This window comes from Vibrio sp. VPAP30 (genome assembly GCF_001188205.1).
GTDB lineage: Bacteria > Pseudomonadota > Gammaproteobacteria > Enterobacterales > Vibrionaceae > Vibrio > Vibrio bivalvicida.
Genome location: NZ_LBLS01000017.1, coordinates 1 through 57,671, shown reverse-complemented (window position 1 = coordinate 57,671; position 57,671 = coordinate 1). Strand labels below are relative to the sequence as shown.

At 47.9% G+C, this 57,671-nt stretch carries 53 protein-coding genes (1 of these 53 running past the window's edge); 27 read left to right on the top strand and 26 right to left on the bottom strand.

Going from position 1 to position 57,671, the window contains the following annotated elements; translation table 11 throughout:
* The 8 genes from ZX61_RS06250 to ZX61_RS06215 form a co-directional block, all read right to left on the bottom strand.
* Positions 1-401, bottom strand: partial view of a type VI secretion system baseplate subunit TssG gene (locus tag ZX61_RS06250; protein ID WP_049843841.1) — the beginning only. The gene continues 583 nt to the left of window position 1, outside the view; the window shows 401 of its 984 coding nt (coding positions 1-401); it begins with the start codon at positions 399-401; its stop codon lies beyond the left edge, outside the window.
* Positions 383-2,164, bottom strand: a complete 1,782-nt coding sequence (gene tssF, locus ZX61_RS06245) for a type VI secretion system baseplate subunit TssF (RefSeq protein ID WP_049843840.1) — start codon at positions 2,162-2,164, stop codon at positions 383-385. Before tssF ends, ZX61_RS06250 begins: the two co-directional genes overlap by 19 nt.
* On the bottom strand, positions 2,157-2,573 hold the full coding sequence (gene tssE, locus ZX61_RS06240) for a type VI secretion system baseplate subunit TssE (protein ID WP_004744268.1): 417 nt from the start codon (positions 2,571-2,573) through the stop codon (positions 2,157-2,159). Before tssE ends, tssF begins: the two co-directional genes overlap by 8 nt.
* Entirely contained in the window at positions 2,570-3,925 is a 1,356-nt protein-coding gene (locus ZX61_RS06235) for a type VI secretion system contractile sheath domain-containing protein (RefSeq protein ID WP_049843839.1), read from the bottom strand. The genes tssE and ZX61_RS06235 overlap by 4 nt, the downstream gene beginning before the upstream one ends.
* A 48-nt stretch (positions 3,926-3,973) precedes the next feature.
* The gene (gene tssC / locus ZX61_RS06230; RefSeq protein ID WP_049843838.1) at positions 3,974-5,452 is read right to left on the bottom strand and encodes a type VI secretion system contractile sheath large subunit; all 1,479 of its coding nucleotides are present in this window, start codon (positions 5,450-5,452) and stop codon (positions 3,974-3,976) included.
* A complete protein-coding gene (gene tssB, locus ZX61_RS06225; protein ID WP_049843837.1) occupies positions 5,452-5,961 on the bottom strand; it encodes a type VI secretion system contractile sheath small subunit in 510 nt (169 codons plus the stop codon). The genes tssC and tssB overlap by 1 nt, the downstream gene beginning before the upstream one ends.
* A gap of 64 nt (positions 5,962-6,025) precedes the next feature.
* Positions 6,026-6,568, bottom strand: coding sequence for an Hcp family type VI secretion system effector (locus tag ZX61_RS06220; RefSeq protein ID WP_049843836.1), 543 nt, complete (start codon positions 6,566-6,568; stop codon positions 6,026-6,028).
* A 27-nt stretch (positions 6,569-6,595) separates the two neighbouring features.
* Entirely contained in the window at positions 6,596-7,957 is a 1,362-nt protein-coding gene (locus ZX61_RS06215; RefSeq protein WP_049843835.1) for a type VI secretion system protein TssA, read from the bottom strand.
* Between the two features lie 412 nt (positions 7,958-8,369).
* On the opposite strand from ZX61_RS06215, the gene ZX61_RS06210 reads away from it, so the two are divergent.
* Positions 8,370-9,311, top strand: a complete 942-nt coding sequence (locus ZX61_RS06210) for a hypothetical protein (protein ID WP_049843834.1) — start codon at positions 8,370-8,372, stop codon at positions 9,309-9,311.
* 200 nt (positions 9,312-9,511) lie between these two features.
* On the opposite strand, the gene ZX61_RS06205 is transcribed toward ZX61_RS06210, so the two are convergent.
* Both ZX61_RS06205 and ZX61_RS06200 read right to left on the bottom strand, forming a co-directional pair.
* On the bottom strand, positions 9,512-9,790 hold the full coding sequence (locus tag ZX61_RS06205; RefSeq protein ID WP_004744275.1) for a hypothetical protein: 279 nt from the start codon (positions 9,788-9,790) through the stop codon (positions 9,512-9,514).
* Complete coding sequence (locus ZX61_RS06200; RefSeq protein WP_004744276.1) at positions 9,780-10,139, bottom strand: hypothetical protein; 360 nt, start codon at positions 10,137-10,139, stop codon at positions 9,780-9,782. The genes ZX61_RS06205 and ZX61_RS06200 overlap by 11 nt, the downstream gene beginning before the upstream one ends.
* A gap of 496 nt (positions 10,140-10,635) precedes the next feature.
* Between ZX61_RS06200 and ZX61_RS06195 the strand changes: the two genes are divergently transcribed.
* Positions 10,636-11,874: an aromatic amino acid transporter gene (locus ZX61_RS06195; protein WP_049843833.1), complete on the top strand. Its 1,239-nt coding sequence runs from the start codon at positions 10,636-10,638 to the stop codon at positions 11,872-11,874.
* On the opposite strand, the gene ZX61_RS06190 is transcribed toward ZX61_RS06195, so the two are convergent.
* Together ZX61_RS06190 and ZX61_RS06185 are read right to left on the bottom strand one after the other, a co-directional pair.
* Positions 11,869-12,168: a hypothetical protein gene (locus ZX61_RS06190; protein ID WP_235431299.1), complete on the bottom strand. Its 300-nt coding sequence runs from the start codon at positions 12,166-12,168 to the stop codon at positions 11,869-11,871. The two genes, ZX61_RS06195 and ZX61_RS06190, sit on opposite strands and share 6 nt — an antisense overlap.
* Positions 12,169-12,338: 170 nt before the next feature.
* A complete protein-coding gene (locus ZX61_RS06185) occupies positions 12,339-12,599 on the bottom strand; it encodes an H-NS family histone-like protein (protein WP_004744279.1) in 261 nt (86 codons plus the stop codon).
* Between the two features lie 433 nt (positions 12,600-13,032).
* On the opposite strand from ZX61_RS06185, the gene ZX61_RS06180 reads away from it, so the two are divergent.
* Positions 13,033-14,622 (top strand): peptide ABC transporter substrate-binding protein, encoded by a 1,590-nt coding sequence (locus ZX61_RS06180; RefSeq protein WP_004744280.1) that lies wholly within the window; start codon positions 13,033-13,035, stop codon positions 14,620-14,622.
* 43 nt (positions 14,623-14,665) lie between these two features.
* Here the strand turns inward: ZX61_RS06180 and ZX61_RS06175 are convergent, their stop codons facing one another.
* The 4 genes from ZX61_RS06175 to ZX61_RS06160 all read right to left on the bottom strand — a co-directional run bounded on the left by ZX61_RS06175 (position 14,666) and on the right by ZX61_RS06160 (position 17,733).
* Complete coding sequence (locus ZX61_RS06175; RefSeq protein ID WP_049843831.1) at positions 14,666-15,199, bottom strand: YbhB/YbcL family Raf kinase inhibitor-like protein; 534 nt, start codon at positions 15,197-15,199, stop codon at positions 14,666-14,668.
* Between the two features lie 103 nt (positions 15,200-15,302).
* Positions 15,303-16,394 (bottom strand): alkene reductase, encoded by a 1,092-nt coding sequence (locus tag ZX61_RS06170; protein ID WP_049843830.1) that lies wholly within the window; start codon positions 16,392-16,394, stop codon positions 15,303-15,305.
* Positions 16,395-16,404: 10 nt separating this feature from the next.
* Positions 16,405-17,034, bottom strand: a complete 630-nt coding sequence (locus tag ZX61_RS06165) for a GrxB family glutaredoxin (protein ID WP_049843829.1) — start codon at positions 17,032-17,034, stop codon at positions 16,405-16,407.
* Between the two features lie 30 nt (positions 17,035-17,064).
* Positions 17,065-17,733 carry an SDR family oxidoreductase gene (locus ZX61_RS06160; protein ID WP_049843828.1) on the bottom strand — a complete coding sequence of 223 codons (669 nt, stop codon included), beginning with the start codon at positions 17,731-17,733 and terminating at the stop codon, positions 17,065-17,067.
* Positions 17,734-17,849: 116 nt separating this feature from the next.
* Here ZX61_RS06160 and ZX61_RS06155 point away from each other — a divergent pair, with 116 nt between their 5' ends.
* Positions 17,850-18,773: a LysR family transcriptional regulator gene (locus tag ZX61_RS06155; protein ID WP_004744285.1), complete on the top strand. Its 924-nt coding sequence runs from the start codon at positions 17,850-17,852 to the stop codon at positions 18,771-18,773.
* A gap of 238 nt (positions 18,774-19,011) precedes the next feature.
* Here ZX61_RS06155 and ZX61_RS06150 read toward each other — a convergent pair whose 3' ends face one another.
* Positions 19,012-19,419: a winged helix-turn-helix domain-containing protein gene (locus tag ZX61_RS06150; protein ID WP_004744286.1), complete on the bottom strand. Its 408-nt coding sequence runs from the start codon at positions 19,417-19,419 to the stop codon at positions 19,012-19,014.
* A gap of 505 nt (positions 19,420-19,924) precedes the next feature.
* Between ZX61_RS06150 and ZX61_RS06145 the strand changes: the two genes are divergently transcribed.
* Entirely contained in the window at positions 19,925-20,641 is a 717-nt protein-coding gene (locus ZX61_RS06145; RefSeq protein ID WP_004744287.1) for a helix-turn-helix domain-containing protein, read from the top strand.
* A 136-nt stretch (positions 20,642-20,777) separates the two neighbouring features.
* On the opposite strand, the gene ZX61_RS06140 is transcribed toward ZX61_RS06145, so the two are convergent.
* Both ZX61_RS06140 and ZX61_RS23950 read right to left on the bottom strand, forming a co-directional pair.
* Positions 20,778-22,223, bottom strand: coding sequence for a tryptophanase (locus tag ZX61_RS06140; protein ID WP_004744288.1), 1,446 nt, complete (start codon positions 22,221-22,223; stop codon positions 20,778-20,780).
* Between the two features lie 1,614 nt (positions 22,224-23,837).
* On the bottom strand, positions 23,838-24,026 hold the full coding sequence (locus tag ZX61_RS23950; RefSeq protein WP_138922211.1) for a hypothetical protein: 189 nt from the start codon (positions 24,024-24,026) through the stop codon (positions 23,838-23,840).
* 75 nt (positions 24,027-24,101) lie between these two features.
* On the opposite strand from ZX61_RS23950, the gene ZX61_RS06135 reads away from it, so the two are divergent.
* Positions 24,102-25,256, top strand: coding sequence for an MFS transporter (locus ZX61_RS06135; RefSeq protein WP_049843827.1), 1,155 nt, complete (start codon positions 24,102-24,104; stop codon positions 25,254-25,256).
* Positions 25,257-25,362: 106 nt separating this feature from the next.
* On the opposite strand, the gene ZX61_RS06130 is transcribed toward ZX61_RS06135, so the two are convergent.
* From ZX61_RS06130 to ZX61_RS06115, 4 genes are all read right to left on the bottom strand, one after another.
* Positions 25,363-26,442, bottom strand: a complete 1,080-nt coding sequence (locus tag ZX61_RS06130; protein ID WP_049843826.1) for a ParB family protein — start codon at positions 26,440-26,442, stop codon at positions 25,363-25,365.
* Positions 26,442-27,641 carry a ParA family protein gene (locus tag ZX61_RS06125; RefSeq protein ID WP_049843825.1) on the bottom strand — a complete coding sequence of 400 codons (1,200 nt, stop codon included), beginning with the start codon at positions 27,639-27,641 and terminating at the stop codon, positions 26,442-26,444. The genes ZX61_RS06130 and ZX61_RS06125 overlap by 1 nt, the downstream gene beginning before the upstream one ends.
* A gap of 170 nt (positions 27,642-27,811) precedes the next feature.
* Positions 27,812-28,879 carry a replication initiation protein gene (locus ZX61_RS06120; protein ID WP_004749117.1) on the bottom strand — a complete coding sequence of 356 codons (1,068 nt, stop codon included), beginning with the start codon at positions 28,877-28,879 and terminating at the stop codon, positions 27,812-27,814.
* An 833-nt stretch (positions 28,880-29,712) separates the two neighbouring features.
* Positions 29,713-30,285, bottom strand: coding sequence for a hypothetical protein (locus ZX61_RS06115; protein ID WP_049843824.1), 573 nt, complete (start codon positions 30,283-30,285; stop codon positions 29,713-29,715).
* Between the two features lie 274 nt (positions 30,286-30,559).
* Between ZX61_RS06115 and ZX61_RS06110 the strand changes: the two genes are divergently transcribed.
* The 4 genes from ZX61_RS06110 to ZX61_RS06095 all read left to right on the top strand — a co-directional run bounded on the left by ZX61_RS06110 (position 30,560) and on the right by ZX61_RS06095 (position 33,445).
* Positions 30,560-31,087, top strand: coding sequence for a hypothetical protein (locus ZX61_RS06110; protein WP_049843823.1), 528 nt, complete (start codon positions 30,560-30,562; stop codon positions 31,085-31,087).
* Positions 31,088-31,107: 20 nt separating this feature from the next.
* Entirely contained in the window at positions 31,108-31,614 is a 507-nt protein-coding gene (locus tag ZX61_RS06105; RefSeq protein ID WP_004747994.1) for a DUF1353 domain-containing protein, read from the top strand.
* Positions 31,611-32,633 carry a phytanoyl-CoA dioxygenase family protein gene (locus ZX61_RS06100; protein ID WP_004747993.1) on the top strand — a complete coding sequence of 341 codons (1,023 nt, stop codon included), beginning with the start codon at positions 31,611-31,613 and terminating at the stop codon, positions 32,631-32,633. Before ZX61_RS06105 ends, ZX61_RS06100 begins: the two co-directional genes overlap by 4 nt.
* A gap of 197 nt (positions 32,634-32,830) precedes the next feature.
* A complete protein-coding gene (locus ZX61_RS06095; protein WP_004747991.1) occupies positions 32,831-33,445 on the top strand; it encodes a DUF2913 family protein in 615 nt (204 codons plus the stop codon).
* A 46-nt stretch (positions 33,446-33,491) separates the two neighbouring features.
* Here ZX61_RS06095 and ZX61_RS24455 read toward each other — a convergent pair whose 3' ends face one another.
* Together ZX61_RS24455 and ZX61_RS24450 are read right to left on the bottom strand one after the other, a co-directional pair.
* Positions 33,492-33,800, bottom strand: a complete 309-nt coding sequence (locus tag ZX61_RS24455; protein WP_049843822.1) for a LysR substrate-binding domain-containing protein — start codon at positions 33,798-33,800, stop codon at positions 33,492-33,494.
* Between the two features lie 174 nt (positions 33,801-33,974).
* Entirely contained in the window at positions 33,975-34,319 is a 345-nt protein-coding gene (locus tag ZX61_RS24450; protein ID WP_049843821.1) for a hypothetical protein, read from the bottom strand.
* Positions 34,320-34,624: 305 nt separating this feature from the next.
* Here ZX61_RS24450 and ZX61_RS06080 point away from each other — a divergent pair, with 305 nt between their 5' ends.
* From ZX61_RS06080 to glyA, 7 genes are read left to right on the top strand one after another with little or no spacing between them, the layout of a single operon-like run.
* Complete coding sequence (locus ZX61_RS06080) at positions 34,625-35,794, top strand: ATP-grasp domain-containing protein (RefSeq protein WP_049843820.1); 1,170 nt, start codon at positions 34,625-34,627, stop codon at positions 35,792-35,794.
* Complete coding sequence (locus ZX61_RS06075) at positions 35,788-36,984, top strand: MFS transporter (protein ID WP_049843819.1); 1,197 nt, start codon at positions 35,788-35,790, stop codon at positions 36,982-36,984. The genes ZX61_RS06080 and ZX61_RS06075 overlap by 7 nt, the downstream gene beginning before the upstream one ends.
* The gene (locus ZX61_RS06070) at positions 36,984-38,174 is read left to right on the top strand and encodes an ATP-grasp domain-containing protein (protein WP_049843818.1); all 1,191 of its coding nucleotides are present in this window, start codon (positions 36,984-36,986) and stop codon (positions 38,172-38,174) included. Before ZX61_RS06075 ends, ZX61_RS06070 begins: the two co-directional genes overlap by 1 nt.
* 18 nt (positions 38,175-38,192) lie before the next feature.
* Entirely contained in the window at positions 38,193-39,089 is an 897-nt protein-coding gene (locus ZX61_RS06065) for a GHMP family kinase ATP-binding protein (RefSeq protein ID WP_049843817.1), read from the top strand.
* A 6-nt stretch (positions 39,090-39,095) separates the two neighbouring features.
* On the top strand, positions 39,096-40,121 hold the full coding sequence (locus ZX61_RS06060) for an aminotransferase class I/II-fold pyridoxal phosphate-dependent enzyme (protein WP_049843816.1): 1,026 nt from the start codon (positions 39,096-39,098) through the stop codon (positions 40,119-40,121).
* Positions 40,111-41,370: a glutamate-cysteine ligase family protein gene (locus tag ZX61_RS06055; protein WP_049843815.1), complete on the top strand. Its 1,260-nt coding sequence runs from the start codon at positions 40,111-40,113 to the stop codon at positions 41,368-41,370. Before ZX61_RS06060 ends, ZX61_RS06055 begins: the two co-directional genes overlap by 11 nt.
* Before the next feature lie 23 nt (positions 41,371-41,393).
* On the top strand, positions 41,394-42,680 hold the full coding sequence (gene glyA, locus ZX61_RS06050) for a serine hydroxymethyltransferase (protein WP_049843814.1): 1,287 nt from the start codon (positions 41,394-41,396) through the stop codon (positions 42,678-42,680).
* 263 nt (positions 42,681-42,943) lie between these two features.
* Here glyA and ZX61_RS06045 read toward each other — a convergent pair whose 3' ends face one another.
* Entirely contained in the window at positions 42,944-43,519 is a 576-nt protein-coding gene (locus tag ZX61_RS06045; protein WP_004747979.1) for a YceI family protein, read from the bottom strand.
* 592 nt (positions 43,520-44,111) lie between these two features.
* Here ZX61_RS06045 and ZX61_RS06040 point away from each other — a divergent pair.
* The 10 genes from ZX61_RS06040 (at position 44,112) to ZX61_RS05995 (ending at position 57,549) form a co-directional block, all read left to right on the top strand.
* Positions 44,112-44,603 (top strand): RDD family protein, encoded by a 492-nt coding sequence (locus ZX61_RS06040; protein ID WP_049843813.1) that lies wholly within the window; start codon positions 44,112-44,114, stop codon positions 44,601-44,603.
* Between the two features lie 301 nt (positions 44,604-44,904).
* Entirely contained in the window at positions 44,905-50,652 is a 5,748-nt protein-coding gene (hhe, locus tag ZX61_RS06035) for a DUF4011 domain-containing anti-phage protein Hhe (RefSeq protein WP_049843812.1), read from the top strand.
* Between the two features lie 584 nt (positions 50,653-51,236).
* On the top strand, positions 51,237-51,653 hold the full coding sequence (locus ZX61_RS06030) for a hypothetical protein (RefSeq protein ID WP_049843811.1): 417 nt from the start codon (positions 51,237-51,239) through the stop codon (positions 51,651-51,653).
* Positions 51,654-51,818: 165 nt separating this feature from the next.
* The gene (locus tag ZX61_RS06025; RefSeq protein ID WP_049843810.1) at positions 51,819-52,265 is read left to right on the top strand and encodes a hypothetical protein; all 447 of its coding nucleotides are present in this window, start codon (positions 51,819-51,821) and stop codon (positions 52,263-52,265) included.
* 22 nt (positions 52,266-52,287) lie between these two features.
* The gene (locus tag ZX61_RS06020) at positions 52,288-52,485 is read left to right on the top strand and encodes a hypothetical protein (RefSeq protein WP_045967301.1); all 198 of its coding nucleotides are present in this window, start codon (positions 52,288-52,290) and stop codon (positions 52,483-52,485) included.
* Positions 52,486-52,645: 160 nt separating this feature from the next.
* Positions 52,646-53,263, top strand: a complete 618-nt coding sequence (locus tag ZX61_RS06015; protein ID WP_049843809.1) for a hypothetical protein — start codon at positions 52,646-52,648, stop codon at positions 53,261-53,263.
* Positions 53,264-53,404: 141 nt separating this feature from the next.
* Entirely contained in the window at positions 53,405-54,103 is a 699-nt protein-coding gene (locus tag ZX61_RS06010) for a restriction endonuclease (RefSeq protein ID WP_049843808.1), read from the top strand.
* 145 nt (positions 54,104-54,248) lie between these two features.
* Positions 54,249-55,985, top strand: a complete 1,737-nt coding sequence (locus ZX61_RS06005; RefSeq protein WP_049843807.1) for a DUF6119 family protein — start codon at positions 54,249-54,251, stop codon at positions 55,983-55,985.
* 140 nt (positions 55,986-56,125) lie between these two features.
* A complete protein-coding gene (locus ZX61_RS06000; protein WP_049843806.1) occupies positions 56,126-57,067 on the top strand; it encodes a hypothetical protein in 942 nt (313 codons plus the stop codon).
* A 143-nt stretch (positions 57,068-57,210) separates the two neighbouring features.
* The gene (locus tag ZX61_RS05995; RefSeq protein ID WP_049843805.1) at positions 57,211-57,549 is read left to right on the top strand and encodes a hypothetical protein; all 339 of its coding nucleotides are present in this window, start codon (positions 57,211-57,213) and stop codon (positions 57,547-57,549) included.
* The last annotated feature ends 122 nt before the right edge of the window (positions 57,550-57,671 follow it).

Sequence of the window (57,671 nt, the reverse complement as noted above, 5' to 3'; positions counted from 1 at the left end):
TGGAAGTGCTCTTCTTCAACTTGATAGGCCAGATCGTGTTTTTGTTCGGTCTCACAATGCAGGCGGTAATAGCGGTTGTTAAACGTGTCAAAGAAATCACAGGCGGCTTCGTCCCCCCGTTCAAATCGCGCTGAGAGCGCGCCGCTGTACATCGCTCGGGGCATCGCTCCTCCATTGCCAGACAACGCAGCAACCGAAGTTGACACGATGAGTGTCCCAGCTCGGTCAGACGTGACTTGAGACACCTGAGTCTGGTAATAGGCAGGAAGAACTTCGGCTTTGAACCTGACTTCAGGTCGTTGCCCCGCCAGATGCGCTTGATGCTTGAACATCTGCCACGCCTTTTCCAACTGACCCGCGAAGCCACCCGAGGTCAATCGACTTACAATAGACTCTTGCACCCGGTTCTCCTTGGGAAGGATAGATAAACACCATCTTGTCCTTCGAGATAAACATCCAACTGCGTGAAGCTGTTAAAGCCCGCAAAGTAGGCAAAGAATCGATCCAGTAGGTGGGCAAACAAAGCAATGCCCCCATTCACGTTACTGGCTTCTAACGTCACAGCGATCTTTGTTCCGTAGGCAAAACACGTTTTGCCAGAGACACGGAGCGGTGCCACAACCTGCTCTTGGGTAATCTCCAGTAGGGCATCAATATATACTTGGTTCTGCACGGCTTGATTGTGGTTGTACAACTCCAGTACATTTCTCAAGGTAGCCGTTGGATTGTCGGTACCTAAAATGGCATGGTAGTTAAAATGCAAGTGGCACAGCAGCGCCCACACATTCTTATTGGCGTCTCGACTTCGTACTGGCAACGTCGGCCTGCGTGACAGGCTCATTGTGGCAGGTATTGTCAGCGCATCACGACAAGCAATTTGACTTGTTACTGGGAGTGAACCTGCGCTCACACCATCGCTAGCCGTGGTGGTGACAGTCCAGACGCGCTCCCCTACCTTCGCACTAACGTGTCCCAAGTCCGCCACTTTCAAACTGCTGCTCAGCACCCCTCTTTCATGGATACTTTGCACAAGTTGCCATCGCAATGAATTGTTTGTGCTGGTGTATTTTTCCCCGTACAGAGGCGGCACTACACACGGTTCACCCTCTGTAACGTCCACCACTTCGTCGACAGAAAATACTTCCAAATCACTGCGTTGATTGCTGTCGAGATATACCGGATATTGCTTCTGGCTGAAGTCAATATGGATAGGCTCAGAGATCTTGCTGTGCAAGTTCACCAAAGGGACGCTAAACAATGAAAAGTGCTGGGTCTGGATGCTTCGCGCCTGCTCCACACTGATTTCATCAAGGAAGATTTGAAGCCGACATTCCGCCCCTAGACGTCGTTGACCAAGGCGCGTCAAATCGAGACTAAACCCCTGAAAACGCTCGGGAAAAATAAAGAACTCAGTCAGCAGTTTGAACCCACCAAAACTGGCTGCCTGATAGGGCAATACCGTGTTCTCAGCGTCAAAACCAATGGGTTGCAATGCCGATGGTCCCAGTAGCACCGCACCGCCTTCGCATTGAAGTGCCACCTGAGCAACACCTTGAGCCAAGACATCATAAAGACGCAAAGCAAAGTGGCTTTCTCCTTTGAGGTGCAGAGTGAGGCTTTCCATACCCAACTCACTGAGTTCAATGCCTTCATCGGTCGCCGTGATGGTCAGCTCCAACATTGCCTTCGCACTTTCTGCCCCTGATGGCTTAGCCAGTTCAAAAGGTGCAAATAACACGTCGGCTGACGAGACGGATATCGGAAAAATCTCGATGTCCTCCGTCGTTCGAAACACTAACGGCTCCTCCCCTTCCCCCATTAAGTCGAATTCCGTCTCTTTGGGAATCATATGCTTAGCATTGGCGTCCTTCTCCACCTCAAAATCCAGCATGGTATAGGACGGGATCGGTCTTAAGTAATGCGGAAACAGCAAGGTAACCAGGCTTTCGGTCAGTTCCGGATAAGAGTCATCAAGACGCTGCTGTAACTTACCGTTCATCAGTGCAACACTTTCGATCAGACGAGCGATCTGTGGGTCATCAATGCTGTCTTTGCGTATACTGAGCGCGCGCGCTGCCCCTGGGTGGCGCTCGGCAAATTGTGTGGCTTCATTGCGAATAAAACGCAGCTCTTGTTCAAAATAGGAAAGCAATGAATTAGACAAAATTAGACTTCCTTACATCAAGTTTGTTGCTGCTGAGATCCAGAAAGGAGTCCAACACGATGGCTTCATCGCCAAGATCCGAGTGGACCACAGCAGACAGACGAAAACTCAGTTGGTTCGTCGCGTTTGTCCCTTCCTGCACCTCAATTTCAACCTGCGTTAAACGTGGCTCATAGAAACGGATTAGCGCTTCAATTTCGTCAATAATGTCGGCAGTGTTTGTCTTACTTTGTGCGCGAGCTATATTTCGCATCCCCAAACCAGCAATGGTCGCTTCTGGGATAGATGGCTCGTTCGACCAAAGAGGTGCCCGACTCGAGATCAAATCACAAACGTTATCCACAATGACGTCGCGGACGGCATCAATGTCATTGCGCCACCCCTGATTGAGTTTTGCCATTAGACTCATTGACTCTCTCCCACTTCTTGTCCAGATACCGACGCGGTCAACACGACTTTGGCGTCCATCATTTCAAACTGATACTGAGGTTGGAGCATGATTTCACACAGATAACGCGTCTTATCGTGTTCTGACTCTTCAATCCGCACATAGCAGGAACGGAGGGGATACCGCGCTAAAATCGAGTCTTCTCCATAGCTCACGTTGCTGATGTATTGATCCAGCCACCGCTCAAGGCTACGTCGACAATTTTCCACACTGTCGTACCGTCCAACCTGATCACGGATTTGTGCTTTGATGTAGTGACCAAATCGGCAGGCCATCAAATTGGTCTGTAGCATTCCTAGTTGACGTTGATCTGGGCTCGGGGCTTGCCAGACGGACTGATTGCTAAAAAATCCTTTTTGATCACTCAAATAAAGGCTCGTTAAGGGCATGAATCCCTCCGCGGCCCAAAAGCCATCGTCCTCCGCGAACAAGTCTACTTTCGTGCGCAGTGAGCCAGAGTTCGGCACTACCGCTCCATAGTTTCCAGTGTCATCGTATGAACGCAAAAACCCAAACCAACTGATGCGGTCGAACTCACGCATCACATTACTCAAGACCAGGTAGCCACTGTTCCCCCATAAGGCACAATGCTCACGTTGTTCTTGGTTAAACAGAAAGCCAGCAGGACAATGCTGATAAGGTTGGCGCATTAAAAACTCTGGCATCACTAAGTGGAGAAAACGTGACGAGCTGCGCCCTCGTAGCAGTTGCCACGACACGAGATCACGGCTGCTTAGAATACGGTCTATACGAGCTCGATCATGCAGTTGTCGACGAGGGTCATCCCCAAAAAAGAGTTCATCAACACCTAACACCATTGGACAAAATGCCATTTCACCCAACTCAGATAACAGTTGAAGAGTGAATAAGTCATCCCACTCTTGATCTGGGTTGTAGTCGGCACTGATCTTATGGTCAACCATGACAAGCCCGAAAGGCACTCCTCCCGCCGTATCAAACTCGTTGGCATATAATTTCTGATACAGCCCCGAATGCTTTAAATCGAATGAATGGTTAAGATCGGAAGCCACCACTTGCCAACTGGCATCGAGCAGCTTAATTTTCACACGACGCTGCGAAACTTGAACCTCTGTCAAGGATTCGATTCCAGTCCAAGACGCTTCCAGTTGCTGAAACTGCGGGTGCTGAATGACTTCAGATAACTGCTCACTGAGCAGCGCATCAAGCTGAGCAATCAAACGAGTCAGCCATGCTTTGAATTGCGCTTTTGATTGACGTGGCGCCTTAGCTAAGAAAGCCTGCCAGGCGGAAGAGCCTATTGGGCTGAGTGGTATTTCGGAGTCAACTTTCATCAAAAACTCAATGCAAAACATTCGGGGGCAACAAGCCCCCGAATCAGATTAACCAGGGATATTTGCGACCATACGTAATGAGGTCGTCAATTCTTCCATCTGTAGCCAAGGACGAAGGTAGGCCACCGCTGAATAAGCACCAGGTCGGCCAGCTTGTTCTTCGACAGTGACTTTTGCCTCAACCAACGGGTGGGTGGCTTTGGCATCGTTACCGATCGCATTTGGGTTTACGTACTGATCGATCCAAGAGTTGAGATCGCGCTCAACATCATTTGGATCTAAGTTAGAGCCAATACGATCACGACCCATGACTTTGAGGTACTGGGCAATGCGGCTGCTAGCCATCGTATAAGGTAAACGAGCTGAAATTGCGGCGTTTGCGGTTGCATCAGGATCTGTGTAAGTCTTTGGCTTGTGCGTCGTCTGCGCGCCCATAAACACCGCGTAGTTCGTGTTTTTGTAATGCACGAGCGGCAAGAAGCCCAGATCACTCAGTTCTTTCTCACGTTCATCGGTAAAGTTGACCTCAGTCGGGCATTGCTGCAGTAGATCACCTGCATCTGACACGTGCGTGAAATTCGGTAAGTTTTCAACTTTGCCGCCATTTTCCGTACCACGAATCGCCGTACACCAACCGTATTTTGTGTAGGCTTGAGTCATGAGTAAGCCAAATTCATACGCTGCGTTGCTCCAAACAAACTCGTTGTCTGATGACACAATGGCTTGGCCGTTGTCACGCGTTTTCAGCTCTTCAAACGCAAAAGACTTCACTGGCACCGTATCCGCGCCGTAGGGTAAGCGTGCCATTGTCTTAGGTAAGGTCAGCGCTACGTAACGCGAGTCATCGCTTTCACGGAAAGCATTCCAACTTGCATACGCTGGCGAGTCAAAGCCTGTAGCGACTGGCTTACCTTCAGCAAAGGTACTGAATGAATTGAAATCGAACATGCCAGCGTTTGCCGCCGCAACAAATGGAGAGTGAGATGCCGACGCAACTTCGCCCATGTAACGAAGCAAAGAAACATCTTCGTCACCATAACCAAACTCGTAATCACCAAGGAGAGCACCGTAAGGCTGACCCCCGGCCGTACCAAATTCTTCCTGGTACACCATGTTGAAAAAGCGACTACGATCAATTGCTGGAGCATCTTCGAATTGCTCAAGCAGTTCTTCTTTGGTGTAATCCGCCAGTTTGATCTTTAAATCTGGTCCTAACTCGCTATTTTTAACGAGTTTTTGCAGACCCAGCCAAGACCCTTCCATTTTCTGGAACTCAGCGTTTTGCATCACTGTAGACAACTGCTCAGAGATCTTGCGATCAATCTCGCCGATGGCTTTCTCAATGGTCAGTGTAAAGTTTTTATCCCACGTTACGGTCCCTTCTAGCGCTTGGGCCGTCATAATGCTCAACAACTCTTTCGTCGTATCAACCGGCGTCTGGGCGGTCGCACTGATCGCACGATCAAGAAAACTCAGTGAAGCCTCTGCTTCTGCCACATTTTGCGTTGCTTGTTGTTCTACCGACATTATTCGCCGCCCTCCTGATTTAAACCAAGTTCCTCAGCTAAGCCCTTGATGGCGTCCGTACTTTGTAGAACTTCTTTTAACAGACTCTCGAGATCTCTTGAGCGGTCCGCTTTACTCAACAACACTTTGAGTTGATTACGTGTCTCAACTAACTGCTTAAGTGGGTCGATCTGCTCAACCAGATTCTCCGGATGAAAATCTTTCATCGAGCGAAAGCTCAAATTCACATCAAATTGGGTGTCGTCTTTTGCTAGCTTGTTGTCCACTTTGTACGACAAACGTGGGTGGATTTGCCCCATCACAGAGTCGAAGTTGTCTTTATCAACGCCAGTAAATTCACGCTCTTCAAGCGCGACTTTTTCCGATTCCGGTTTATGGCCCGAGAAATCACCAATTACACCGACGACAAACGGCAGTTCTTTGGTTTCCACAGCACCATTGGTTTCCACATCATACGTAATGCTGACTCGGTTCTTGCTGACGCGCTTGTGTTGCGAGTTCAATGACATAGCTTGTCCTATTTATTCTATTGGGAAATTAGGCGCATTATTGGAAAAATAATGCGCACAGCTTTTACGATCCTGTCTGACCAGACTCCATAATTCCCGTAGGAAGATCGTAAGTCACAATACCACCTGGCTTAAGATCACCACCAGTTGACTCAAAATGGTGCTTTTGAGAAATTTTCGTGTAAGACAGCGATAGGCTCTCGTAAGGTTGTGAGCCATCAGTGCCGCTCACGTTGTAAGAAACCAGGCGTGCTTTTTCGAGTTTGATTTGGAAGTACACTTCCACACCTTTACCTGCATCCGCTGGTTTCGTGAAGGCAATCTCTACGTCGCGACCATCTTTACCTGGGGCAAATAGGTAAGACAAGAGAGCTTCTGAGGCAGCATCTACTACTTTAGTGACACTGACTTCACTCACGCCGACCATGCCACCATCAGCGTTGGTGGCGTTACCAATGTCCATCGCAACGTTGCGAGCACCACCCCACGCATAAGACTGGATCGCAAACCAATCTGTGCTTTCTCCATTCTCTGTTTTTATTTTTTCGATAGTGGCTGCACCTTCTTCGAAGTTGAAGCCACTGATGCGCATATAAATACTTGCCATGTTTTTTCCTTATTTTTTAAAAGACGATTACCAGCTCAAGCCAGATTTCGCTGAGGATTTAGGTTCATCATCTCGTTGAGGTTGGGTATCGACAGGGGAAGTCTGTGATACTAACTCTTGGGCACTTGGTGCTTCCGAAACTTGCGGAGCCACCGAAGGCACCGGGGTGATCGCTGGGCGTGTCACTTCAGGCAGAGTCACCTGCTCAAGGTGATTGAGCCCAACGGCATTAAACATTGCACTGACCGAGTCAGCGCTTTTCTCTGCCATCATCTCTTGCAACAACTCTGGCAGAGGAAGATAGCCCCAACGAATCACCTTCTCTAACATGAAAGCGCTAGGACTATGCGGCTCGCTTTGGCGAAAATAGTCCGCGATCTCTCTCAATAGATGGAACGCCAGATCACGGTTCATATTGTTGAGCGCGCCCAACGCGGACAAGTTCCCAGCATGGAGGTGCTGTGACGTTGTCTCAGGCTGCAAAGGCTCCGATGTACAAGTCGATGGCTCAATAATCGTGGACTCGGAAGCCACAGAAGGCTCATCAGCAGGCGCTGCGGCTTTCGGCTCCGTCGTCGCCGTCACTTTGATCCCAGTGAGATGAAATAGCGCTTGGTCCACGCGACGCAGTAATCCCGTCACGAAGCCAAAATTGGCCGCTTTGACGCCTAATGCTTGGCTTCGCTGAGCGACGTTTACGCGTAATCTATCCAACTGCGCGAGTGCTTGGCTCAAATTGTCCAATTTAGCGGTGATGGCAGCGCGTTCTTGAGCGACTACTGCGGAGAGAGACGACTTTAATTGACTGGTTTCACCTCGGCGCTCAGCGCTTTGGTAGTCATAAAACGTTACCGTTCCGACCAAGGGAAGTTGAAGCAGTGGCCCATACAGCAAACAGCTCTCTTCACTCTCCCCAACCAGTTGCATCAATGCCTTAATTTTCGCTTCAGCTTGTTGCTTGGCGATGGCTGCACTCTCGTCGGATATGAGTTTTTCTTCAGTCAAGACGGGGTTGAGATGATCCCAGTGCTGCTCTGCCAAGTCCGCTAACCATTCGATGCTATTGGCCGCACTCTCAAGACTAGGGTCGAGCAAACATTGAGCCGCGATAAACCAAGAAATTAACTCGATGTCTCGCGTGGTGTGGGCGAAAGTTTCAAGCAAACGCTCGGACAAGGACTGCCAACTTGCGTGACACGCGGCTATCAACTCGTCTTTTTCGCTTTCTGCCGGATTCTGACTGAGTTTACGCAATGCGGTTTGCGCAACATTGAACTCATTCCGTAATGGACGAAACGCACTTTTGTCCATTTTCAAGTAAACACCACACACCAACTCATCACTGATTGGTTGAGAAAGCTGTTCAGCCTGAGATTTTAAAAATGGCATAGACTCTCATAATTTGCTAATTAAGGTATCGTGAATATATTTCGCCATGTCTTTGTTTTCCCAAAGGCGAAATTTATTGATAGACGACGACAGTTTATATTTTCATTGGTTTGATAAAACCACCATATATGCCATTTTAGCGGTCCATTCACGCCATGAATCATCACAATTAAATAAAGTATCTATTGAGTTGCATAATAAAAAATAACAAACCAAAGTTCGTTGGAATAAAAACTGTTATTTCTTATTGCGACTTGAAAAAGAGTGGACAGTCATTTAACTTTGTCAATCAATAATAAAAACCCTATTTATTTGAACAAAGTTATAATTTTCGTAAGGATATTATTTTTATTTTCCTCACCCATTTATATATTGTTGACATAAACCCTATTGTGATAAAGAGAGGGAACGCATGAAAGCCCCATGGAGCCCAGACGACGCCACTATTTGCTATGAAGCAAACGGGTGTGCAGCCGATAGAAAACTTGGTATCGCCGTTCGAGGAATTATCGATCTCGCTTCCCCCAACAGCCTCCTTAAAGGCCCTTACGACGTCTCGGTTAAAGATGTCTGCCTATCCGGGACGCTTGAGGCGATCGTTGTGGGACTCGATAAAATGGAGACACGCAATCCACGGTATTTTTACGTCACAAACCGTTATGAGAGCATTAAAATTTGGATCAACAAACCAAGCGATACTTTGAACGCAGCGGTGGAAAACCCATTTGCCGACGCCGTCATCCATAACCTGTCCGGTATCGCTATGGCTTGGGCAGGCCCGAAATTTGGGGAGACCGTCTCGCCAGTTCTGAAAGGCCTCATTCCAAACCAGGCTGGAGAGGGCGTCAAAACCGCTACGGGTATGCTTGCCGAGCAAATCGTTGCCCAAGGGGGCAATGTGGTTTCCCCAAAATCGAAAGCGACAAGCCCCAACAGTTCCATCGGGAATTCAGCGGTTAATCTGTCAAACATTAAAGATGTCGTGTTGGATGGCTATACCATCGGAAAACAGATCGCCAATGCCGTTTCAAGCACCAACAGTTATGATATTACGTTCAAAGGTACCCCTCCCCAAACTCCAGTATTTAGGGATAAATCAAAGCGTAAAAATAAAGTCAGATCCATGCTTATCAAAGCAAAAAATATATTTGCACCCGATAAGGTTTTGATTCGTGTTGGTTCTGAATTTAATAAGCATCATGCAGGTACAGTCATTGACTTGGGAGTAAGATCAATTTCATGTCACGATTTAATCGATTTTCTTACTTACTATTCGGAAAAAGGAAAATTGATGAACTGCTTCCACGACAGATCCAATGACAACGCCCTAGTTGCAAAAATAAATGTCATTTAATTGTTCACTATTAGAGCAATCTAATTATCATGATAATTAGGTGATTGAATCCTAAAATAGGCTCGTCACATTTAAGGTAATGTTTCTGACTAGAGAAAGGGATTTTGGCAGGCACATTCTAATACTGTTAAGCCAATGACAAAGCTACGGGCATCCATGACACCGTAGCGGCTTAACAAAGCGTTAAAATGCACAGGTAGCTATTTTCGATACGGTAGGACTGGCTCCCCGTTGTTCTCGATCAAAGGCTGGATGAGTCCAATCAGTTCACTTTTCTCAAAGGCTCCGACCAACAGTTGCGTTGGGTTCGAAATAGACAAGCTTAATACCTCGCCAATATTGTTGATGTGGATGTCAGTATCGGCGATACAGGCAATCAAACATACCTTTGTATGGCGCTCAGCGGTATTGAGTTCAAGCAGGCGTGCGCAGCGCAGCGCCTCTTTCGCACGTTCACGCAGTACTTCTTTATACAACACGTCGAGCACCCTCACCATTTAGTAACATGACAATGTGAAAATCCTCGCTTTTGCGGATCGCCGCAGCAAACAAACGTTCACGCATCGTAGTCTGTTTAGATACGTCACTTGTCACGTAATCGGTAAGAATTTCGATGGCTTCTTGTTCATCAATCTCTTCTTGGCTAATGATAGAGGACAGAACACTTTTTGCGATGTTGGTCGACATATCAAACTCTAACTCTCTGGCCTTAGCCAGCATGGCTTTGATAACCTTATTTTTATGAGCTCGAAGAGTACAGATTTTTAGCTCATGCTTGTCAAAAGCGTAACCGATCTCATCGAGCAATTCGCTAAGTTCTTGGTACACGTTACTTTCCTCATACGTCGTTGTTGATGCGCTATATGTTAACGGAACATGTTTAAAAACAAACCATGAACTCAATTGCACTAATTTCAAAAAAATCCATTACATCAGACAGTTGGAGAAAATCACCTCGATATTAAGTCCGAAACACCACCTCTATTAGTCCTAATTATCTGCTAAAGTTATCAATAATTCCCCATTCATCGCCCATCACCATGGAAGCATCAATACAATCGAAACGTTAGGTTGGAAAGAAGACTGAATCATCATTCTCAGACGAGGCGGATGACATACAGCGCTGAGACTTCACATTATTACCGTTAATAAAAAGTAATAACCTGCTCCGGATCTCTGGCTCGCATAAAGTAGCCGCCAGTGGCGTCAAAATGCCAAGATTGCCAACATCATTGAAATCGCTAGCCGAACGTCACGTCCCCCTGTAACAAAGCCGTCTCTTCTTAGCGACTTGCGAGACGACACAATAAGAGCGAACCTGACAATGGAAACAACATCTCAATCAAAACACCCGTCTTTGATCGGCGGAGTATGCATCATCGCAAGCATCTGTATTGGGGCTGGAATGCTTGGTCTACCGACCGTCGGGGCGGGGGCTTGGACACTGTGGTCACTCTTTACTATGTTTGTCACCATGTTAGTGATGACCCTCAGTGGCTGCTTGATCCTAGAGGTTCTCCAAACCTACCCTTACACTTCTTCTTTTTCAACGCTGACTCAAGACTTACTGGGTACCCCAATGACCTGGTTGAACAACATCATGGTGTACTTCGTGGGGGGCATTTTATTGTATGCATACATTTCTTCAGCCGGGCAACTCCTCCATCAGTATCTTGACATCTCGGTGCCCTATGCTTCGATTGCGTTTACTGCCCTCTTTTCTTACGTGGTCTGGCATTCCACTTTTTGGGTGGATCGCCTTTCTGTTTTACTGATGATCATCGTGATTTTCACTTTTGCCTTCAGTGCGACTCAACTGGCCTTTCATATCGATGTCGACCACGTAGTGGGCATTGTTAGCTGGCAGCAGAGCCAATACATCTGGGCACTGTTTCCGATCGCCGTCGCCTCATTTGGTTATCATCATGCCGTCTCGTCAATGCGCGATTATTATCGCAATGAGCGCATGGCGCAATATTCTCTGATCGGGGGGACGTCTATTGCCTTTCTATGCTACGCAATATGGCTGGTGTGCGTTTATGGTAACTTACCTCAGGCTGCTTTCCATGCCGTGATCGAACAAGGTGGTAACATTGACGCCTTACTTGAAGCGGTAAACCAGTTCATTCCCCATCGCTACACAACCTTATTCATCAACAGCTTTTCGACCGCCGCTTTGTTGTCAAGCTTCGTCGGTGTGGGTTTGGGGGTATTTGACTTTTTGGCCGACATGTTGCATTTCGATAACAGTCGCCGAGGACGCACCAAAACCTGGGCCGCAACGTTTTTGCCGCCTCTCTTGTGTTCATTACTGCTGCCTTTTGGTTTTGTGAGTGCTATTGCGCTGGCCGCCGCAGCCGCAGCAATTTGGATGTGCCTCATTCCAGCATTGTTAGTGTATAAAACCCGCCAAAAGCGTCACAACCCTTCCCCTACCTATCGCGTGTATGGTGGAAACATTACCTTACTCATCGTCTTTGTTTTTGGGCTGGGGATCATTGTCATTAATCTATTGAGTGTCTTCAATGCCTTACCTGTCTTTTGGAGCACACCCTTTTCATAGCAGGAGTTCATGAATGATGATGCCTGTCCTTTTAAGATCGCAATCTTGACCTAATATTGAAGCGGTGAGGCCCGCGATGGCCTCAATGTCATCAGCCACAAAGTGGGACGGCAAGAACGCCTCTAAACTCAACACAACCGTACAAGCGGAGCGCCATGGAGATCGATGAAGCCCCGTTTCCGCTCGTATGCCCGCATAAGATAACCGCCAACACACACGGGACAAGGTCGACGGATCTGGCCAGTCAATCACGACCTCTTCGCCAGTGTGGCTATCACCAGAGTCGGTCAACACAAACCCTCGATTCCTAAGAACCAAAGCAAACAACGCAGTTCGATCTAAGGTGACGGCCCTAATCACGAATCGACACGCCAATCTTGTCTATGCTCAGGCTGAGCATCAGCATGTTCGCCACCTTGAATTATCCCGTTCGCTGCTGATCGTTTATCACTTGGCCAGTCAAATTAAGCGCCATTTTGACTTGTTGAGCCGGAGGTGGTCATTTGCCCAAGTCGAGCAAGTAATAACGAAACGTCGATCCCTTCTCTATCAATCCGTTGGGCGATTTTTGCTAGTTTGTTGTTCAACGTCGTTTGGCGACGCTCTTGTATCACGGTGGTGAGATTGTCGATAGCTAACATCAAATCGTCACTAGAACAGTGTTTCAGTTGTGCCCGTAAACGACCTTTGTTCAATAAAATTTTGTGTTGTTCCTGAATCTCCATATTCCTACCCTTCTCCCGCAAATTCATACTCATCATATAGCCTCGTCGACAAGCAAAATCAATCCCTATTAGTCCGTCACCTCGCCCAACGTGAACCTACACACCGGCGATGGGCCTAAATGATAACTGTATGTTTTTAAATTTATTTTTTAGAATCAACCCCATGCGTATAGCGGTATTCACACCAATAAATTTAGTTATAGTGCATTAAATAATGACACTTAATACGCGTTAATAAATAGTTGTTGACGAGTGTTGGGTTTACATTAAGTCGTGTTGATTCACAGATCGTTGGCGACTATGAGTCAACAAACAACCATAAGTTAATTGCGCTTTCCGATGATTAATGGAAACCACGAGGCGACTCCACAGTTCCTCCCCGTTTTGCAGTGAGCCCTCTCACTGCTTTTTTTTTGCTACCGGACCCAGCCTTATGAATAACGCTCAAACTCGCCTCTTTCTCCTAATTCTACTCTCACTGTTTTCTTTATCAGCGAGCGCTGACCATCTGACTATCGGTAATGGCGTCGAAGTCGCCACCTTAGATCCGCATAAAGCGCAAGGTGTGGCCGAAAGCAATGTGCTGCGTGATTTGTTTGAAGGCCTGGTGATCACCAACCGCCGCGGTGATCTCGTGCCCGGCAATGCCCACCACTGGCAAACCAGCGATCATCAACACTACCGCTTTACCCTTCGCGACGACATTTTTTGGTCAAACGGCGAGCCCGTCACGGCCCAGGACTATGTTTACAGTTGGCGCCGAGCGGTCGACCCTAATACCGCTTCTCCGTATGCCTGGTTTCTCAGCGCGGCGCACATTCGAGGCGCTCAAGCGATCATTGATGGTGCCTCTCCAGTCTCAGCACTGGGGGTCAAATCAGAGAGCCCTCATTCTCTCCTTGTCGAACTCGATCGCCCTGTACCCTACTTTGTCCATATGCTGGCGCACACAAGCTTTCTTCCTGTCCATCAAAAAACGATACAACGTTTTGGTGATCACTGGACTCAACCTCAACATATCGTGACCAATGGCGCCTTCCTGTTGATGGAGTGGGTGATTAACGAACGTCTAGAGCTTGGCCGAAACCCCAGTTACTGGGATCATGCCAATACCGAGCTTGAACGAGTGACCTACCTCGCGCTTAACAACCCGATCTCTGAGATGTACCGCTTTATGACGGGGGAGATAGACCTCACTTCTACAGTCCCTCTAGAGCACTACACCCGACTGCGTCGAGAACAGCCAGAGAGCCTTTTGCGTAAACCCAATCTATGCACAGAGTTTTACCAATTTAATACGTTACGTCCCCCGCTTAACGACGTTCGAATACGTCAGGCACTGGCTTACGCCATCGACCGAAATGTGCTTACCGATCGTCTGCTTGCACAAGGCCAAATCCCTGCCTACCATTTGATCCCCCCGACAACGCAAGCTGCCCCGAACTGGCAACCTGCCTTAGCCAATCTCACGCAGAGTCGCCGAGATTCATTTGCTCGGCAGTTGTTCGCACAAGCTGGGTATACAAAAGACCACCCTCTGCACCTAACGCTCCTATACAACACCAGCGATTCGATCAAAAAAATCGCCTTAGCCATCAGTGCAATGTGGCAATCAACCTTGCCTGTCAAAGTCGAACTACTCAACCAAGAGTGGAAAAGTTACCTCTCTAGCACTCGACTGGGAGAATATCAAATCGCTCGCATGGGGTGGTGCGCGGACTACAATGAGGCCAGTGCGTTTCTTTCTTACTTGGCCAGTGATGCACTCGGCGGAAAGTACTATCACAACCGCTTCTATGACTCACTCCTTGAGAAAGCCAGCCTCGCAGACACCACCGCAGAACGCGTCCATTTCTACCAGCAAGCCGAGGAGCACCTTTGGGGTACCATGCCACTGATCCCTTTATACTTTGGCGTCACAAATCGGCTCGCGACACCAAGACTACAAGGGTACGACCCTGGTTACCCAGCGGCTCTTTACAGTAAGGATCTTTCACTACAACCACCACCAAAAACGCCGTAAGTGAACGCGCCTCAAACGACGAGCAAGCCCCGCCTAACGACAACTAGCGCGTATAAGTCGCTGTTAATGTGACTTTGTCCAGCGCCAGACTATTTAAAGTGAACCCAACCACCGCGGCGGGCGTTTGCTCATCTAATTCCAGTTTCGCCGTCGGTAAAGCCCAAACGGTAAACTGATAGCGATGCATGCCATCTGCCACGGGTGGGCATGCCCCACCAAAGCCAGCAGTGCCAAAATCAATGCGTGATTCCGTTCCACCTAACTTTTTAATGTCTGCGCCGCGCGGCAGGGTATGGACAGACGCCGGAATATTAAACGCCAACCAATGCCAAAAGCCACTGCCTGTTGGGGCATCTGGATCGTACACCGAGATCGCGAAGCTCTTGGTTCCTGGTGGGGGCCCCTTCCACGTCAATTGCGGCGACAGGTTACCACCCTCACACCCCCACCCCTGAAACTCAAAGGTCTTGTCCATCGGATGACCTTCGCGAATGTCATCGCTCGTCAGCTCAAACGCCTGCGCCGAGCTCACCGTCATGATACCTACTGCCAGTATTGTTTTGGCTATCCCTTTCATTGCTGTCCTTTCCTACGTTGTTTAAAAAGCCACCGTGTTGACGCCTAAGCGCGTCAACACCCAATCCATTGCCCCCAACGCGGGGACGTTATACCTTGCGCCGTTAGCCATACGAGGGATAGTCAGTATAGCCGCGTTCATCCCCACCAAAGAGCGTCGCGCCGTCGAACTCCGCCAAAGCGTGTTGATGTTTGAGTCGGGTGACCAAGTCGGGGTTTGAAACAAACGGTCGACCAAATGCCACCAAATCTGCATACCCTTTCTCAAGGATTTCATCGGCTCGAGCCTGCGTGTAGCGACCGGCCACAATAATTGGGTGAGTAAAACATTCACGCAGAGCAATACGAAAACTGTCAGGGATAACGGGCGCGTCATCCCAGTCGGCTTCCGATAAATGCAGATACGCAATCTCGCGCGCTTGTAACTGCTTTGACGCTGCTAAAATCGTTGGCACAATATCGGGACAATTCATGTCTTTGAACGTAATGAACGGGGCAAGTCGTACGCCAACGTTATTCGCGCCTATCGCTGCGCTCACTGCATCCACAACATCCAGCAAAAAGCGAATTCGATTTTCTCGCGTCCCACCGTATTGATCCGTTCGATGGTTAGAGTTGGTCCGTAAAAACTGATCGATGAGGTAGCCATTGCCACCATGAATCTCGACACCATCAAAGCCCGCTTGCATGGCTCGTTTGGCCGCCGAAGCAAAGTCACTAACCACCCGATCAATGTCAGCTTGGTTCATCGCCCTAGGTTCGATACAGTCAACCATGTGGCCCTCACCTTGTTCATCCGCAATCCACACTTGAGTGCCAACGGGCTTCAATGCCGAAGGCGCGAGCGGGGCGCGACCTTGTTGGAAAGTGGGATGAGATACGCGTCCGACATGCCACAGTTGGCAGTACATCGCGGCGCCTTGCTCTTTGACCGCTTGAGTCACTGCTCTCCAGCCTGCCACTTGCTCATCCGTGTATACACCAGGGGTAAACGAATACCCTTGCGAATCATCTGAAATCTGGGTGGCCTCTGAGATGATCAACCCCGCACCGGCGCGCTGCGCATAGTACGTTGCCATCAATCGGTTTGGGACATTACCCGGCTGGCTAGTACGAGCACGCGTCATGGGCGCCATGACCACTCGATTTTTTAACGCCAGCTCTGGTAACTGCACCGCTTCAAAAAGTTTACTCATTTGGGAATCCTTACTTAAGTAGGGGTATGTTGGTGTTATGACTTGCCGACAGCAGCCAATTTTTCACAGCGGCGTCCCACTGGATGGCGGTGGCGCTGCAAAAACCGCGTAACAACGAGAACACAAGCGCCTCATCGACGAGCCTCGCTTGCAGTTCGCCACCGAGATGTAAGATCTCTTTCGCCTCGATGATCAGCCCCTCAACGTCTTTGGCGATATCGTCAGTATCACGCAGCAAGGCATCGAAATTTAGCGCCTCAGTTTCTTTCTTGATCCGCCAAGCCCAACGCGCTGATTCGGTTGAAAAGTCGGGCAATCCCATCTCCGCCCAGCGCGGATACCCCAGTTTTTGTAGAGGCAAAAACGCGGCTTGTTGCCATTTTAAGGCGGCTAAAGAAGGCTTGCGGTGGTCACTCGGCCCCGCCAGTTCAATCAAGTAATCGATGATATCCAAGCTTTCCGCCACGCATTCTCCATCCTCTTTACGCAATACAGGCACTTGTTTTGCCCCAATCAAGTCCACCGTGGTCGTATCGTCGTCATACGCAACGATCACCACGTTGAGCGGGATGTTAAGCACGGCGGCGACATAACGCACTCGGGCGCAAAATGGGCAATGTTCATAGATGTACAGTGTCACATTAGACTCCTCATCAAAGGGGGAAAGACGTTAGCCAAGCAGCGCTCCTCCATCCACATCAATAACGGCGCCGGTCATGTACGCATTTTGAATAGCAAGTTGGTACGCCTGCGTCACATCCGTGGTTTCACCGACTTTGCCAACAGGCAAATGATGGCGCGTACGTTCATACATCGCCGTTCTGTCTGCCTCACTCATGTTTTTGTACGCGTCTGTTTGAATTAAGCCGGGGCTCACAACATTGACACGGATCGGCGCCAACTCTTTTGCTAGCACTTTAGCGGTCGCTTCCATGGCGGCATTGATGGCCGCTTTTACGTATGTACTTGCTACGGTTTTTCGGGCCAACATCCCTGAAGTCAGCGTGATCGATCCTCCTTCGCGGATGTATTGTGCGCCGTGTTTCGCGGCGTGAATCGCCCCCCAAAACTTGGTATCGAAGGCCCCTTTTGCTTGGGCAATGTCAACATCGACAACCTTACCAGAGGGGGCAGAAGAGCCCGCAGTGACAATAAGATGATCGAACGCACCAACAGTGTCGAAATAGCGACGTATCGCTTGTTCATCCCCAATATCCACGCCGGTTCGACGACTCACGACATGCACCACGGTCTCTTCGCTTTCTAGTTGTTTCGCCAGGTGCGCTCCGATACCGGATGTCCCACCGACCACCACGTAAATCGTCTGTTTGGTTTGCATCACTTCTCTCCCATCCCATGACAATGAAGTCAGTATAAGCATTGGAAAAAAATTGATAATTAAGTATTATTCGAATTGATTATTTTATTGAACTGAATAATCGATGGGGAGAGTTCATGGATAAGTTTTCAGACATGACGCTGTTTGTCAGCATCGTGAAAAATGCCGGCCTTGCTGCCGCTGGCCGAGAATTGGGGTTATCGCCCGCGACGGTCACAGCGCGCTTGCAATCATTGGAGGCTCGCTACGGTGTCAAATTACTCAATCGCAGTACCCGACATATCTCGTTAACCGACTCGGGCGCAACGTATCATCAGGCCTGTCTTGCGATCATCGATAGCGTCAATGAAACGGAAAACTTACTCCAAACTGGCACCAATGACGTTCGGGGGACACTGAAAATCTCTGCGCCACGAGATATTGGTAAACAGTACATTTCGCCGCTTTTATCCGAGTTCAGTGACCTGTACCCTGAAGTCATCCCCTACTTGTACCTCAACGACAATTTGTCGAACTTAGCCGAGTCTGGGTTGGATATCGTGATACGCTACGGAGAGCTGGCAGACAGCAATCTGATTTCGCGAAAACTGGCATCAAGTCGACGTGTCTTATGCGCTTCACCGAGTTATTTGGCGCAGAAAGGTACTCCGATCACACCACAGGACTTGGCTAACCATGACTGTTTAGCCATGGTTAGAAGCAACGAAGAATTGAAAACATGGCACTTTCAAGATGAAGAGCAGCATAATGCCATCACCGTCATGCCAAAGCGATTTTCCGACGATGGTGAAGTCATACGCCAGTGGGCGCTGGATGGGGCCGGTATTGCCTTGAAATCCATACTCGACGTCCAGGCCGACATTAAACAACAACGCCTTGTCACCCTTCTCAATGGCTATATGAAAAACTTCAACGCTTCGACATCTTCCTACGGTGCGGATCTCAATGCCATATATCTCAGCCGGCAGTATCAACCTAAACGCTTGCGGCTGTTTCTCGATTTCTTGATTGAGCGTTTCAAATCACTCGAGGAGGCTTGAACCATCCAAACGACCACTACAGAAAGGCATTGAAGCGGATCAATTCTGCTTGCAGGTAGTCGGTCTGATAAGCACAGTGTCACTCCCTACAACACTTTGTCGTTCACCCTGGACGTGTGGGACCACCATAGGGAATGCCTATCAAGAACTCAACGCAGAATTGATCCTAGCACCATTATATCGTATTTGTGTCGATATAGAATTAATAGAATTTAACATGGATTATTATCGACGCTCATCAGGTGTTGACCGCTTGCTGGTGGATGACGCGACTCTGCTCTAATAAACGTTTTTGCTTGGCATCATGGAAAACAAAACCTTTATTGCGGATCGTGACAATTTCAAAGCGACTATGTCTGATCAAACGCCGCACCTCATGCATCAAGACCGGTAAACTGCTCATCCCCACTACCCCGCCTTGCCAAACATAAGCTTCGATATCCGACTTGGAAACCAAATAATCTTTTTTCTGGCACAAGTAGCACAGCGCTCGGACTGCATTTTGACTGCACCCCATTCGCTTTTCCCCCAACACAATAAACAGTTTGCCTTCACACGACCTAACACTGATCCCTAACACGTGCTCTATCGCTTGTACCTCTCGACAAAATGCACATGAAATTTTTCTACACTCAATGTCATACATGTTTTACCTCCTCAGCCGTCACTCCTAACTCTATTTGTAATAATTTACTTTATTATTTCAACTACTTAATTAGAGCGAATACTTTGCAGAGTTCGTTTAAGGATTCAAACTTAATAATAATTTATCGTTATTTATTATTAGATTTCATTTATTTAAGGCAAAGCTAATATAATAAGGCGCTGCAACATTTTGACAATTATTAAATTATATTATTGCCCTTAGCCCTGAATGCGTGCGCCGATTGCCCGTAATGCCCCCTCCCCTAACCTCGTCAAGGTCGAGGCAAATAAATCGGAACGACCACCAGACTTTCGTTTCATTGGCTTCCAAAGTCGACAATGCGTGACAGTGTGACAGTGTGACAGTGTGACAGTGTGACATTTTAAAAGTTTCGTTGTTTGTCGGTCAAACTAGTGGTTTCACCAACTTAAAAAACACTAATAAATTGCGAAATTAATTGCTTATTGACATAAATAATCCAAGTTTACGTAATGGCAGAAAACCGATGACTATTCAAATCTTATTGATCGCTGATGAGACCCTTCAGCGTACTGCGCAAGTCTTACAACTCATGTCTCAATCAAATATTCGCGTCAGTATCGTTGGCGAACCTCGGGACTACGCCAACTATGATCAATTGCATCCTTTTGACTGTATTGTCTACGCCAAAAGTTTCGCGTCATTGACGCATTGGTTGACCGCAACTCATCCGCAACTGCCCTATTTCACTGCACCAATTTTATGGGTAACACAGATCGCACACCCTGCTCCTCGACGGAAGACTCGCTGCCAAAGTCTGATCCAGTGGCAGTCTCTGCCTTGTTCCAAGTTAACAATGTACGCAAGGCTGCACAAAATCATCAGTGACTGGAAACACAAGTTTGAGTACACCCATCTAGCTTACGACAGAATGACGCTGCATTTTCATTCACGCAGCTTAAGCTACCGTCGTCAACATGCCTTATTAACAACCAGCGAGTTCGACTTGCTAGCCTACTTGTTCGTCCATTGTAATGCCCCCGTTTCAATGAGCGACATTACCATTGCAATTCGTGAAGATTCTCTCAATCAGCAAGCCTCTATTCGCGTCTTAATATGCCGGTTACGCAAAAAGCTGTCTCGCACGTTTGGCGAGAAATTGATCAAGACGAGTCGAGGTCGAGGCTATTGCCTCCACCTGACGTCGTCTCACGATAATGGGCATCTCTTATCCCAGCCATAGAAATTTCAGAACTCTTATGATTCAAGCCATGTGTAGAATGATGTGATGAAGGAGGTTGCTGTACAGACAGACGAGCATCGTCAATCATTTTCGATCCTCCTCCAGACATCCATCAATGGATACTTGATTGCGTCTATTAATCAATGCTGTTCAATTTTCCTGCTGGCTTTAAGCGCGCAAGAAAATGACGAAGTACTGGTGGTTCATAAGTAAACTCATAGCCAACAATATTTTTCGCATGGGCTTTGATTTTCTTCAACACGTCAACAACATAGATAAGCTGTTCATTAGAATATACCCGCCTAGGGATTGCCAATCTCGTCAATTCAACTTCACTGGTTTTTTGCATCCCAGTCTCTGGATCACGGCCTAGCAGAAAAGAGCCAATCTCCGCAGTACGAATCCCACCTTCGAGATACAGCGCGTTGGCAAGTGCATGACCAGGAAACTGCCCTGGCGGTATATGTGGCAACAACAGCCCCGCATTGATAAAGATTGCGTGTCCCCCCACCGGAGTTTGTATTGGGATACCCGCGTCTTTAAGCAATTGACCAAAGTACTCTACTTGCGCAATTCGCGCTCTCAGGTAATTTTCGTCTACGGCTTCTAGCAAACCGACGGCGAGGCATTGAATATCACGCCCTGCAAGCCCACCGTAACTAACAAACCCTTCATTAACGATACACAGCATTTGGACTTGGCGGAACAGATCTTCGTTCTGCTTAACAGCAAGCAATCCACCGATGTTGACCATTGGGTCTTTTTTCGCTGACAGCGTTAACATGTCACTGTATTCATACATTTCACGAACAATATCGATGATGGCGCTGTCGGCATAGCCCTCTTCACGTTGCTTAATGAAGTACGCGTTTTCGGCAAATCTGGCAGAGTCAATCACCACAGGTATACGGTACCCATGCGCCAACTCATACACTTGACGCAAATTCTCCATCGATACTGGCTGACCTCCCATACTGTTGCAGGTCACAGTCATCACTATACCGGCGATGGCTTGCGCGCCATATTGGTCAATTTGTTTCTGCAATTTAACCAAACACATATTTCCTTTGAAAGGAAACTCGGCCTCTGTGTCATAGGCTTCATCCACAACGCTGTTTAACGCTTTAGCACCAGCAAGCTCTACATGCGCAGCAGTCGTATCAAAGTGGAAGTTCGAGATAAAGATCGGTTTGCTGTTGCTAACCGCGTGACCACGCATTTCTCTCCATCGCTTCACTAAAAGAGGGAACAGAATTTTTTCAGCTCCACGCCCTTGGTGAGTAGGCACGAAGTGTTGATAGCCGAACACCTTAGCAACCGACTCTTCTAACGCTTCGAAGCTACGACTACCAGAATAGGCTTCATCTCCTATCATCAACGCCGCCCATTGCTCTTGACTCAAAGCACTCGTTCCAGAATCCGTGTGTAGGTCGATATAGACTTCTCGGCTTTGTAGACCAAAGGGGTTATAACCGCATTTCTCTAGCGCCAATTCTCGCTCTTTTCTCGTCAAGAGAGTAATTGGCTCTACCATTTTGGTTTTATACGCGAACGTTGCGGCTGGTTCAGATTGTACTTTCATCCAAAGCTCCTTACTCAAGGTTGAAGTTACAGTCCGATGTTAGCTCTCACGCGCCTTACGCTATATTCATTATGCTTTATTAGACATTAATGACTTATGTCGGTGATGCGCATCGCGTCATAAGCAGGTTGCCCAGTTCTATGAAAAAGCCAACAGCGACGGCTCATTGACATCGTTCCAAGGCAGGTAAGGGAGATTTTTCTTCACGCAATACTGACAAGCCCTCGGCAAACGGCAGTTCAGCCGCCACCGCTATTCTTGCGCTAGGCATAATGCCCAGCCTGGGCATTGACAACATTCTAAGGCAGGTGAGAGCGGCCTGCCTTCACGCACCACTGGCAGAAACTCGACGAATACCAACTCAACCACCACGCTATTCTTGCGCTAGGCATGATGCCCAGCCTGAGCATTGACAACATTCTAGGGGAGGTGGGGGCGGGCGGCCTTCACGCATTACTGGCAAACACTCGACAAACGGGAGCTCAACCACCACGCCATTCTTGCGCTAGACATAATGCCCAGCCTGAGCATTGACAACATTCTATGGCAGGTGAGGGCGGGCGGTCTTCACACATTACTGGCAAACACTCGACAAACGGCAGCTCAACCACCACGCCATTCTTGCGCTAGGCATGATGCCCAGCCTGAGCATTGACAGTATTCTATGGGAAGTGAGGGCGGCCTGCCTTCACGCATCACCGGCAGAGGCTCGACAAACGGCAGCTCAACCACCACGTCATTCTTGCGCTAAGCATGATGCCCAGCCTGAGCATTGACAACACTCTATGGGAGGTGAGGGCGGCCTGTCTTCACGCATCACCGGCAGAGGCTCGACAAACGGCAGCTCAACCACAACGCCATTCTTGCGCTAAGCAATGATGCCCAGCCTGAGCATTGACAACACTCTATGGGAAGTGAGGGTGGCCTGCCTTCACACGCCACTTGCAGTCATTCGACGAATGCCAACTCAACCACCGCTATTCTTGCGCTAGGCATGATGCCCAGCCTGAGCATTGACAACATTCTAGGGGAGGGGAGGTCGGCCAGCCTTCACACTCCACTGGAAGTCATTCGACAAACGGCAGCTCAACCGCCACGCCATTCTTGCGCTAGGCACGATGCCCAGCCTGAGCATTGACAACATTCTAGGGGAGGGGAGGTCGGCCGGCCTTCACGCATCATCGGCAGAGACTCGACGAACGCCAACTCAACCACCGTGCCATTCTTGCGCTCGGCATGATGCCCAGCCTGAGCATTGACAACATTCTATGGGAGGTGAGGGCGGTCGGCCTTCACGCGATACGGGCACGAACGTCATCTCAGCAGCCACTACCACGCTTAAAGCCTTGGGCCGAGCTAGAGCGCAGGGGCAATTGGGGATCAGCAAGAAAACTCAACACTGTTCTACAGACCAATACACCCGTTACACGGACGATTTCGCACAAGCGTTGAGACGCTTTTTTGCCGTCATCTCCCGGCCTCTCTGCAGCGGTATGCGTGGGTGTCGCCACCGATGAGCGTTGTTATGCAGAAAACAAACCAAATTCCATGTGTAGTAACGTGTCTTTATCGACTAGAGAGGAGGAGATTAATGCCGTGTGGTGTCCCTTATTTCTAGCCTAGTTTGTCGCCTATGCCCTGCGTTCGATTGACCATCACGCTCATCTTAAGGAATGAGTGAGGCTGAGTCGTCAAAGAAAGTGGCACCACGACCGTTACCTCAACACAAGTCAAGCGACCGTAAGCAATAATAAATATGAATAACTGGATCTGCCGCCTGACGTCATCGCAAAATTGAGTCATCTACCACTCGATACAAAACAACCCCGTAGGCTGACGAAGCCTATCGGATTGATTCCACCCAACACTGGAGGAACCATGACCCTCATCCCTTCAAATAGGTTAGCGATTAGAGCCGTGCTCATTGCAACGATTGTCGGCTTTATGGGGATCGGATTGGTCGACCCCATTTTGGTGTCGATATCTCAAGGACTGCACGCCACTCCCAGTCAAGTTTCGCTGCTCTTTTCGAGCTACTTTTTTATCACCGCCATTATGATGCTGGCCACCGACTATACCGCGAACCACCTAGGACTCAAAAGAACCATGGTGCTTGGATCCATCGCGATTTCTCTGTTTGCCTTAGCCTGCGGAACAGCAACATCGGTCTATCAATTGATTGGCTATCGAAGTGGGTGGGGGCTGGGCAATGCCTTGTTTGTGGCCACTGCACTCACCTTGCTGGTGACATTGTCACACGATAATCGTGCTCGCCCTATTAAGTATTATGAAGCCGCATTGGGCGCTGGCATTGCCTGTGGGCCGCTATTGGGAGCCGCACTTGGTCAAATGTCTTGGCGCTATCCATTTGTTGGAACGGCAGTCTTAATGCTGGTTGCTGGAGGCGCTGTCACTAAGTGGGTGCCACGTACCCCCTCACAGCGGCACCCCGGGAGAGGGTTGGTCGCCCTCAAAGCACTGCGAACCCCCAATTTACTCAACATCAGCGTGGCGGCATTTTTTTACAACTTTGTGTTCTTTACCATTCTTGCCTACGCTCCCTTCGTTCTTCACCTCGGTGTAGTCAGCGTCGGACTGGTGTTTTTCGGCTGGGGATTGGCGCTCGCCATCACATCCACCATCGTGACCTCAAAATGGAAAACGCACCAAACGCCGAAAACCATTTTAACCGTGTGCATGGTGGTGCTGTTTATTCTTATGCTGCTAATGGCGTGGTTGGTCCAATCAACCGTCCCGCAGCGCGGCTGGCTCTGCGCCGGAGTCATCTTGTGTGGCGCTTGTTTTGGGATCGTGAATACGCTGTTTACTGAGCTGGCGTTGGAAACCCCCAATTGTGACACGTCGGTTTCTTCTGCTGCCTATAATTTCATCCGATGGCTCGGCGGGGCGATCGCGCCCTTCATCATCACCACACTGGGTGAACACTACGGCGCAGAGTGGAGCTTCGCCTTGGCGGCCTTGTTTGCAATCATTGCACTTCTTGTCGTCAAACGGATTCCGCAGCCGAAGTAACGCAACTTTTAGAGCATCACACTGTCTCCCTCCAAAAAACGGGCACAAAAAAACCTGATCACCACGACAGGAGATCAGGCTTTCAGGGGACAGAGTCGCGTCAGCGCTATTTGTCTTGCTGATAGTCACTCAGCACAGAGGCAATCGCCTCATCGAGTGACTCTTGCACTGACTTAGGCAAACGCGCAAACTCGTAACTAAAGGCACGGCCCTTAATGCGTTTTCTGGCGTACATGCTTTTCGAAGAAAACGTTGTCAGTGGCGTGATCACGACATCGCTCTCGGTTTTCGTCTTCGCCGTTTCAAACTTGAGCGCCGCTTTGATCTGTTCGACGCGCTGCTCTTTGCGATTGTTCACCTCAGACGCTTGAGGGGACTCCGAACTCAGGCACTCGATGAAGTGAGACAGCTTATCTGGCAACGACTCAAAATGCTTCATGACTTTGTGCAAAAGTTCATAGTCGGTGTGAGAAAGCTCATTCACAACTGGGAAGAGGGCGATGAGCCGTTCATCGATACTGGCCGCCTTTACCGCACGACCCACGCTTTGTCGACTGATGTTGAGCATTTTCGCAACGTCTTCCTGAGTGCGCCCATCCTGCTGCATAAGGGTCAGACACTGTAGACCAATCTCTCTTGGGTTATGCTCTTTGGCCGTTTGCAATTGCTTGGCAAGCGCTTTAGCGTCATTGACCGTTATGGTGGCTTTGGTCACCAATAAACGAAATGTGGCCACTTTCCCTTGCTGGAGCAAAAACCAAGCACGACGTCGAGAGCCATCAAGGATATCAATTTTCCCTTCGACTTCACGACCAACCGCAGGGTAAAACTGCTGATATTCCAGTGAATCCAGATCAGCTAACGACTCCGGGGTTAGCAGCGACTGATCGCGACCATTAATGTCAAAGGTGACAAAAGTGTCTTGCTTAACCTGTTCATAAGAGAGGGTCACTTCGTGAAATTGAACACACTGTCCCGAAGCAAGCCGCCATTCCACCGCCTGACCCACCGATTCCAGGCCAAATTGGCGCGCTAAGAACGCGTGCGTGCTTTCTCCGGCTTTTTCCAACTCAGAGCTCAATTGACGGCTCAGTGACTCTAGATTGGCTTCACGGGCGTTTTTCTGCGCTTCTTCAGATCCAACGGTGTTGCCTAACGGACTGATCGCGCCACGTTTTTTTGCCATTAGTCTTGCTCCTCTTCACGCCATACATTCACGATGTCGCGCAGTATCTGACTGGTGACTTCATACGCATTCTGCTGCGCCCCTTGAAAGGTCGCCTTGCTCTTAGGGTATTCGCTCTTAGACATGTCGAATACCGTCGACAGGAGCGAAGAAGACTGACGAACGGCTTCACTGTGCTTGAATTCCTTCGAATACAAATAGGTGGAGAAATGATCGTACAAACTGTTCATCAGCTCTGTGGTTGTCGAACTGTCTCTGTGATTGGTCAGCAAGATTTTCATAAAATCGTAGCCTTGGTGCTCGGCGTTGGCTAACAGTGCCCAGACTTGAGGAATGTAGCTGAAATAAGAGCACGTTGCGTCGATATCATTTTCAGTGATCGACAACGGGAAGACCACACTGCTTGCCGCATAATACGCATTGTACGTCGCGTACCCCAACGAAGGCGGGGTATCGATGATCAAGATATCGAATTCATCTTGAACCGAAGCGATAATGTCACTCAACAAAGAGTACGGCGTGGCGAGCTTCTGACTGAACACCTGCTCATGAAACCAGCCTTCAATCGCCCGGTCTGTTTGCGACGCCGGTAAGATGCGTAAATTTGGGATTGTCGTTTCAAGAAACGACTCAGACACCGCTTGCTCAAAGGTTTCGCCTTCATCCAACTCAAAATTGCGCATCATCAGATCGCCAATGGATAGGCAGCCTTCAAGCTCAGATTCAGGTGCGTAGTACATAGACAACGTTGCCTGGCCGTCCATATCAATCAACCCAACACGGTATTCTTGGTGAAATTCCGTTGCCAAGCCGGAGGCGATGGTAGCCGCAGAGACCGTTTTACCCACACCGCCTTTTTGATTCTGGATCACCAAAACCTGCATCTTCTGATTCGACTGGCGGACAAATTTGGGATCTTTGCGCAAAGCTTCAGGTAGCAGATCACGGACTTGATACATCTCACCAATGTCTATCGACCATTGAGAGTCTTCATGGCGACGAGGATCGATGCCCGCCGTTGCCACGTACTTGTCTAAGGTTTTTGCATCGATGCCCAAATACGCCGATGCTTCGGCACGAGTAAAGTTGCGTAATTCTTTGCGATGATTTGCCAACAAACGAAGATTGCGGCGCTTAATGTAGCGATCCGCCCCTTCTTTTAAATTCTGAAAGGTTGCAGTAGTTTGCAGAGTATCCATTTCTATCTCCACCAAGTTTCTGGATTTAGTATATCCTCTATTTTTCATTTCACACAACAAAAAATGATGGAATACCTAAATATATTGTCGTTTTCGCAGAGTAGGGGAGAGATAGTCGACAGAAAAGTTTGCTTGAACCCTCAAAGCAAACTTTCTTGTGTGATATTGGATCAATAACCTTTAGCGCCGTTAATACGCTCCAGCTCCGCCAATTTATCGAGGAAAGACTTGTCGTCGTCGTCACCGTCGACCAGTTCAGGCGTTACGTCGCCATTGCCGCTGCTTTGACGACTCATTAGCGCTTGGTCAACAAATGCCGCTTTATCGTCTTCATCGATTGAACGATACGAGTAAGACAGCAGCTCCAGTTCTTCTGTTGTCAACGGCTCATCCGTGGTTAAACGCTTGGTCTCCAACCGGGTAATATTGCGTTTGGCGTCCTCAAAATGCAGCTTTTGCGCGGGGTTAGCGTTGTTTATCCAACGATACAAGAACTCGACCGCGTGAATGTTACGGCCATGCTTGTGCAGACGGATCCCCAAACCGTCTTCTGATTCCAAGAACAAAATCTCTTTACTGGTCTTGGGATCTTCACTTAACTCTTCAATACTCTCCTTGATGCACCGCGACAAAAATACGCTGGTGTTCTTAAAGGAGCTTTTATTGGCCTTGAGAGAGCCGTCTTCATTGAGCAAACCCATGAAGGCCCTCAAATCATCGATCTCGATCGGCTTTAAGTTGGTTCCATCCGTTTTAAAGCGTGACAAGATCTCATACAGACGCTTGGTGTACTCACGCTTGAGTCCCAAAAAACTTTTGGTGTTGATCAAAGAGAAACCTTGATTGTACTCGATGTACTCTTTTGATAGCGCATCATTGGGGATCAAAGTCAGGACACGATCTTTGTACGTCGCCTTTTTGAATAAAGGCGTGAACTCAAATTCCGTGTCGCCTTGCTTCTCAATAATGATCCCAATCTTTCGTGATGCCAAACGGCTGACGACCTGCTTTAACTGAGAGCCAATCGCACGATTGTTTAATCCCAACCACTCGGACAATTGAGACGCCGTAAATCGGTATTCAGGTGTCTTGCCTTGATTGTCCCAATCTTCAGGTTTCATGTTCGCCACCATCAGACCAAACAAGTTTGCCTCACGAGCAGTCAGATCCTGCTGAGAGAAAACCAATTCATGGCCTTTCTTGATGTGCTTCGGTAAGTTCTTAGGGTTCGTACTCATACCGGACAGTTTTGTTTGCTCAGGCAAACTTTTTTGTTTTACATGCAGTGTAGGATGACACATTTTAACCAGTTAGCAAACAAATATGTGTGATTAGGCAGTATTAACGACAATTTTGTTTGCTTGTGTCACAATTTTTTGTGCGCCGTTCAAATAAGCAAACTTTTTTGTTCTGTTTTTGACAAGTAAATGATCATTAAGCAAACTTTTCTGTCGTCATAAGCAAACTTATTTGTCAGGTAAGCAAACAAAAATGATCACAAAGCAAACTTATATGATCCTAAAGCAAACTTATTTGATCAAGGTGCAAACTTTTCTGATCTATATTTCTCTAAAAACCATTTAATTTCAATCACTTAAAGTCTCTATAGTTATATAGATCAATAGTCTAATAGTTTAGATAGTACTTAATAGAAACAATAGATCTTATAGTGATTGTGGATAAGTGAATAACGGGCTAACCGGTTGATTTGAGACATCGACTTGACCCACATCATAATAGAAGGGTCTATGATCATTTTTATGTCGTCTTAACTAACATTAATAATTTCAAACACTTAGGTGGTTATTCGACAAAAATACACATCGGAATGGGCGTTTTAAGCAAACTTTTTTGTGCGATATAGCAATATCACACATTTTTTTGTACTGATCACTCTATCATGTAGGAAGATCCGATTGTTTTTTAGACAAGTCTTAGTTATTAATTATCATAATGAATGTAAGTACACACTTACATAGCGTGTTGTTACGGCTTTTACCCCACCATCGAGTCTATTAAACACCACACCTGTCTTAAGTGACCATGTCACAAAAGCAAGCGCCTCACTTCACTAGAACATTTTGATTTCAGGGATACCGTCATGACTGAAGAAGTGACGCTGTGTTTCGGCCTTGAGAAGCGATAATGGGTAGATCCCCAATCGCGGCTCAGCGTGACCAAAGAACACCAAACGTGAGAAAAACCAATGTTGGCCGTTAATGTCTCCATAACAGTCCAATGTGACTTGCTGTTTCTCCTGACCACAAGCTCTATTGCTGACAGACAAATCCACAGTCATCGCATTCACGTCACGTACAAGCAAAGAAGAACGTTTTACATAGTGACTTTCTTTCAACTGGTATTGGCTATCAATTGCAGGGCAGTAGGGGCGCTGGTAAATCAATTGATCAAAATAGCCACACACAAATCGGACCGCAGCCATTTGCAACCGAGTACATTCGTAATCGGTTAAACTTTCTCGTCGCAGTGGTGCTGGTGAAACCAAATAACGCAGATCCAACGGGGTGGAAAAGTGGATCCGTTGATGCCAGCGTTCAAAATGACAATTGGGACGAACAAAGATGCGCTCAAAATCTCGTTCAAAGGTCAGTGCTAAACAATCGAATATCGCATTAGTGTCCATGATCTTTCTCTGGCTTGAGTTGATGAAACGGCCACCCTATGATTCGCTCGGGATCAGTAGTCGGCATGTATATGCTCTCGATTGTATATATGATTGGTATTGGTGAAAGCGCTGTTAATGATTAATAAACGTTAAATGTAACTTTGAGTTGTCGACTCTTCGAATGCCACTCGATTCACTCTCTCCAAAAGCTTTATTTAAATTTATTAACCTTCTGTCACTGAAAAAGAAGCCATATAGTCAGGTTATCAGATGATGTTAGTTCGGAGGGAGCATGAAATACGCGTTGATAGTCGGGATCATGGCTACGCTGATTCATCACTCCGCGCTGGCCTCGGTGACGGTGTTTAGGCTGACCCTCGGTACTTCAACGGTGCAAACCATGCTCAAACTTTACCCAACCGCTACGTTTGCGAATGTGGATCGCTATACACATGGCCCAATCTATCGCCTGCCAATTGACACCCTTCACCCACCCACCATTTTGGTCAATGATGGGTTGGCGGAAATCAGTCTTGTGTTTGATCGAGCAGATCGTTTGGTGGCACTGTTATGTGTCATGACCGATCAAGGGCAATTCGAGCGTTTAGCCGAGCAACTGGGCCGACACTACTCAGCAGAACCCCATTTACCTTCACACGTTACCCCACCAGCGAAAGTATTTCGCTCAGGTGAAACGCGCATCTTGCTGCTCACTGCACCAAAACGACATCAGGTGTTTTTGTCGTTTATCGAGGAGGCCTTTTTCGATGCGGTTAAACGCCATCAATCCCATCAACGCGCTTGGCTGGTTCTTCCGTAGCGCAGTCATAAGGAAAGATCATGATCATGCCTGTTCTGATTCCCATCCGTCTCCCCACTCAAGGGTTGCCTTTCTGGCGTCAGTGGCTCCGTTGGTGCACGGCCGTACGTTCGTGGCAGTTGGCGGAAGATTGGCGCTATTGTCATCAAGGACGTGTATTCGTTATCCCGAGCGGTTTTGTGTTTGATGGGGCCTCCTTTCCGCGGGGCCTGTGGGGGGGACTATCGCCGACCGGACTGCTGTTGGTTCCGGGGATTGTTCATGATTTTGCTTACCGCTACGACTATATTTGGGCACTCGATGACGCTCACCACATTGTGAAAGCCGACGAAGGCGCGGGAAAAAAACATTGGGATCGGCTTTTTTATCAAGTTGGGCGAGAAGCTAATGGGATGGCGCTGATCCACGGATTGGTTTGGGGGGGACTTGCACTCTTTGGCGGGGTTGTTTGGCGCCGCTGTCGCCGAACTGTCGCGGAACCCTTATTGCCTAAAGCCTTGGTCGTGATTGATCGGGAGTCCCGATGAGCGTGAATGGCCTTACACCCGAACAACGTATCGCGTTTCAACGGGATGGCTACTTGGGACCTTTGCCATGTTACGTCGATGAACATGGCCTTGACCAAATTCGAGCGTCGCTGAGTGACATTGTCACCCAAGCACCGGAGCATCCCATTTATGGGCGATACAGTGTGCGCGATTGGCACTTGGTGTTGCCTCAACTGGCGGCATTAATGACGCATCCCGTGGTGGTACAGACGCTTCGCCAATTGCTTGGGGAAGACTTGTTGTTGTGGCGATCTTACCTTGATCATGTTTCCGGTGGGGGCAGCAGTACAGGGTGGTTTCAAGATTGGGGAGGCGGAGATTGGAAAGCGATTGGTGAACCGAAACCTTGCTTGAAGCCCATGGGAGTGCCAGCTCGCCGGGACAAGAATGTCTCGGTCTGGCTGGCGTTGGATGATGTCACCGTGGATGACGCGCCCCTCAAGCTTATGTGTCGATCACTGTTTTGCCGTTATCGACAAGTCTGGGTACCGTTACCGAGCGCCGCACAATGGCAAAATCCGTTTGCGGGATGCAGAAGCGTCGATGCGATTTTAAGGCGAGCACAACTCGGTAACCTCGTGCCAAACGTGGATACCTCTCGGTTGTTTGAAAGCTACGATGTCGGGATCGATACATATCGGACGGTCATGCATTATGTGGAAGCTGAAATGGCGAAGTACCAAGCCAAAACCGTCTGGGGGGTGCCGGAGACGACCACCGAAACGGTCGTCTTGCCGATGAAAAAGGGGGAGTTCGTGCTTTTTAATGAGCGGCTCTTGCATGGGTTCTTACCCAACCGCAACTGGTCCAGTCGCTACGCATTGCACTGGCGAGTCACCCGCAGTGATACCCTCATTTATCCCGAACGGTTTTGTGGCGATTTGGTGGACGAGGAGCTGCATTACATCACTCATCACGAAAACTTGTTGTTGTGCGGTGAGGATCGTTCTCGGGGGGCCAACCGGTATCGAAGCGTCAGTGCAGCGCCGCCGACTTAATTCGTTAAGGCGCACTATTCCTTTTTGTGAGCACTTACTTACAGTTACGAGGGACTGAAAAGCGCATGACACGTTGCACGGCATGCATAAGGAACGAGAATTCCAGCACAAATGCCACCTCGTCACTCGCGTTCTGGGTAGGTAAGTCGTATCCTAGGCGGATCGAATCCCATTGTCGTTTATTTGCCAGTACAGACATGCAAATTAAAAAAGATTTTGAATACTACGAAAACCTGCACACTTTGATCTGCCATGCGTTGCTTCACCTGCTGGGTCAGGTGGCTCAATCCGATCGCCATGTGCCAGTGAGTACCCGCAACGAAATTTTAGTGCGATTTCTCAAGCCTAAGCTCAAACAGCGAACGCTGGCCAATGTGAAAAAAGACATTCGTATGATGATCCAGGTGGCGCGATCCAAAAGTGGCAATTTGGAACAAAAGCTTTATCTGCTGAACACCAAATCCAATCAAACCAAACTGGCTGGGGCAGAAAGCCTCTATTCGTTGTTGGTTTATCTTTATGACGAGTTGAATGTCGAATCGCGCTTGTTCGATAAAGAGGCGCCCATTGAACCTGGGGTACTCTACATGTTAGAAGAACATCTCGAGCACTGTTTCGATAACACCGACCAACAAGTCGCACCGCTTTCCGTGTTGATCCAGTCAGAGCAAGCGTCAGAGTTATTGCCGCATATCGAGCAGCACGGCCAGTTTCGTGCCGAGATGAAAGAGTGGCAGGCTGAACAGCACCAAGCCCATATTCTGTTGCATCCAGTATTGGAGGCTTCGAGTGCGGTGACTTCTGCTCATTGAGCTGTGTAGTTAGCCAAACCGATGGAGAAGCCATGCAAAAAAACGGCTAAGTATCCTTATTGAGTGGTTGCCAAGGAACGCTTGATAACGGTGTCTTTAACAGTGATAGAAACCCCGCGATTCGAGCTGAGCGTTCTTGTTTCGCGCTGCCCACCAGTGCAACAATGTTTGCATCGGGTAACGCGTCGTCAGGCAAAAGCCGCACGAGCTGACCACTGTCAATTTGTGGTTGAACGTCCCACTCAGAGCGCATGATGATACCTAGTCCTGCTAACGCCCACTCTTTGATCACTCGTCCTTCATTACTCGCAAGACTGGGATTGATTCGAATCACCTGCTCACGGTCGTTTGCCATATCGGTAAAGGGCTACAGTGCCACATCTTCGTTGTTTTCTCTTAATGCGATACAACGGTGTTGTAAGAGATCGAATGGGGTCTCTGGTCGACCAATTTCTTGAATGTATTGTGGTGAGGCGCAGATAAAACGTTGGCTGGCCGCTAAAGTGACCATTCTCAATGATGAGTTGTTTCACGTTCCAATAGATATAATGACGTCCCATTGGTGATGGGATGACCACTCTGGGTGATCAGAAAGCTCGAGTTCGATATCGAGCGTTGGGTGCATGTGTTGATATCGACCTAAAAGGGGAGCGACGTCATCGTTGCCGAACCCAAGGGGCGCTAAGACACTAAGTTTACCGCAAATCTGTCCTTTTCGCTCATCCACTTGTTCCTGCCGTTCATCCAGTGCAGGCAAAATCGTTAGACCTTTTTTAATAGCAGTTGCCCCTCTTTCATTAAGCTGACCACTCGCGATGGGCGCTGAAGTATCGGGACTGAGCGTTTTTTCGATGTGCTGCAGCCCAGGTGTCACTGAGGGCGGGGCACGTGATCACAGGAGAAAAGCCTGCTATGCGTGAGGAGGAAATGCGTGGTTTCTCAGCTAGCGAAATGGGCTGAGGGGCTTCTAGCACGTTGTTTTTTATGGTTTTTAACCACAAATTTTATATTGTTTAATATTTACATTTTGTTACAAACTGCTGGAAATTGATGACAGCCCAACAAAAAATTTCATATTAATGATTTTTAAAATAACGCATATTGACACACTGCATATGCATGTATAACTATCGATGGCCTATTGTGAAGGATTTATTACAGTGAAACGGATGTTCCATCTTGAAAATATTAGTTGTACAAAACCCCAAATCTGCTACTGAGTTTGAAAACTATTTCTTTAACGTATTTCCTATTGCTGAAGTTCGTATTTTAACCAGTAAAAACACGATTCGATGTTTTAATAATATGAGTGATAATTGTTCTGTGTGTTATGGCCCAGAATATGAGTCAACAAAGTTCGATGAATTCTTATTTAATCAAACCACTTTGTTTAGACCTGATATTATTTTTTCCAACTCCGAAGTTGATGTTTTGCGTGCTTCTGTTGCGCGAGATTTAATAGGAATTAAAGGTCAGACCGTAAAGGAAGCGACCGCATTTCGCGACAAAGTGGCAATGAAAAAATTATTTTCGCGCATGTCATTGGCCGCGCCACGTTTTTCAGAAGTCAGTTGTCTGTCCGATATTATTTCTTTTTTGAACCAGAACCGAAAAATCGTTTTAAAACCCAGGATGGGATCAGGCTCTCAAGGGGTCTTCGTCTTGGACGATATCCAGAAAGCGGTAAGTTTATTGCGAGGGAATAGCGAGCTTCTCAGTGAGGTGTCACATGGCCAATACATGGTTGAGGAGTTTGTCGTCGGTGACGTCTACCACGTTGATGTCATTGTGAGCCAGAACCAGATGGTGCTCTTCTCTCCGTCCAAGTATTTTCACCCTCCCCACACCTTCAATGAGTTTAATGTGGGGTCCTATATGCTTGATGAGACTTGTCCTGATTACCTCGCGTTGCAGGCACTATTGACCGCAAGTTTGCCTAAAGCACAGCTTTGCGATGGTATCTATCATTTTGAGTTCTTTAAATCACCGTCCTCGACACGCTTCATTGCGGGTGAAGTGGGGAGCAGAATTGGAGGGGGGTTGATCAAAGATTCAATCAGCGCTTCGTTTGGTGTGAACCCCTTGAAAATGCTCATCGATGTGTTGACGGGGCAACCTGTGGAGTGGGTTCAAAGAACGTCATTGTCCGGATGGTTGCTGAATACGGCAATGACCAAAGATTGGCAGGACGTTAAGTATGACACGGCTGCATTGAACGTCACCTCGCTCAAAACGCACCGTTTTGACGCGCAACCCTCGGCCAGCTCGGTGACCTGCGAACAGAAACTGCTTTTCTCGTATGAGCGCACGCAAACCTTACAGTCGGCGATTGAGGAGTTCCTGTGTTAGTTGAAGGCGGCGTATCACCCTCATCACGTGTGTCTACTCGCTCACTTATGTACGTACTCTGCACGTTTCTGTTTGCGGTGGGCAGCTATATCTTGACCCCGTTTTTTGCCATTTATGTTTCGGATTCCTTAGGCTTTGGCCTGGCGTTTGCGGGCTCACTCATTACGATAAAAATCGTTGTGCAACGTGGCTTATCCATTGTGGGTGGGGCGTTATCTGATCAGTATCCGAGCCATCAAGTGGCAATGTTAGGCGTTGCCGCACGGTGCTTCTCATACTTGTTATTGGCGATCAACCCCACGGAAGTGACGTTAGTGCTCTCTGCCGTGCTCAATGGGGTCGGCAGCGCTCTGTTTCACCCTTCGGTCAGAAAGCTGCTGTTCCTGCCTTACAAAGATAACGATGCGTTGCTGCAGAAAGTCATTGTGTGGCGCAGCATGAGCCTGAACACTGGCACGGCCATTGGTCCCGTGATTGGGTCGTTGCTGATCTCTGAGCATTTCTCCGCCGCTTGTATTGCGATCGCGGCAATTTACGCCTGCTCTGTCGTGGTATTCATCGGTGCGCGCGCTGAAACTGACGATCAGGCCCGACCGACACCGATGCCGTTATCCGTCAACACGGTTCGCCAAGCGATATCGCTCCAAGTATTGAGTGTGCTCAAACTGCAGTTTGCGTTCATCTTTTTGTACAGCCATTTAGAGTACCTGCTGCCCGTTTTTGTTGAGCAAACCTTCAGTACGAAAATGGTTGCCGCAATGTTCATGGTCAATTCGTTCGTCGTGATCCTACTGCAGAGCAAAATTGCCAAGTTGGCACTGGGGGCCAATGCGATCCAATTGTCGCTGGTTGTGGTGTTTGGCTTATTGTATTTGGCGAGTGAGATCAGTGACGACCGCCTTTACTGGGCTCCGGCCGCGTTATTGCTCGGTGTGGTGGTGTTTTCAGTATTTGAAATCGCCTGTTCCTTTCGAGTCGATTATCAACTCACCAAGGTATCGGATGACAGTTTGTCCGGTACGGTCTTCGGGTGTGCAAGTGCCATTGCCGCCCTAGCGTTTTTGCTGGCCAATGCCGTGAACTATTGGCTGTATGAATGGCTTGGTTTCGCAAACTTATGGGCGTCGTATCTGGGTGTGTGCAGTTTGGCGTTTTTATTTTCTTATATCAGCAACAAGGAGAAGTTCTGATGTCAGTCACTGTGATTGTGTCACGGTCGGCCTACGATTGCCTAGAATCTAACGGCCAGCTATTTGAGTGTTTAGCGGACAGGGAGCTCGTCTATGTTTTTTCTGTTAGAGCCTCGAACCTGCCTCCAAAAGGCAGTTACAAAGAACTGCATCTAATTGAGCTTCGAGATGCAGAAGAGCAATTAACGCAACTGCTGAAGAGTATCCAGTGCCGTTATGACATCGAGCAGGTGGTGTATGTCTCAGAACAAGAGGTGATCCCTGTCGCGTACGCGCAGCAAGCCTTAGGGCTGTCGAACCTAACCGTCAAAAAAGCGCAAAACTTTCGAGATAAGCCCCGAATGAATGGGCTTGCAGAGCTGGCGGGTATCGAGGTGAACCCCATTTATCAAGGGAGTTCGCTTGAAGAGCTGAGCACATTTATCGAGCGATATGGCAAAGTGGTGTTGAAACCCACGGCGGAGGCGGGGTCGGTCGGCGTGCACATGTTGACCGAGGCGGCGCTCGCCTTTGAGATGTACGATCCTGAGACCATGCTGATTCAAGCCTACAACCCTAATGATTTGTACCATCTAGACGCGTTAGTGAGAGACAATCAATTGGTCTTTTCATCGTTAGGTCAATACAGCGTTCCTTGCGCCGACTACGCGACCGAAAAGTGGAAAGCGTCGTTGATTTCGAACCAGGCGACGGCACTGCATGCGACTGCGACAGCGGCATTGATGCGCTATTTATCCGCGGCAGACGTGCAGAATGGGGTGTTTCACTTTGAGTTTTTCTCAGATGGTGACAACCTGACTTTGTGCGAAATTGCGATCCGTCCTGGCGGGGGCGGTATCGCGCAGGCGATCGACAATGTCCATGGCATCAACTTATTTGACGAGCACATTCGTTGGCAATTAGGGCTCCCGGCGGCCTGCAAAAATAAAACCAATCAGACGTACTATACGGCAACGATGAGCTACTTTAATAAAGAGAGTGGGCGCTTTACGAAATTAGATTTAGCCAGCCTTTCTGAACAGGTAAATAGTATTAAATACATGTCTAAGATCGGGCAATCCGTTCAAACGGCGAGAAATGGTTCGGATGAGCTGTTTTATTTATTGCTAAATAACCAACCCTCTTATCATCAATTACTTCAAACCGTTGATGAAATTATAGACAACGCAGAAGTTAATATTAATCACTAGAGATTCACGACCACTCTCATGAGCAAAATATATAAAGGAATGAGCCGCGCGCCTGGTACGTGTGGGGAACTCTTGCAGGGGTTCGATAGGGATAATAATCCATTTCATATTACATTACCGATTAATCGTTATACGGAAACGGAAGTGCTGATCCATACTTGCGATAATGATGAAATTATTATTATTGGTAATTTGGGCGAGAAAACAAAACGCGCCATAAGACGTGCGTGTGAGTATTGTGGTCTGGCAGGTGCCTTCATTTATGTCCATCAACGTTCCGATATTCCGGTGGGTAAAGGGATGGCATCCAGTACCTCCAACATTTTGGCGGCGGCGTCCGCGGTATTTGAAGCAATGGGCGTTCCGGTCAGCTCGGCTCAGCTTAACCAGATTTGCATTGGTATCGAATCGAGTGATGGGATTGCCTATGCCGGGATGAGTGCCGTGAATCAACAGTCGGGTCAGTTGCTGGCCCAAATGACTCAACTTCCGCCGTTTAGCGTTTTAGTCATTGAGCCTCACAGTACGGTGATCACCAACCAGGTTACGTTAAGCTCACGCCATAATCAGCGTCAACATGCGTTGTTGGAAACCATGCGCAATGCTTCGTTGGATCTCAGGACCATTTCGGACGTGGCCACCAAATCGGCGGCGTTGAACCAGTGTGATAATCCCAACCCATTGTACGACAAGTTTTCGCCCGTCTATCGCACGTTTGGCGCGCTCGGCCTCGCCGTGGGACACACGGGCAGTGTATTGGGACTGATTTACGACTCTGAGCACAAGGCTTTTCAATCGATGCAATTGATGAAGGAGAGCCGGTTCATTAATGACAACGAGATAACATTGCACGTTTGCCAAACCGAATACGAACGACAATGGGAATGGCTTCAAACACCAAGGTTACAGGGGTAGGGGATAGTGTTGAAAATTGTACAAGGTGGGGCGGATTTTAACGGTCACCAGCATCAAATCGACTTAGCAACGTGCGTCAATGCGATGGGGCCGCCCATTTCAAGCATTGACGTGGCGCAAAGCCTCGAACACCATCGGCAGTTGTTGGTGCATCCCTTTCATGCCACTGACGCGTTTCTAGAAAGCTACGCGCGCTTTCTCGGCGTGGAGGCGCAGTCTTTGGTGGCGGGGCGAGGCATCACTGAGCTCATTCATAGCGTGATCCAAGTGTACGGTCGTGAGAACACCGGCTTCGTGACCCCCGACTACACCGACTTTAACTTGCTGCTTGATAAGCAAAATATCGCTGCGATCTGTGCCCCAGAGCGAGAGCGAGCCCTGAACGCTCTGGCGAAGGTCAAGCAGGCGGTGATCCTCAGCAATCCATGCAACCCAACGGGCGTCGCGATCGAAGCGTCACGACTGAGAGCCCTCTGCTTAAACAATCCCAGTACGATGTTTGTAGTCGATGAATCGTATGTAGAGTTTACCGCTGAGCCCGCTAAATGGAGCATGCTAGGCAGTGAGCTGCATAATGTGATCGTGCTGCGCTCGCCGACCAAGTGTTTTGGGATGGGGGGGATTCGAGTCGGCGCCGCTTGGACGCGGGAGCCTGCGACTCGAAAGACGTTGGCAAGCCACATCACCAAATGGCCACTGTCGACCTTCGATTCTCATTATGCGTGCGCCGCACTGGAGCGCCAGCAATGGAAGTCGGAAACCACGCAAAAGTTACTGGTTCACGCGGCGGCCATGGAAGAGGTGTTGTGCCAATTAGGGTTCGACGTGATTTCAAACTCTCCCACCCATTTTCGCTTTGTGTTGCACCCTCATCCCGCCGCCATTTTTGACCAATTACGCCAACATGGGATTTTTGTCCGAACTAAGACGGCTGAAGAAGGGGTGCAAGGATTCCGCGTGACTGCGCCAACCTGTTTAGATCATTTACCAACGCTCGAGCGTGCATTGCAAGAGGTGTTCTGTGCTGGCTGAGGTTAAAAAAACCATTGCGGCCAATATGCTGCGTTCGTTTCCTCAATCGAATCGGGGGCAAATCGGCCGTGAGTTGGAATTTCCACTGATTACAAAGAGCAAGCAACCCGGTGAATCACAACGCGTCATTGAGACCTTACTCACTCAGGGCGCGCGTCCGCTCTACAAAGATGAGCGATTAGTCGGGGCGCAGTTTGAGTTGTTCAGCTTTTGTTCTGAAGCGGGCCGCTCGACAATTGAATGGGTGTCTACGCCGTGCGCTGACCTTCATGCGTTGAAATCGCAGACTTTGCAGGCTCTGTCGACGCTCAACCAAGCGTTGGTTGTGCATGACTATCAGTTGCTTGGGCTGGGGATCCACCCCTATGAAACGCCCGGAGCCAAAGCGCGGACACCGAAAGTGCATTATCAGAGCCTCGCGAAAGTGCTCGGCCATCGCTGGGATTGGTTCACGGTGATTTGCGGAGACCATGTCCATATTGATACGTGTCAGAGGGAGTTGTTATCGATGACGTCGGCGCTTGATATGGCCATCCCGTTTGTTGTGGCCCAATGCGCCAATTCGCCGCTGAAAGATCAGGCGCTTTGTGACATCGATAGCTACCGAGAATACTATCAATTTCAGCATCGGCTAGAGCCCTCTAGACATGGCATTGTCGGCGAACCCATCACCTCAATGGAGCAACTGATTGAGCCTAGGTTTGAAGAGCAATTTCTGCTTCATCATTCTAAATGCAGCGGGACCTACTCAGCGGTAGGGGTGCCATTTTCTGATTGGGTTCGACATCACGTGGCAAGTTCCCAAGAGGTTTGGGAAGCCTTTCAGTTTCATCAACATTACACGTGGAACTCGGTGAGAGCGCGGCAAGAATACGGCACCATCGAAGTGCGGGCAGGGTGTCTGCCTCCCGAGCAATACCTCTGGCTTTATCCCGCGATCATTACAGGGCTGTCAACGTGTCATAAAGAGGTCACCGATTTGATTGTGTCGTTTCTTCCTGACAAGTCCGAGCGTTTGCAATGGTATCAAGACTGCTTGAAAGGGGGCGCGAGAGTGAAATACCACGAACTGCACCGTCAATTGGAAGCGCTGGCTCATCAGGGGCTTGAACGGCGCGGGTTAGGGGAGGAAACCATGTTGGTGCACCCTGAACTCAACCCCGCCCAGCAGTTTCGAAATGCCGTGCATAAGAGCTCATTTGACTCGGCTATTTTGGAAAGAATCTACGACTTAAATAACGTTAATTAACACAACAGAATGGATTCACTACGATGAAAATTTTGGAAATTTCGGATCTTGAAGTGCAAGAATTGGTGTCTCGAGAAGAAGCGCGCCAACAGAGTACACTCAGCATGTTGGCTTCAGAGAACATACAAACCAAAAACAGCTTATTGGCACAAAGTTCCTTGTTCGCCAACAAAACCTTGGAAGGCTATCCCGGTAAGCGTTTTCATGCTGGAGGGCAGCTAGCCGATCAGCTTGAGCTTTTGTGCATCGACAGAGCAAAAGCGCTGTTTGGTTGCCAGTACGCGAACGTTCAGGCGCACTCCGGAAGCCAGGCAAATCATATTGTTTACAATGCGCTGCTAGCGCCAGGCGATGCCGTGCTCGCGTTATCCTTAGACGCTGGTGGACATTTAAGCCACGGCGCCAAAGTGAATCAAACGAGTGCGCTGTATCGATTTCAGCATTATGGCGTCGATGACGGAGACTTGATTGATTACGCTCAGATCCAGGAGCTTGCCGATCGGCATCAACCCAAGATTATCCTCTGCGGCGGTTCATCCTATACACGAGAAATCGACTTTAGCGCGATAGCCGACATTGCCAACTCCGTTGGCGCGTACTTGTTTGTCGATATGGCGCATTTTGCTGGGCAAGTTGCGGCAGGTCGTTACAGTAATCCGCTGGAGTATGCGGATATCGCGACGACGACATTGTATAAAAGTTTAGCTGGGCCAAGAGGCGCGATTATCTTGGCTCAGTCTTCAGACATTGGGGCTCGAATCGATCGCAGTCTGTTTCCTGGGTACCAAGGTACGCCTTCAATCAACAACATTGCTGCCAAAGCGATCTGTTTGCATGAAGCGTCAACCCAAGAGTTCAAATCTTACATTGATCTGTCCATCTCGTTAGCGAAGCAATTGTGCTTCACGCTCAAGAACAGAGGGCTCGAGTTAGTGACCGATGGCACGGACACCAGCATGGTGCTAGTGGATTTGAGGCAGCAAATGATTAGCGGTAAGCAAGCCTCTGACTTACTGGAGCGATGTGGCATCATTGTGAACCATAACGTCGCGCCTAACGATACGCGCTCTGTTATGGAAGGGAGCGCTGTTCGCCTATCGACCAACGTGATGGCAAGAAGGCGGATAAAAGATGACAACGCCCAGATTATTTTTGACATCATTGCCGACGTGTTTATCAGCTTGATTCAAGAAAAACCCTTTGATTTTAAGGCAGCGAGTGAGACCGTGGCCCATATCTGTCAGCGTCACCCTGTGGCCTCAGTATTGAGTATTGAGCACATGGAGCCAGAACTCTCGGTTGTGGCTTAACCGACAAACCTACTCGGTCAGGATAGGGGCATGCCCTTGTGGATGGGCGCATTCAGTGGCTCCGAATTTCTCGTGCCCCAAGCGGCGACACGCGGGCTGAGAGCGGCTTATTTAAGCGTTGAACGATTGAGACATTCCGTAGAGCGAAATCTGATATCCGCGGTAAAAATAGAAAGGCCGATCGTAAAAGACGGCCTTTCTATATTTTATGTTGGCTTATCCAGAGTGATTAATGGCGTTTATCTCGATATTGGTTATCCATGTTATTTTTTGATAAACACCAAATTAAAATTTAATGGTGTCTTATCTGAAATCGTAATGCCACCTGCCAATTTAGCTAAGGTGGCTAAATTTTCACTTGGGATCCCAAAGTCTTTTGCACTGATCATGACCGGGGAAGATGTACTTGCGATCAGATAATGTTCCGTTGGGATGATCGTGACAGGGAAACGGAGCGTTTTTTTCACCCCATACAATTCTACGTCGACGGGAATAATCGCGTGCTGCGCGCCTGTGGTGAATAATGCGCGATCAAGGTTAGCCACGATATTCACTTTAGGAAAAAGGGCCGATTCAAAATACAGCTCTGATAGGCGAGTATCTCGGATTGAAACCCCAGTCTTAATCGTTGTGATGTCGAGAGACAACGACAAGCGGCCATCGTCTGATAATACTCCAGCTGCCGGTTGAATGGAGGCGGGCTCGATCACATACTGATTCTTGATGGTCGAAAAACTGATACTAGACAGCTTTTTATCAAGACGGTATTCATCTGAAGCGAAGGCATGTGAGCATGCAACCGTCACCAGGATGCCGAATGCGATAATTATTTTTTTCATGTTTAATTTCTCCTTGTTTGTTTTTTTTTGCGGCGAGGATGGTACCTGTTTTTCTATTATTTCTGGTCTTACCTCAAATTAATTTATGGGTAATTAAGTTCGCTTCATATTGTTATTGTTTATTAAAGGTTAAATACATTGTCATGCCAGATCAGACCGGTGCTGTGAATAACGATTATTTCTAGTGAACTTTTATGAATAGTCCTGATGGCGGGCTGATTGGGCGATGAATTTTGATTATTTTTAGATATTAATGGGTTTAGTCAACGCCATACCGGATTATCCAGACGTGAAGAACTCCATCATATAAATTCATAACTCAGCCAGGTATTCCGATCTGGGATTGGGCCGGTAAATCGAGGGGGGTCGCTCGCACTGTCGCGCAAAAACTTACTTTGCCAAAATGTGTGTTGATGCACAGAGTGAGTTGACGGAAATATATAACCTAAATCAATACTTGGGTTTCTCTCATCAAGCGCGCGCCGCGACTCTGTCCTGATTGGCGTGGGGCCGTGACTGAAACCCCGCTTGTGTGTGAAATTGCAATCAGTATCATATTCTGGCGATCGGACTTATCAAATAGGCAAAGGACATGGATGAACAATCGACATTAAAGGTGGGTGACCGCTATCAGTATGCGGGGTTTTGGTCTCGTGTGGGTGCCGCCGTGATTGATACGGTGATCCTTTGTATGCTGACGTATCCGATACTTGTCGCAGTATACGGTTGGGCGTATTTTGACAGTGACGCCGTGATCCAAGGCGGCACGGACTTCGTGCTGAGCTGGCTGTTCCCACTCATCGCAGTGCTGAGTTTCTGGGTGTATCGTCAAGCAACACCTGGGAAAATGGCCATTCGTGCCAAAATCGTGGATGCCAACACCGGTGACAAGCCGTCGTTGCGGCAGTACCTCATTCGATACCTGGGCTATATTGTTGCGACGCTCCCTTTGGGCCTTGGTATTCTCTGGGTGGCCTGGGATAAACGCAAACAAGGTTGGCACGACAAACTGGCCAATACGGTGGTGATTGGCGACAAAGAGCGCACCGCCGAGGTGGCGTTTTCTTCCAACTCAGACACCTGATTGCTTACGCTGAGTGGCGAGCGCCGCGTCTCTCATCGCTGCGTTGCCGACTCACTCTGACGGGGAGGCAGAACTTTCCCGCTGCGTGGTAACAACGCGACTTACCCCATTGGGATCATGAAATCGACAGCAGAGCGAGCGCTGTTGGACACCCTCGTTTTATTTTGTTGACGTGTTACACACGGCAATTAAAGCATTGGAACTAACCCCGTTGCTTTGCTGAAGGACGCTCAGGCGTACACGGGCCATAGATACACTAAGTAGTACAGAATATTTTGCTATTCTGTTTAGGTTATTTATCATGTCGAATACACTCAAAACGTTACTCATCGATGCGTTGGAAGCCCTCGTTGAATTGCATCATGATGATCCGATCATGCTGGCGCAAATTGACGCAGAACTTGCCGGGCGCAGCTCACGCCAGCGAAACAGCGCGCTGAGAGCCCGCATTCAAGCGCTGATTTCATCCCGTACCCTCACCGAACCCCAAGCGCCAACGCCCTTGTTAACGCCCACTTCAATGCCTTGCCAGCGCGCCTATCGTGACGCCCCGATCGCCTATCCTGAGCACTTTATGGGATCGGCGTTTGAAACGATGCGTCAGAAACTGTTAGACATCTCGGGTAGCCGCTCGCGCTTGCTCAACTTAGACCAAACAAGTCGCGCGTTTGTCCGCGTGGTCGACGAGCTGCCGGACGAACTGGCCAAACGGCTGTTATCGGAACAATCGATGCAACTGACGCCCGTGCCCGAGCCCACCTTAGATGAACTGATCGCTCATGGCTATGTGCAATGGGATGACGCGCAAGGCAAATATCTGCAAAACAAAAAGCCGCCCGAGGCGAAAGAGTGGGCGGGCTTGCTCGGGATCGACCACCAGTACACCTTGCCTATGCCTGACGCGCGGGCGCAAGACGGCAGACACAGCGACGGTTACCTGCAGTCGCTGCTGTTTGAAGCGCCATTGCATCGCGCTGTGAAAAAATTGGCGAGCGAGGCCAAAACGGCGATCGAAGAAACCGGCAACAACATCTTGTTTCTGTGTCTGGGGTTTTTGGAATGGGTGGATCAGGCAGACAGCAGCAAACCGCGATTGGCCCCTTTGTATATGCTGCCGGTCAGTATTGAAAAAGACTACCGCAAAGGGGTGGTGACCTATCACATCCAATACAACGGCGAAGACATCATTCAGAACCTGATCTTGCGTGAAAAATTGCTGCAAGAGTTCGGTCTGACGCTGCCAGATCTGGTGGATCCCGACAATGAAGATCGGTTACTGACACCGGAAGAGTACTTTGAGGCGGTGAGCGCGTTGCTGGCTCGCAAGCACAATGACGTGGTGGTGCGACAGTGGGCAGTGCGCCGCTATGCAACGCTTGCCACCTTAAGTTTGGGCAAGTTATTGATGTATCGCGATCTTGACCCGCGCAACTGGCCTGATGGCGCCGATAACCTGCTGGAGCACGATGTCATTCGCCGCTTCTTTTACGATGGTGAACTCACCGCCAGTGATGGGATGGGAGCGCAAGGCAATGGTCGTGATGACAGTTATGTATTGGATGACGTTGCGGGTCTTCACGACGATTTCCCGATGATTGAAGACGCCGACAGCTCGCAGATGAGCGTGGTGATTGACGCGTTAAACGGCAAAAACCTTGTGGTCGAAGGCCCGCCAGGCACCGGGAAATCCCAAACCATCACCAATCTGATCGCTGCGGCGCTGTCACAGAAAAAAAGCGTGCTGTTTGTGGCGGAAAAGCAAGCCGCGCTGGAAGTGGTAAAACGTCGTATGGATAAGACCGGATTGGGGGACTTCTGTCTTGATCTCCATAGCGACAAGGCAAAAAAACGTCTGGTTCTGGATGAGTTCAAACAGCGACTGTCGAATGCGCCCCATTTTCACTACTCGCACAGCGAATACGGCCGCGAGGTGGAGCGTTATGAAAGGGCACGAGAGAAGCTGCAGTGCTATGTGCAGTGGATTAACCGCGAGTGGAAACAGACCGGCCTGACGATCCATGAAATCCTCATGGGGGCGACGCGCTACCAAGAAGCGGTCTCGCCCCTCAAGTTCAGTGATGTGGCGCCTGAATCGCTCAGCGGAGACCAGTTCTCGGTGGGGGCGCTGGACGACAAGCTTGAGCAGCTCGAGGTGTTTTATGATTACTTAAGCCGCGTCAGTCAGCAATTGCCTGACGCCGGCAACTGGGCCTCGCACCCTTGGTTTGGGGTGGAGAACAAAGCCTTGTCCGGTCACGATCCTGATCAAGTCTGTCAAGTGCTGGCGCAGTGGAATGACGCCTTGATGGTCTGGCGCGATCGCTTGGTCGACGTCACTCACCAGCATCACCTGACCATTCAACCTCACCTCTCGCTCACGGAGCTCGATGCGCTGATCACGCAGTGGCGCGCTATCCCGCTGCCTCATCGTCACACCGATATCCCCGCGCTGGCCAAGCTGACCGTCAGTACAAGTGAGGCGCTGGACGCGTTTGTGGCGCAGCACCAGCAAGCTGCGCAGTGGTATGGGGAGCTCAGCGGCACCTTCACCTCAGGGCTGGTTAACGATTTGGCGCGTATTGATGAGGTGGAGGCGGCGCTGCGCGGCTTAGCGCAGTTAGGCGTGGATACGCAAACCCACTTTGATGATCTTGCGCGGGCATTAACGCAACTGGCAGAGATGATGGAGCGCCTTGGCCACATCGAGACGTCTTATCGCGAGTTGTCACCGCATCTACCAGAGGCTATCCAGCCCTTGCTGGCCACGCATTGGTCCGGGCTGAAAGAGCTGGAAACCTTTCTTTCCCTCGCGGCGTCTTTACCCGCGCAGCACCTTGGTGCGCGAGACGCGCTGTTCGACAACGAAGCCTTGCCCGAGTTTATGCGCAGCTTTGTCGAAGAGCACCACGATTTAGTGACGCAAGGTAACGCATTGGCGCAGACGTTTCTCATCGACGCGTTGCCCTGCGTTGAACTCTTACAGCAATACGCGGCTGAGCTGGCGCAAACCACGTGGTGGTCATGGCTACAGCCTTCATGGCGAGCGACCCAACAAGCGGTGCGCCAGTTTACGCGAGCCGCGACGTTTGAGCCCCATGCCATGGCCACGCAATTGAGCGCGGCGGCGGACTGGTCGGCGAGGCGCACCGGCTTTGCCGAGGATACAAGAAACAATCAACTGCTGAAACAGCATTTTCATGGCCTCGACACCGACGTCGACTTAGTGTCGACCATGGCGCTTTGGTATCAGCGGGTTCGGACTGAGTATGGGATTGGGTTTGGTCAACGCGTGGCCCTCGCGCAAGCTTTGTTCACCCTGCCGGTGGAGGTGTTTCGTGGCTTACAAAGCTTGTATGAGCACGGTTTGGTCATCGAGCTTGAAGCGCTGAGAAAAGCGCGGCAACGACTCGCGTCGGTGCTGACGTCGGTGGAGTGTTTGACGCAGTCTGAGATCGTGTTAGGCGCCGAGCCTTACCCGTTGACTCAGCTACACGAGAGCTTCTCCCACCAACTGGCCTTGTGCCAGCACTACCTGCTGGATGCTGGGTTATCGCAGTCTCAGTTGCGCACGCAAATCAAGGTGTGTCAGTCGCTGCGTGATTTGCTGGATGACATGCCGGATCATGACGTGTGTGCGCCAATTTTCTCTGAGCCGTTGGACCTCTCGGTTGTTAAGACTGGCTCAACGCCGGCTGGGCTCGAGGTGATCACGGACACATTAAGCTACGCCGCAAAAGTCAAACGGGTGTGTGGCCAGGGTCAGATCGCAGCCTTGATCCAACGCCAATCGGATCCCCAATCGATACACGCGCTGCAGGCGTTAGGAGAGACGTTGGCCCAAGAGTGGCGCCAGGTGCTGGACGCGGAAGCGCAATTTATCGCCCTGACGGGCGCGCAGCGCGCCTGTTGGTTGCAACACAGCGGTGACGGTCTCAGCGCAGTGATTGAGCGTAACCAACGCGCGCTCCACAGTGAGCAGTGGCTTGATGGCTGGCTCAAGTACTTGTTTGCCAAGCAGCGCATGGAAACGGGCGGCTATCGCTTGCTCAATCGCTATTTGAGTCAGCAGCCTCATTCAATCACGTTCGCCCAAGACGCGATGAAGTTTGCGACCTATCAGTGCCTCGCGCGGGAAATCTATCAAACTCAGCCGGAGCTGTCGCAAATGTCCGGTCATGAGCAAACGGCCCTTCAGCAGCAGTTTGCCAAATACGATGAGCAGCTTAAAGTGTGGCAACGGCGGCGAGTGGCCGCCCGCGCTGCCGATCGCCCCGTACCTGCAGGCACCCGCGGCGCGAAAGCGAGCAGTTATTCAGAGCAGGCGCTGCTGCAACGTGAGATCGACAAGAAGACCCGACACATCTCGATTCGCAATTTGGTGACGCGCGCGGGTAGAGCGATGCTCGCTCTCAAGCCGTGTTTTATGATGAGTCCAATGGCGGTGGCAAAATACCTGCCGCCAGGACAACTGGATTTCGATCTGGTGATCATGGATGAGGCGTCTCAAGTGAAGCCGCAAGACGCGTTGAGCTGCTTCGCACGTGGCAAGCAGATTGTGGTGGTGGGTGACTCGAAGCAGCTGCCGCCCACCGCGTTTTTTGAAAAGTCGCTGTCCAATGACGTAAACGCTCACGGGGACGAGACGGGGGTGATTGATGAAGCGGAGAGTATCCTCGATGCGGTGAGTGCCTATTTTGATAAACGGCAACTGCGTTGGCACTATCGTTCGCGCCATGGCAGCTTGATCGAATTTTCAAACCACAAGTTCTATCACGGCAATCTGGTGGTGTTTCCTTCGCCTTATGATCAGTGTGAGGACTACGGCATCAAGTTCCACCCGATTGAAGAAGGGCGCTTCATTAACAATGTCAACCAAGGTGAAGCGCACGACGTGGTCGCGGCGATCAAAACGCACCTGATGCAACGTCCTCATGAAAGCTTAGGCATCGTGGCAATGAACTCTAAGCAGCGCGATCTGATTGAAGCTAATCTGGAGTCCGCCATTCATCAAGATCCGAGCTTGCGAGCGGCGTACCTAGCAAACCTGAAGAGCGACGATCCCTTGTTCATTAAAAACCTGGAAAATGTCCAAGGGGATGAGCGAGATGTGATTTTTATTTCTTTTACCTACGGCCCACAAGAAGTAGGGGCGACCGACATTCCACAGCGCTTCGGCCCAATCAATGGGGCCAGTGGATGGCGCCGCCTGAACGTGCTATTTACGCGCGCCAAGCAGCGCATTCATGTGTTCAGCTCCATGACGGCCGATCAGATTGTGCTGACGGATTCGAGCAGCCTTGGCGTGCAGTCACTCAAAGGGTACCTTCAGTACGCCCAAACTGGCCAACTGATTGGTCAAGATGGCATCCAGCAAGGCCAGCCCGACAGTGATTTTGAAATTGCCGTGATGGACGCATTAGCCAAGCACGGTTTTGAGTGTGTCCCTCAAGTCGGCGTGGCGGGATTTTATATTGATATCGCGGTGCGCGATCCGGGTATGCCTGGGCGTTATCTGATGGGGATTGAATGTGATGGGGCGACGTATCACAGCAGCCGTTCGACCCGAGACCGAGATCGAGTTCGACAAGGCGTACTTGAGGGGTTGGGGTGGACCATTCGCCGCATCTGGTCTACCGACTGGTTTAAGCATCCTCATGCGGAGCTCAAACCGATCATTGAGGAACTAAAAGCTAAGGCGACAGCGGCTAAGTCTCGAGAAGAGTATGTTGGGGAAATGCAAGAGCCCTACTTTGCTGAGGCAGTGCATGAGGAGAGGTCTGAGCCAGTTGCCGAAACTTTGAAAGAGGCGTTGGTGCGATACCGAGATCAAGTGATTGCGAGGAAGTATCCGAAGACGGATCCCAACCAACGCTTATTGCGACCCGATATGATTGAGCACCTAGTGTTGGACAGGCCCATGACGCGTGAGGAGTTTTCTCTCGATATCCCAGGGTATTTGAGAGAGCACACCTGCTCGAAAGAGGCGGGGGACTACTTGGATGATGTGCTGGAAATCATTATGGATTACGAAAGCATTGAAGCGTTTTAGTGACCTGTGGAGGTTAGGAAGAAAACATCGGTTTTTGATTTTGCAATTAGCTTAATTTTAACCGTAACCTTTGACCCTAACTAATTAGGCATGTTGAAAATACAGAATGATTCGGTGTTTAAAAACAGAATTATTCTGTCTAATAACTGTTATACGATTAGTCGAGAGTATAGGAATAATGGGAAAGTATTCGGATCATTTGTCCAAAAGAATTAATACGTGGGGACCAAAAGAGGGTTATTGTGCCATTTGCAGAAAGCCCGCAAAACTGACTCGAGAGCATGTCCCACCTGCAAGTTGTGGAAATGTCAGTAAAGTTGTTGTCCGTTCACTAACTAGCTCCGAGGAAAAAAGGAACACGACTACTTCTCAAGGAGGCTTGAATTATCGTACGACGTGCTCTAGCTGTAACAATGATTGGTTAGGGCAAAAATACGATCCTGCTTTGGCTGACCTGTTCAATGAGGTTAAACTTTTGGCAGAGTCTGTTTCCAAGGGGTACTTATCATTACCGCCATGCAAAACCTACTTTGTAAGGCCGCAAAGGTTAGCGAGGTCTGTCATTGGGCATATTTTAGCAGGTAATGCTGTACATTGTTCAGCAAGACACACCGCATACACCGATGTATCAAGTAATGGCTGATTACTTTTTTGACGAGACATCCCCTTTGCCCGATGAACTCGAAATTTACTACTGGTTTTATCCTTTCAACGATATTCGCATTGCTCGAGCATTTGGGAGTAAATTTGGGGCAGCAGAGCCAATAGTTGGTGACTTACTAAAATTCTTTCCATTTGCGTTCTGGGTAACTTGGAATCAACCTAAAGACATTAACTTGATCCTAGGTAAATTGTTGCCAACTCGAGACTTATCGATTGATGAACCTTCTCAGCTAACTATAAATTTTGATAGCTATCCACCAATCTATTTTCCGGAGGCTCCTCAAGAAAATGGTATGACAGTATTTAATTCAAAAATGTTTGCGGTGGGTACAAAGTAAAAATCGTATAACAAACTGTTTAAGAGGGATTCGCAACGCGTGGCATTTTCACTATGCGTTGGTTTTAGTGTTTAAGGTGGTATGCGGCGGCTTCAGTATTGCGTTGCTCACCCCTTAACAGGGCGTTATAGCTCAGTGTTGAGTTCTCTACAAAAAGGAAATATCGTGGTGCTAAGTTTGTTCTCAAGCTTTAAGTTTTATGTTTATCTTCTGATAGTCCTGCTAGTTTCAGGGGCAATTACTTACTTGACTTATACACTTTATCAAACGGAAAAGACTCTCTCTGGCTATAAGGAGGAGAACGCTCATTTGAAAGCCAATAATGCCATTTTGAAAGGTAATTTAGAAACTACGAAAAATGCACTTGAATCAACAAAGTTACAGTACAAAAACTATATGGACCTACATTCGTTTGCGAACGAAGAAGTTGTGGATTTGAGAAGCAAAAATAGGGAGCTGGATAAGCAGGTCATAGCGTCAGAAAAGCAAATAGTATATATCAAAAAGGAGTTATCAGTTGCTGAAGAAAAACTACTCGAATATCAAGTTCCCACTGCTCTTGTTGATACTTACAATGCAGACAGCATGTACAACAACATTGCCACCCCCTGAGCCTGTAGTTATTGAAAAGGTTGTGAATGTCTATGTCACGATCCCAGAAGCACTTCTTGATGATAAATGTGGTGAACCAGCAGTCTTAAAGCATGGTGCAACGTTTGAAGATCTCTTTAACGCAGCCAATCACAACCGAATAGCAATAGAAAAGTGCCAAAACGTGATTAAGGCGATAATAAATTACAATAACCAAGCAAAGGAAAAAGCTGGTGTATAAGTGGTACTTTTGCTTGTTTGACAGTGAGCTATAACAAAGCATTTAAGAGTGATTCGCAACGCTTGGCAGTTTCGCTTCGCTCAAGTATAGCCAAGCGCCGCTCACACCTTAATGCGGCGTTATAGCGCTCGAAATTATAGACATTGGAGTAGTGTTAAAAATGATAGGTCCAACTAAGATTGGGGAGATACTGAACCCTTCAGAAATGGAGTATACGAACCAAATTTTCTTTAAAACACATACCCATTTAGAAGCTTACATAAAGAGAGTGTTACTGGTAGCCCTAAGGTTAAAAGGTGTAAAGTATGACAACAGCGTCAAGATAGTAGAAAGTACTTATATTAATACTGCAAATTTAATTGATAAAGTACTGGCACTTTTAGACACCCAAAGTCGTTCTCAAAACGATGTGCTAAATGACCTGAAATTGAAATACCCTCATTTTTTTACATGTAAAGATTTAGTCTTAACTTTTTCATCTGTTTACAGGAATCGATTGGCTCACGGAACAATATCTGAATTGAAAGACCCTGAATTACTTAAACTTCTTTGTCAGACAAATTATGCTTTTTTTCAGTCGTTTGAAGATTTGCTGAAGCTAGAGTATTTACATTCAGCTCTTGAAAAGCCCAAAGATTGGGGGGCTGGTCGGGGGAAAAGTGAGGCTATAGAAACGACAGTGAAGAGTCTTAAACTAGGCAGCATAGTAAAAGAACCAAAGTCGAAATCACAAGTGGAAAAGTTACTCGGCTCAACGCCTTATGTAAACGCGCTATAACGAACAATTTAAGAGTGATTCAGCACGCTTGGCATTTTTGGTTTGGGTTAAGTTTAGTGTTTATGGCGGTCAAATTAAGTGTCGTGGTAGCGTGCTTCACACCTTAATTGGGCGTTAGGCTTTTAATCGAAAGAGATAAATATGAAACCTTGGAAGAAGTACCAAGAAGATACAGCAGCTTATTTTCGGTCTATAGGCTTGGAAGCAGAAACGGATGTCACTGTTAAAGGAGTGCGAACCTCTCATGATGTGGACGTGCTAGTAACGTCTCATTTTCATGGTTTTGATGTGATATGGGTGGTTGAATGTAAGTTGTGGCAAAAACCCGTTAATAAATTGCATGTACTTGGTTTGCGTGAAATTGTGGCAGATATTGGCGCTGATCGAGGTATATTGCTATCTGAATCGGGCTTTCAAAGTGGTGCAATAGAAGCTGCGAACATGACCAATATTCAAGTCACTTCACTAGATGAAGTCCGTGAGTCATCAAGTAGTAGCGTTTATGCTCTGAGGTTACGAGAGTTATTCGATCGTGTAGTTAGCTGCAAAGATCGCTATTGGGAACTGTCTAAGGAGCAACGAATTGAGTACGGGCTAAGACCAGCATATGGTGAGCACAACTATTTCGGTGATGCCTTGATTAAAATGTGCATGGATGTTTTATCAAGGGCTTTCCGAAATGAGTATCCTTTTAAATCTGAAGAGCTCTATGTACTCACCCTTTTTGGTGACGCAAAAATATTTTCTTCACCCAAAGAAGTGGTTGATTTAATGGACAGACTAATATCTGAGTTGGAGCTTAAACTGGATAAATGTGAGCAAAACGTAAGACAAGCCTAACAACAATTTAAGCAGACCCTCAACGCGTGCAATTTTCAGTTTGCAGTCAGTTTAGTGTTTACGGTGTCATGCAGAAACAATCGTTGTGCGTTGCGGGCTACTTAATCGGGCGTTAGTTTTTTTATTCAAGTAATGAGGTCGATAAGTGAGTAGTAACTTAGACAAAATGACAATCTTCAGAGCTAAACCCTCTGTTAAAAGCTTCGCGGCTATATTTGATATATCTACAGAGCCTTTACCCAGATTTACGTATCAAAGTAATGGCTATGAGATAGAGGGGATCGTAAAGTACGCCGATGTAGGTGGTACATCTAAAACGGAAGCTGATTACCCTTGGATGGTAATGCTTAATAACCTTAGCGAAGATCTAAATCTTAAATTTTCAAATACAAATAAGTCACCTTCAGCTGTTTTATGTTTGAAAATAACTCGTGATGTCGATGACATATTGTTCTATGTATTAACTTTTGGTATGCATACTTCTAGATTTATAAACTCAGATAAGTTAGTAAGTGATTTTGGTATAAAAGTCGCAATGAACATATGCGACCATAATAATCTTAAAAAAGTTAACACTACAACGCACTCATCTGTATCGACATTAACAGATCGACAAGCTAGTAAAGGTGCCAATTTAGAAATATTTGACATAAATGATGAGAAAGAATTTTTCAGATCCATTACTGGTTCAACGTACGATAATTATCCATATATAAAGTCATTTTCAGGAAAAAGTTCCATTACTGTAAATCTAAAAAAAGGAACTAGTGTAACCGATGATGGAATAGTTGATATATTGCTAAGTTTGGAAGAAGCCTACGATCTAGAGTTATACAAAGAAAAATTCCCTTCTTATGGTAGGCTTGATTATGTAAGTGATGAAGATGAAATTGATAGATTAAACGGTGTTTTGTTTGATCTTCTGAAAAATAAAGATTTTTCAAATATTCATTTATCGCCAAGCAATATATTGGATGAAAATGTTTCCTATTTCTTATATAAAGATCCTGAAGCGTACGAATTTGTTGATAAATTCGATGACCTCAATATATCCGATCTTATTTCTCAAAATCAAAATTTTAATCAGAAATCTTCCATTAAAACCGTCTTGAACTGGAAAGTGTACTATGTGAATACTTCTGATGAAATATTCACGATGAGGGCATATAACTGTATAAATTGTGAGCTTGAAGATAATGGAATTACCTATATATTAAGTTCTGGTACATGGAGGAATGTTAGTTCAGATTTCAAGTCTGAAGTTGAGTTATATGTAAAAAATAACATCAAAGATAAATCTGATGATTATCTTCCGAATGATATTTCGATTCACTGTATAGTCGAGGAAAATGGCAAAGACACAGTAAAGTATAAGGAGGAAATTTATAACTCATATGTCGCGGAAAATGATGATAATATATATTTGTTTGATAAATCGAAAATTAATATAGCTGGTCAAAAGAGATACGAAATATGCGACTTACTACATAGGGATAGAGAGCTGATCCATGTGAAAGTATTAAAAAGTGGTACAAACTCATTAAGTCACTTGTTTGTGCAATCTAGATTCTACACAGATGCATTTGTAAAAGATATTGACACTAGAAAGTCTATGATTGAGTTCATCAATAATAATGATAACACAGAGAATGTTGGTAAAGACAAAGATGCATTTCTTTCAATTGTTAAGGAAAAACGGTTTGAGCTCCAAGAGTCAACATTTTCAGTTTTGCTTTGTATATTAACGTATACAAAAGATAAAAAGGTTGATGACTTGCCTTTTATGGCGAAGTATGAGCTTGCAAATACCCACAAATACCTCATCAATGAGCGAGGTATTGAGTTGGCATATGCTATAAGACTTGTTAACAAAAAAAACTAACAAACAATTTAAGAGTGATTCAGCACGCTCGGCAATTTTGGTTTGGGTCGGATTTCGTGTTTACGGTGTTCCTATTGAGTGTCGTGGTTGCGTGCTTCACACCTTAATTGGGCTTTATATTCATTCGGAGGTAACATAAGATGTCTTTAGATGTGGCATATTCTATTGAAATAGATGATTTTATCGACCCAGATAAGGCATATGAGCTTTACTGGTCGGGAATGCTCGAAGACAAGAGAGCATTTTTGTGTCCGGGTACAAACTGTTCAGCTAATGTTACTTGTGCAAACCTTGATAAAGATACTAGCTCACTAAAAGTAGTGCCTCATTTCCGAGTGTTTGGCTCTCACACCAAAGGGTGTGAAGTTTCTAGAAATGTACCTCTGAAGCTACAGTACGCAGAGCCATCAACGCAAACAGCGATTCATAAAACGCTTGATACTTCAATCGTAGACACATTCTTAGAGAAAAGACCTGAATCGTATTACGACCATTATAAAACTAATAGCCGCGTTAAAAACGCCAAAGTACGAATGGTTAACATACTGAAGTCTAAAGCTGAAAGGCAACTGAAAGAAATTGGTGTCACTAGTAGTATCTATTCGGTAAGGACAGTTGTTAGTAGGTATGCTAGGTACAAGAAAGATGGAACTTTAGAACTACGCAGACTAAATATTGCGGGTAAAGATAAACCTTACACAAGCCTTTTTAGTAAAATAGAAAATCAGATAGTTTCTGACTTGCCGCAAATGCCTTCTATTTATCACGGTTGGGCATTTATCAATAGGTTACCATCAGGTCACGGTTACCAGATAAAATTCAAGAAAAAACTAAAGGGTAATAGCAGCGACAAAGAGTTCACCACCACGGTTATGATTGGTGACCGGCTAATTGAACATTACAAGATGAAAAAGTTGGTAGCAAAAAGGATTGAGAAGCTTTATAAATCTCCGAACCCGACTGCTTATGTTTTTATCTATGGTACGCCAAGAGTTAACGAACGAAATGACAGGTATGCAAACATCGACATTACAAATTTAGACATGATCGATATTTGTCTTGAAGACCCTTGGGCAAAATGAATATAACAATCTGTTTAAGAGCGATTCGCAACGCTCGGCATTTTTGCAATGCGTTGCGTTTAGTGTCTAAGGTGGTATGCGGAAGCTTCGGTATTGCGTTGCTCACACCTTAACAGGGCGTTATAACCAAAAGGATTTCGAAGTTGAATCAGCATAAATACATAAAACTGTTAGAGTTCGCAGTTAAGCAAAATTCAAGTTATTGCATGCAAGACGGCTTGAAAGCGGCGAATATGACAGAAAATGAGTTTCTTAATATCCGAGATAGCTTATTTATAAATGCTCAGATGATCGCTCCACCTCCAACAATGAGTCAGGTTTATGACTGGAGGCTTCGTCCAGAAGCCGTGTTTGGTTATCTAGGATTCAAGCAGTATGAACATGCGCAAAAATCATCAAAAACTGCTATGTATGTAGCGTCAGCGTCACTCATTATTGCAGTATTGACACTGGCTGTTACAACTTTGGGGATTTGGTCTTAGTATCAAGTTTGAAGTGCGACACTTGCTACAGATGCGCATGAATATACTCCGTTGGTGTCCTATACCCAAGTCTTTTGCGTGGGCGCGTATTTAATTTGTGTGCAATTTCATTGCAGAGCTTC

Coding starts and splice junctions, on each gene's coding strand:
- ZX61_RS06125 (WP_049843825.1), bottom strand. CDS start 27,641: ATGGATACTCTGCAAACTACTGCAACCTTTCAGAATTTAAAAGAAGGG.
- ZX61_RS06135 (WP_049843827.1), top strand. CDS start 24,102: ATGACCCTCATCCCTTCAAATAGGTTAGCGATTAGAGCCGTGCTCATT.
- glyA (WP_049843814.1), top strand. CDS start 41,394: ATGAAAATTTTGGAAATTTCGGATCTTGAAGTGCAAGAATTGGTGTCT.
- ZX61_RS06235 (WP_049843839.1), bottom strand. CDS start 3,925: ATGAAAGTTGACTCCGAAATACCACTCAGCCCAATAGGCTCTTCCGCC.
- ZX61_RS06210 (WP_049843834.1), top strand. CDS start 8,370: ATGAAAGCCCCATGGAGCCCAGACGACGCCACTATTTGCTATGAAGCA.
- ZX61_RS06040 (WP_049843813.1), top strand. CDS start 44,112: ATGGATGAACAATCGACATTAAAGGTGGGTGACCGCTATCAGTATGCG.
- ZX61_RS06065 (WP_049843817.1), top strand. CDS start 38,193: ATGAGCAAAATATATAAAGGAATGAGCCGCGCGCCTGGTACGTGTGGG.
- ZX61_RS06160 (WP_049843828.1), bottom strand. CDS start 17,733: ATGCAAACCAAACAGACGATTTACGTGGTGGTCGGTGGGACATCCGGT.
- ZX61_RS06030 (WP_049843811.1), top strand. CDS start 51,237: ATGCTGTACATTGTTCAGCAAGACACACCGCATACACCGATGTATCAA.
- ZX61_RS06215 (WP_049843835.1), bottom strand. CDS start 7,957: ATGCCATTTTTAAAATCTCAGGCTGAACAGCTTTCTCAACCAATCAGT.
- ZX61_RS06155 (WP_004744285.1), top strand. CDS start 17,850: ATGGATAAGTTTTCAGACATGACGCTGTTTGTCAGCATCGTGAAAAAT.
- ZX61_RS06045 (WP_004747979.1), bottom strand. CDS start 43,519: ATGAAAAAAATAATTATCGCATTCGGCATCCTGGTGACGGTTGCATGC.
- ZX61_RS06110 (WP_049843823.1), top strand. CDS start 30,560: ATGAAATACGCGTTGATAGTCGGGATCATGGCTACGCTGATTCATCAC.
- tssE (WP_004744268.1), bottom strand. CDS start 2,573: ATGAGTCTAATGGCAAAACTCAATCAGGGGTGGCGCAATGACATTGAT.
- ZX61_RS06010 (WP_049843808.1), top strand. CDS start 53,405: ATGAAACCTTGGAAGAAGTACCAAGAAGATACAGCAGCTTATTTTCGG.
- ZX61_RS06120 (WP_004749117.1), bottom strand. CDS start 28,879: ATGAGTACGAACCCTAAGAACTTACCGAAGCACATCAAGAAAGGCCAT.
- ZX61_RS06175 (WP_049843831.1), bottom strand. CDS start 15,199: ATGAAAGGGATAGCCAAAACAATACTGGCAGTAGGTATCATGACGGTG.
- ZX61_RS06130 (WP_049843826.1), bottom strand. CDS start 26,442: ATGGCAAAAAAACGTGGCGCGATCAGTCCGTTAGGCAACACCGTTGGA.
- ZX61_RS06185 (WP_004744279.1), bottom strand. CDS start 12,599: ATGGAGATTCAGGAACAACACAAAATTTTATTGAACAAAGGTCGTTTA.
- ZX61_RS06070 (WP_049843818.1), top strand. CDS start 36,984: ATGTCAGTCACTGTGATTGTGTCACGGTCGGCCTACGATTGCCTAGAA.
- ZX61_RS06170 (WP_049843830.1), bottom strand. CDS start 16,394: ATGAGTAAACTTTTTGAAGCGGTGCAGTTACCAGAGCTGGCGTTAAAA.
- hhe (WP_049843812.1), top strand. CDS start 44,905: ATGTCGAATACACTCAAAACGTTACTCATCGATGCGTTGGAAGCCCTC.
- ZX61_RS23950 (WP_138922211.1), bottom strand. CDS start 24,026: ATGACTCAATTTTGCGATGACGTCAGGCGGCAGATCCAGTTATTCATA.
- ZX61_RS06095 (WP_004747991.1), top strand. CDS start 32,831: ATGCAAATTAAAAAAGATTTTGAATACTACGAAAACCTGCACACTTTG.
- ZX61_RS06015 (WP_049843809.1), top strand. CDS start 52,646: ATGATAGGTCCAACTAAGATTGGGGAGATACTGAACCCTTCAGAAATG.
- ZX61_RS06145 (WP_004744287.1), top strand. CDS start 19,925: ATGACTATTCAAATCTTATTGATCGCTGATGAGACCCTTCAGCGTACT.
- ZX61_RS06180 (WP_004744280.1), top strand. CDS start 13,033: ATGAATAACGCTCAAACTCGCCTCTTTCTCCTAATTCTACTCTCACTG.
- ZX61_RS06220 (WP_049843836.1), bottom strand. CDS start 6,568: ATGGCAAGTATTTATATGCGCATCAGTGGCTTCAACTTCGAAGAAGGT.
- tssB (WP_049843837.1), bottom strand. CDS start 5,961: ATGTCATTGAACTCGCAACACAAGCGCGTCAGCAAGAACCGAGTCAGC.
- ZX61_RS06115 (WP_049843824.1), bottom strand. CDS start 30,285: ATGGACACTAATGCGATATTCGATTGTTTAGCACTGACCTTTGAACGA.
- ZX61_RS06000 (WP_049843806.1), top strand. CDS start 56,126: ATGTCTTTAGATGTGGCATATTCTATTGAAATAGATGATTTTATCGAC.
- ZX61_RS06140 (WP_004744288.1), bottom strand. CDS start 22,223: ATGAAAGTACAATCTGAACCAGCCGCAACGTTCGCGTATAAAACCAAA.
- ZX61_RS06105 (WP_004747994.1), top strand. CDS start 31,108: ATGATCATGCCTGTTCTGATTCCCATCCGTCTCCCCACTCAAGGGTTG.
- ZX61_RS06100 (WP_004747993.1), top strand. CDS start 31,611: ATGAGCGTGAATGGCCTTACACCCGAACAACGTATCGCGTTTCAACGG.
- ZX61_RS06150 (WP_004744286.1), bottom strand. CDS start 19,419: ATGTATGACATTGAGTGTAGAAAAATTTCATGTGCATTTTGTCGAGAG.
- tssC (WP_049843838.1), bottom strand. CDS start 5,452: ATGTCGGTAGAACAACAAGCAACGCAAAATGTGGCAGAAGCAGAGGCT.
- ZX61_RS06195 (WP_049843833.1), top strand. CDS start 10,636: ATGGAAACAACATCTCAATCAAAACACCCGTCTTTGATCGGCGGAGTA.
- ZX61_RS24455 (WP_049843822.1), bottom strand. CDS start 33,800: ATGGCAAACGACCGTGAGCAGGTGATTCGAATCAATCCCAGTCTTGCG.